Here is a 55316-nt window from a genome sequence, read left to right as displayed (position 1 = left end):
CCTTTAGGCTTTCGGTGGTGTTCATGAAGACATCCCATTGTCGAAGATCAAGATCAAAAGATCGCAGCCTGCGACAGCTCCTGCAGGGGTGTTATGCAGGAGCTGCCGCAGGCTGCGATCTATTCAAAAATTATGCCTGCCGCGGATGTGCCGCCGCCAACAGCTCTTTGGTGTACGGGTGCTGCGGCGAATCGAACACGTCGTGGCTGGCGCCGCTTTCCACGACCTTGCCGTCCTTGATTACGATCATGTCGTGCGCCAAGGCGCGGACCACCGCCAGGTCATGGCTGATGAAGAGGTATGTCAGGCCATGTTTTTCCTGAAGCTGACGGAGCAGGGCGACCACTTGTTTTTGCACGGTGCGGTCCAATGCGGAGGTCGGCTCGTCGAGCAGGATCAGCGCCGGTTTCAGCACCAGCGCCCGAGCGATGGCGATGCGCTGGCGTTGGCCGCCGGAGAACTCGTGGGGATAGCGATGGCGACTCTGCGGATCGAGTCCGACTTCTTGCAACGCCCGGATGACCTCGGCGTTGCACTCTTCAGTACTCAACTGACTGTGCACTTCGAGGCCTTCGCAGATGATCTGCTCCACAGACATTCGTGGGCTGAGGCTGCCGAAAGGGTCTTGAAAAACCACCTGCATTTTCTTGCGCCATGGCCGCAATTGCTTCTGCGTCAGGCCGTCCAGCGCCTGACCTTGAAAGCGAATGCTACCTTCGGAGTCGAGCAACCGCAGGATCGCCTGGCCGAGGGTGGACTTGCCAGAACCGGATTCACCGACGATACCCAGCGTCTTGCCACGCTGGATGCTCAGGCTGATGCCGTCCACCGCGTTCAAATAAGTCTTGCGCTGAAACAACCCGCCGCTGATTGCGAATTGCACTCGCAGATTGTCCACTTCCAGCACGTTTTCACGTTCATCGCGGGGCAGTGCTTCACCTTCCGGTTCGGCGTTGAGCAAGACGCAGCTGTAGGGGTGTTTCGGTTCGGTGAAGATCGTTTCGCAGCTGGCTTGCTCAACAATTTCGCCGGCCTTCATTACGCAAACGCGCTGGGCGATGCTGCGCACCAGATTAAGGTCGTGGCTAATCAGCAGCAGTGACATGCCCAAACGCTGTTGCAGGGATTTGAGCAGCAACAGGATCTTGCGCTGTACCGTAACATCCAGTGCCGTGGTGGGCTCGTCGGCGATCAGCAGTTCAGGTTCGCAGGCCAGGGCCATGGCAATCATCACCCGCTGGCGTTGCCCGCCGGACAATTGGTGCGGATAGGCCTTGAGCCTTTCCTTGGGTTTCTTGATGCCCACCAGATGCAGCAACTCGAGAATCCGCGCTTGCGCCGCTTTACCGGCCAGGCCTTTATGCACGAGCAAGGTCTCGCCGATCTGCTTTTCGATGCTGTGCAGCGGATTGAGCGAGGTCATCGGCTCCTGGAAAATCATCGCAATGCGATTGCCCCGCAGCTCACGCAGCACCTTGGACGAGGCACCCAGCAATTCCTTGCCGTGATAACGGATGCTACCGCGGCTTTCAGTGCCGACTTCGGGTAGCAATTGCAAAATCGAATGGGCGGTCACCGATTTGCCCGAGCCCGACTCGCCCACCAGCGCCAGGCACTCACCGGGACGTATGTCCAGGCACAGATTGCGCACAACGGTCTGGCCGTTGAAGGCCACGCTGAGGTCACGGATTTCGATCAGGTTACTCATGTCAGCAGTCCGCATCATGCGCTCTCATCAAGAGCGGGGGTCAAAGGCATCTCGCAACGCCTCGCCGATAAACACCAGCAAAGAAAGAATCAACGCCAGGGTGAAAAAGGCTGTCAGGCCCAACCACGGGGCTTGCAGATTCTGCTTGCCCTGACCGATCAGCTCACCCAGAGAGGCACTGCCAGCAGGCATGCCGAAACCGAGGAAGTCCAGCGCGGTGAGGGTCGAGATTGCGCCGGTCAGAATGAACGGCAGGTAACTCAAGGTGGCGTTCATGGCGTTGGGCAGAATGTGCCGCACGATCACTTTCTGGTCGCTCAGGCCCAGCGCACGGGCGGCTTTGACGTATTCCAGATTACGCCCGCGCAGGAATTCGGCACGCACCACGTCCACCAGGGCCAGCCAGGAAAACAGCGCCATGATCCCCAGCAACCACCAGAAATTCGGCTCGACGAATCCCGACAAAATGATCAGCAGGTACAGCACCGGCAACCCTGACCAGACCTCCAGCAAGCGTTGACCGATCAGGTCGACCCAGCCGCCGTAATAGCCTTGCAGGGCACCGGCGGCGATGCCGATCAGCGCGCTGACAAAGGTCAGCATCAAGGCAAACAGAATCGACACCCGTGCACCGAAAATCACCCGGGCCAATACATCCCGCGCCTGGTCGTCCGTGCCCAGCCAGTTCACATTCGAAGGCGGACTAGGCGCAGGTTTGTTCAGGTCATAGTTCGGCGTGTCGTCGCTGAACGGGATCGGCGGAAACAGCAGCCAGCCACCTTCCTTCTTGATCAGTTGCTGTACATAGTCGCTTCGGTAATCAGCCTGGAACGGCAGTTGCCCGCCAAATTCCTGTTCGGTGTAGCGCTTGAGGGCGGGGAAGTACAACGAGCCTTGATAGCTGACGATCAGCGGTTTGTCGTTGGCGATCAGCTCGCCACCCAGGGTCAGGATGAACAGGCCGACAAACAACCACAGCGACCACCAGCCACGGCGGTTTTTCTTGAAACGTTCGAAACGACGACGGCCCAGCGGCGAAAGCTTGAACATCAGGCATTCCTCGCGGCGAAGTCGATACGCGGGTCGACCAGGGTGTAACAGAGGTCGCCCACCAGTTTTATCAGCAGGCCGAACAAGGTAAAGATGAACAGCGAACCGAATACCACTGGATAGTCCCGTGACACCGCCGCTTCGTAGCTCATACGACCGAGGCCGTCGAGGGAGAAAATCACTTCGATCAGCAACGAACCGGCAAAAAACACACTGATAAATGCCTGGGGAATGCCCGAGACCACCAGCAACATGGCATTGCGGAACACGTGGCCATACAGCACCCGGCGCTCGCTCAAACCCTTGGCGCGGGCGGTGACCACGTACTGGCGGGTAATTTCATTGAGGAACGAGTTCTTGGTCAGGATGGTCAGCGTCGCGAAGCCGCCGATCACCAGCGCCGTCACGGGTAGCACCAGGTGCCAGAAATAGTCGGCGATTTTGCCGATGGTCGAGAGCGACTCGAAATTGTCCGAAACCAGTCCGCGCACCGGGAACCAGTTCAGCGAAGTGCCGCCCGCGAACACCACGATCAGGAACATCGCGAACAGGAACGCCGGCATGGCGTAGCCGATGATGATTGCGGTACTGCTCCAGATGTCGAAATGGCTGCCGTGATGCACCGCTTTGCGGATGCCCAGCGGGATCGACACCAGATAGGTGATCAGCGTCGCCCAGAGCCCAAGGGAAATGGTGACCGGCATTTTCTCCAGGATCAGGTCGGTGACGGTAGCGCCGCGGAAGAAGCTTTTGCCGAAATCCAGGCGCGCGTAGCTGGTCAGCATCAGCCACAGACGTTCCGGTGCCGGTTTGTCGAAGCCGTACTGTTTTTCGATGTCCTTGATCAGTTGCGGGTCAAGCCCACGGCTGGCTCGAGAGCTATTGCTGATTGCCTCGCTGGCGCCGCCACCGACATTGACTCCGCCGATGCCTTGCAGGTGGGCAATGGCTTGCTCCACCGGCCCACCCGGCGCGGCCTGGACGATGACGAAATTGACCAGAAGAATGATCACCAGCGTGGGAATGATCAGCAACAGGCGCCGCAGAATGTAAGTCCACATCAATGCGGTCCTCCGGGTGTGCCACGGCGGATACGCTCAGCGGTCATCTGCTGATTGGTCAAGGGCGTGGTGCTCATTTCCCACCAGCTCTCGATGGCTTCGTCGTTGCTCGCCTGCACGTTCGGTATGCCGAAGCGATTCCACCACACGGTGGAGGTGCCCGGCGGGTAATAGTTGGGAATCCAGTAGTAATTCCATTGCAGCACCCGGTCCAGCGCATGGGCGTAGTGCAACATGTCAGCCTGGGTATTGGCGCGCACCAGCCCGTTGATCAGGGTATCTATCGCCGGATTCTTCAACACCATGTAGTTGTTGGAACCCGGATCAGTGGCCGCGGCCGAGCCGAAGTAGTTGAGCAGTTCGCCCCCGGGAGAGGTGGTCACCGGGTAGCCGGTTACGATCATGTCGTAGTCGCGGCTCATCAGGCGATTGACGTACTGGGATGAGTCGATGCGACGAATGCTCAGGTCGATGCCGATCTGTTTCAACGTGCGTTTGTACGGCAACAGTAAACGGTCCATGCCGTTCTGGCTGACCAGGAAGGTGAAGCTCAGCGGCTCACCGTCGGCGTTGACCAGTTGATCGCCATCGGGTTTCCAGCCTGCCTGTTCCAGCAGATCAAGGGCTTGCAACTGCTTGTTGCGGATCACGCCGCTGCCATCGGTTTTTGGCGCTTCGAACACCTGGGTGAAGACTTCGTCGGGTATCTGGCCGCGCAGGGGCTCGAGAATCGCCAGTTCGCCGGCGTCCGGCAGTCGCCGAGCGGCGAGGTCAGTGTTGGAGAAGAAGCTCTGCTGGCGGATGTACATGTTGCGCATCATCTGCCGGTTGCTCCATTCGAAATCCCAGAGCATGGCGAGCGCCTGCCGCACCCGGCGATCCTGGAACATCGGTTTTTGCAGGTTGAACACAAAGCCCTGGCTGGGTTGTGGCGCTTCTGTCGCCAGGTGCGCCTTTTGCAGGCGGCCGTCGCTCAGGGCCGGGCTTTCGTAGCCAATGGAGTAACCGGTGGCGGAAAATTCGCGGTTGTAGTCGTAGGCGCCACCACGCAGCACCTGGCGGGCAACGTCGGTGTCGCCGAAATACTCGATGCTGAAATGGTCGAAATTGTAGAGGCCGCGGCTGACCGGTAGATCCTTGCCCCACCAGTCCGGATCACGCTCGAAAGTGATGCTGCGCCCCGAGTCGACCTTGCTCACTTTGTACGGCCCGCTGCCCAGCGGCGGCTCGTAGCCGCCGCCACTGGCGAAGTCGCGGGTCTTCCACCAATGCTCGGGAAACACCGGCAGGGTGGCGATGTCCAGCGGCAGGGTGCGGTTTTCATTGTTCTTGAAGTCGAAGCGCACAGTCAGTGGTGATTCCACTTCGACGCCTTTGACGTCGGCGAATTGGGTGCGATAACGCAGGCTGCCCTGGGTCATCAGCAAGTCGAAGGTGTAGCGTACGTCTTGTGCAGTGATCGGCGTGCCATCGGCGAAACGCGCCTTGGGGTTCAAGTAGAAGCGCAGGGACAAGCCATCATCGGAGCGCTCCATCTTCTGCGCGACAAGGCCGTACACGGTGTATGGCTCGTCCAGCGAACGTTGGGCCAGAGGTGAGTAGATGAGGCCGTCAATCTGCGAGACGCCGATACCTTTGTCGATGTAGGGCAAGACATGGTCGAAATGGCCGATTTCGATCGCCGAACGACGCATCGTGCCGCCTTTCGGGGCTTGCGGATTGGTATAGGCAAAATGGCTGAAGCCAGCAGGGTACTTGGCCGGTTCGCCGTAGACGGTCAACGCATGTTGCGGTGCGGCATCCACACCGGTGGCACCCAACAGCAAGGCCACGGCAGTGAATAATAAAGTAGAGAAAGCCAGTCGCATTGTCAGCCTTAGAGCCGGGTGGTCGTTAACGACAATTTGTACGCTAGCGGCGCGTCCCTCGCCAGCCAATTACGTATCTGAAACACAACGGCCCACCAAGAGGCGGGCCGTTGCGGGAAAAAACTCAGGCGTCGATCAGTCCTGACGGCTGGTCACTTCCAGCAGGTGGTAACCAAACTGGGTCTTGACCGGGCCTTGCACGATGTTGATCGGTGCGCTGAAGACCACGGTGTCGAATTCCTTGACCATTTGACCCGGGCCGAACGAACCCAGATCGCCGCCCTGGCGGCTGGAAGGGCAAGTGGAGTTGGCTTTGGCGATTTCGGCGAAGTCTGCACCCGCTTCGATTTGGGCCTTGAGTTCGTTGCACTTGGCTTCGCTGGCAACCAGGATGTGACGGGCAGTGGCTTTAGCCATGGAAAATACTCCTTTTAATGTTCGGTAAATTGCTGAGCCTACCGGATTCGGTGGGCTATTTCTCCTCAAAGTTCCGTTCCATGCGGGCTGGCCGGCAGGATGCAGATTAAAGGCCGGCTTTTTTCAGACGTTCGGCATGCTGCACATACAGGTCGATCGGGTCGATATTTTTTGTGGTCAGTCCTGTTGTCTGGCGCAGGGTAGCCACGTGGTCCAGCGCATAGTCAGAGCGGATGACAGTGCCCAGATGGGAGCTGAAACGCCCAACCATGCCATCGTTCTGCTCAGCTTCGGTGGTGAAATAGCGGGAGAACGCTCGCAAGAAACCGTGCAATGGATCAAGTGCGCCGAGCCCTTCATCCAGAATGTTTTCCTTCAAGATGCCGCTCCAGGAGTAATACCGAACACCGTTGACCAGTTCGCGCCCCTTGCCACCCCAGGTTTTCGGTAGCCCCTGAGGATACTTGTCGTTGAATGCACCCACACCTTCGGTGGTCAGTGCATTCAGCGCTGCGATGGCGTTTTGCGGGAGCTGGCGGTTGCCGCTGAGTAGCGAAAGAAAGTCGGCGAATAGCGTTGCGACCGTCTCTGCAATCTGTTCAGGCAAGCATCCAGGGGTGAGTGCTTTGCGCAGGAAGTCCGCCAGCTCAGAACCGTGGTTCGGACCACTGACCGACGTCACCGAAGCAACAGACTGTGGCTCAACCGCGCCCGCATAACGTGCAGCGAGTGCTCCCTGACTGTGGCCGATAAGGTTGACTTTATCTGCGCCTGTGCCTTCCAGCACTCGCTCGACCTGTGCCAACAGTTGCTCACCCCGTGTTTCGTTCCTGTGGGTGGCCGACAGATGTGGGACGAACACTCTCGCGCCATTGCTTCTAAGGGCCTGTTTTACGTCATGGAAGAGTTCGAAGGTGCCGATCCGTTCGAAGCCGTAAAGCCCGTGGACCAGCAGGATTGGATAACGAGTGTTTGCATTCCGTTGCATGTTCATACCTTCTTTCAGCCGTTCAGGGAGGTGTCTCGTGCCTCACTCTAAAGCACTCCAGCTGCGGCGCGGTGTACGAAAAAGCCGCTGTAAGTGGATGAAAACGGCATAGGAAAGGTACGAGAACTCGGCGGTGAGTGAGGTCCTGATCGGATTATTCGGACATCTTTTCAGCATGAGTTGAGCGGCTGTGGGCAATGACCTACTTCGCGTAGGTCCTTTTTCCTTGCTGTCCGGAGAGATCACCCGGCATCGCGAATGATCAGCATAAGGTTCAATACGCCTGGTTCGTCGCCGGTGATCCGGGCGGCGTTTATTCCAAGGACTGGAGCGTTTGAATGACTACTCATGAAATAGAGACACCCGACACGGCGCGACAATGGCTATCGCTACCGGTACTGGAGCAGGTGGAAAATGGCGTACTGCATCCCTCTGAAAGAAAAGCCGTCATCACTGTCGAGCCTTATCCCGGCATGGCTTGCGGAGACAAGCTACTGCTGACCTGGTCGGGACTGGATGCCGAGGGTTTGCCTTACAAGCACGAGGTGACGCGTTTTGTCAGCGAAGAGCGGGTGGGTGCCGAGACCGTTTTCACCGTTCCCGGCGCGCATATCGCGGTACTCGAAGGCGGCTCGCTAGAGCTCTATTACACGCTTACCAGTGCAAATTTACCCGAGCCTGCGCGTTCCGCTCACCTCCAATTGAGTGTTGGCGATGTCCGGCAGGACATGCTGGCAGCGATTGCCGACGATGCAGTGGGCGGCACGCTCGATCCGGAAATGGTAAAGGAGGGAACGCTCGTAACAATCAGGCCTTACCCGCGGATGGCCGCGGGAGACTGGATTCTACTGTCGTGGGCGGGAATGACGCCCCAGGCCAGTTTCAATGACACGCTGAAGGTTGAGTCATTTTCGGTGGGCAGTGAATTGTCATTCTGGGTCAATGCGGACTGTATCGCACCTAATCGGGGCTCAACCGTCACTGTCAGTTATTGCGTCCGGCAACAGGGGCAAGCCCTGCGTTACTCGGAGCCTGCGCAGTTGTTGATCGGGTCGCTGGAGCGCGAGCCATTGGCAGAGCCCGCCGTGTTGGAGACCGACGAAGGCATCCTGGACCTGCAAGATGCAATGGATGGCGTTACCGTCGTTATCGAAAATGCCCGAACTGAAGAGGGCGAACTGGTTTACCTGAAATGCGACGGCGAGTACTTCAATTATCGCGATGATCGCGAGATATCAAAGGAAACGGCTGGCCAGCCATTGGTTTTTATCGTTCCCTACCGGTTTTGGCGGGAGCACCGGGATTTGACGGTGCGTGTCTCGTTTTCGGTCGAGCGTCTTGACGATGTCAGCCAACAGTCCGAAGTGACGATGGTGCAGGTAAGGTCCTAGAATCGCTGGCCGCCCACCGGTCTGCGGATGAAGACGGGCGGGCGGGCGAGGTCATGCCGTGGTGCGTTGTACGCGCAGGCGCTCTTTTGCCTGACGCAGTAGTTGTTCCGTGCCGTTCCAGCCCAGGCAACCATCGGTAATCGACACGCCGTATCTCAGCGACGGGCTCAGTGGCTGGCAGCCTTCGAACAAATGACTTTCGATCATCATGCCGATCAGCGAGCGATCACCTTGCAGGCGTTGCTCAAGCACGTCGTTGAACACCGCCGGTTGACGCAGCGGGTCTTTACCGCTGTTGGCATGGCTGCAATCGACCATGATGCGGGCCGGGATCTTCAGTTTGCTCAGGTCGCTGTTCACCTGAGCAACGCTGTCGCGGTCGAAGTTCGGGCCGCGATGACCTCCACGCAATACCAGGTGGGTGTCCGCATTGCCCGGGGTCTGGATGATCGCGGGATGGCCCTGGCTATCGACGCCGAAATGACGATGGGGATGGGCGGCCGAGCGCATGGCATCGCTGGCAACGGCGACACCGCCGTCGGTGCCATTTTTGAAGCCGACCGGCATGCTCAGGCCGCTGGCCATTTCCCGATGGATCTGCGATTCAGTGGTGCGGGCACCAATCGCGACCCAGCTCAGCAGGTCGTCGAAGTAGCCAGCAGCCATGGGTTGCAGCAACTCGGTTGCAACCGGCAGCCCTAGCATGAGCATTTCGCGCATCAGCTCGCGAGACAGTGTCAGGCCGCCGGCCATGTCGTCACTGCCATCCAGGTGCGGATCGTAGGCCAGACCCTTCCAGCCGACGGTGGTGCGCGGTTTTTCGACGTAGGCGCGCATCACCAGCAGCATTTCGTCGCTGACTTCGGTGGCCAGTTTGGCCAGATTGGCGGCGTATTCGAGGGCCGACTTGGGATCGTGAATCGAGCAGGGGCCGACGATGATCAGCAGACGGGAGTCTTCACCGTTAAGGATTGCGCGAACCGCTTGGCGATGTGTCGCGACTTGCTGGGCGAGGGCGTTTGTGAGTGGCAATTGCTGTTTGAGTTGCAACGAGCTGGGCAGACGCAGAGTCAGCGCTTCATTGGCAGGGCTCAGGGTGGACAGTGGCAGAGCAGAGACGGACGAGTTCATGTTCGGGCTTCCTTGGGCTGGCGGCGGGTTCGTTCCCGCGCGGTCGGCCCTAGTGGGGTGTTCGACAATTGGCCAGATGGGCTGTGTGTGCAGGCTTGCCACCTTTGGGTGACCGATCGGAGGCGGCAGGCTGTCCCGAGCGGAGGGTGGTAAATCGCCAGGCGGTAAAACTGTCGTAACGGTAGTAAGTGGCGTAGTTCATTTTCTGAATCCTCAAGTTGTCTGGTATGTCGCTAAAAAACAGGTGGGGCTGAAAAAACAAAACCCCCGGTCGGGAGGCCGACCGGGGGTTGAGAATTCTCTGGTGGCGACCCGTTTGATGTGGGCGCCGTGTGGGTATCAGGCGCGCCAGTGGCTAAACCAATACCCAAAATAAAAGCTGACCGGAGCGCAAACGTTGTTCGCCCAGGCAGCCGCAACCGAGCGCAGGGCGCTGACGGTAGAAAGCTGTGAGAGGGCGTTGAACATGGTCTGTCTCCGATGGATGCGCCGAGCTTACTAGAGCCCGGTACGAGGATTCAATCAGAAATTGCTATCAACGTTCGGCGTTGATTTCTATCGATCAAGAACCTGGAACGTTGTGACACACTTCGCGCTCGTGCAAACACACCACGTCATAAGGACGACACATGACGCAACTGATCATCGCTGCCGCTCAATCGATTTCCATTGCTGGTGACCTCGCCGGCAATATCGTCTGGCACCAGCGCTTCATGCAGGTCGCAGCGGAGCAAGGCGTGCAATTGCTCGTTTTTCCGGAGTTGTCGTTGACCGGGTATGAGCGTGGGTTGGCAGCGGAACTGGCGAACGCACCGGACGCCGCTGTATTGCAACCGCTACGAAATTTCGCACGGGAGATCGGCGTAACGACTGTGGTCGGGATGCCCATTCGCCTGTCGGAAGGTTCGCAGGTATTGATCGGGGCGTTGGTGCTGGGCGCCGATGGCTCGCTCGGGGTCTACAGCAAACAGCATCTGCATCCAGGAGAAGAGGTCGCGTTTGCTCCGGGAGCCGGTGGCGCGCCGCTGACTATCGGTGCGGATACTATTGCGCTGGCGGTGTGCGCGGATTTTTGCCACGCCAGCCATGCGGCAGCAGCTGCGCAGCAAGGCGCTGACGTGTATGCCGCCGGTGTGCTGATTACCGAAAACGGCTACGCCCCGGACACGACGCTATTGCAAGGTTATGCCAGCACTCATTCCATGGTCGTGCTGATGGCCAATCATGGCGGTACGACGGGTGGCTGGGAGTCCGCAGGACGAAGTGCAATCTGGGCGTCGGACGGTTCGCTGATAGTCGCTGCACCGGGGACAGGCAATGTGATGGTTGTAGCCCGCCGTAGCACCGATGGCTGGACGGGGCAAATAGTGACTGTCGCGGAGGTTTGATGGAACTTGAATGGCGTGCGGCAACTGAGCGTGATCTCGTTTTCGCCCGGGACCTGACTTGCAGCAACATGCTGCGCTATTACATTCAGCATGACCTTTTATGGCAGGACGAAGCGTTTGATGTCGCTTGGGCGGGACGGGAGAATCGCTTGATTTTGTGCGGCGATGACCTGTTGGGCTATGTCAGTTTGAGCCGGGATGCCAAGGCCTTGTACATCCGTGAACTTCAGGTTGCCGAGCCGTTTCGCGGGCAGGGTGTCGGTTCCTGGGTGATCGATCAGGTATTTGCCCTGGCGTATCGGGAACGACGTCGAGCATTGCGTCTGACGGTTTTTGAAAATAACCCGGCGCGCGCACTGTATGAAAGAAAGGGACTACGCGTAGTGGGTGCCGACGAGTGTTTCTTGAGAATGCAGCGGGACGTTGATGGGCTGCATCGCTGAAACACGCTTGCTACAAGCCTTTCAAGATGAATTGAAACTTTTTATATAGCGCTTGGCGCTAGGTCTGCCGAAAGCTTTTTGCTAAGGTGTCGGCAACCCAATAAGACCATATCGCGAGGTGTCTGCTTGATTAGGGTGCTAGTAGTCGATGACCATGATCTCGTTCGTACAGGCATTACACGAATGCTGGCTGACATCGATGGCCTGCAAGTAGTCGGCCAGGCTGAATCAGGGGAAGAATCCCTGCTCAAGGCGCGTGAACTGAAACCCGATGTGGTGTTGATGGATGTCAAAATGCCCGGGATCGGCGGTCTGGAAGCCACTCGAAAATTGTTGCGCAGCCATCCGGACATCAAAGTCGTCGCGGTGACTGTGTGCGAGGAAGATCCGTTTCCGACACGCCTGTTGCAGGCCGGGGCTGCGGGTTACCTGACCAAGGGCGCCGGGTTGCCGGAAATGGTCCAGGCCATTCGCCTGGTGTTCGCCGGCCAACGCTACATCAGCCCGCAAATTGCCCAGCAACTGGCGATCAAATCCTTCCAGCCGACCAATGATTCACCCTTCGACGCGTTGTCGGAGCGGGAAATCCAGATCGCACTGATGATTGTCGGTTGCCAGAAAGTCCAAATCATTTCCGACAAGTTGTGCCTTTCGCCGAAAACCGTGAACACTTACCGTTACCGCATCTTCGAAAAGCTTTCGATCAGCAGTGACGTCGAGTTGACGTTGTTGGCGGTTCGACACGGCATGGTCGATGCCAGCCTCTGAAAATGACCGACATCTTTGATCCAAGCGCCTTTCTGTCAACCGTCAGTGGGCGTCCCGGCGTGTATCGCATGTTCGACAGCGATGCGCGTCTGCTCTACGTCGGCAAGGCGAAGAACCTCAAGAATCGCCTGTCGAGCTACTTCCGCAAGACTGGCCTGGCACCCAAGACTGCCGCGCTGGTCGCGCGTATCGCCCAGGTCGAAACGACCATCACGGCGAACGAAACCGAGGCTTTGCTGCTTGAACAAACGCTGATCAAGGAATGGCGTCCGCCTTACAACATCCTGCTGCGTGACGATAAATCCTACCCCTATGTTTTCCTTTCGGATGGTCAGTTCCCGCGCTTGAGCATCCATCGCGGCGCGAAAAAGGCCAAGGGCAAATATTTCGGTCCGTATCCCAGTGCTGGCGCGATTCGAGAAAGCCTGAGCCTGCTGCAAAAAACGTTCTTCGTTCGCCAGTGTGAAGACAGCTACTACAAGAACCGGACGCGTCCTTGCCTGCAATACCAGATCAAGCGATGCAAGGCGCCCTGCGTCGGGTTCGTCGAACCCGACGTGTATGCCGAAGATGTGCGGCACTCGGTAATGTTCCTTGAAGGCCGCAGTAATGCGCTGACTGACGAGTTATCCGCCGGTATGGAAGAGGCGGCGGTCAATCTCGAGTTCGAGCGTGCCGCCGAGTTACGTGACCAGATCTCGCTGCTGCGTCGGGTTCAGGATCAGCAGAGCATGGAAGGCGGAACCGGCGATGTCGATGTGATTGCGGCGTTCGTCAATCCAGGCGGCGCCTGTGTTCACTTGATCAGCGTGCGCGGTGGTCGGGTGCTGGGAAGCAAAAACTTCTTTCCGCAAGTCGGTATTGAGGAGGACGTTTCCGAAGTCATGGCTGCTTTTCTCGGCCAGTACTTCGTCAGCAGTCCCGAACGCGACCTGCCGAGCGAACTGATCGTCAACGTGGTTCATGAAGACTTCCCGACGTTGATTGCCGCCATCGACGAGCTGCGCGGTCGTGAACTGACCATCAGCCACCGGGTGCGTGGCACACGGGCGCGCTGGCAGCAATTGGCGGTGACCAACGCCGAACAGGCCTTAAGTGCGCGTCTGGCGAATCGTCAGCACATAACCGCTCGCTTCGATGCGCTGGCGGAAGTGTTGAAGCTGGAAGAATCACCGCAGCGACTTGAGTGTTATGACATCAGCCACTCCAGCGGTGAAGCGACTGTGGCGTCTTGCGTGGTTTTCGGCCCTGAAGGCCCGATCAAGTCTGACTACCGTCGCTACAACATCGAAGGCGTGACGGCCGGGGATGACTACGCCGCGATGCACCAGGCGTTGACCCGACGATTCAGCAAGCTGAAGGACGGGGAGGGCAAGCTCCCGGACATTCTGCTGGTGGACGGCGGCAAAGGTCAGCTGTCCATGGCCCGCGACGTGCTCAATGAACTGGCGGTACCTGATCTGATCCTGCTCGGCGTGGCCAAAGGAGCGACACGCAAGGCCGGTTTCGAAACCCTGTACCTCAATGATGCCGCTCACGAATTCACGTTGCGCGGTGATTCCCCCGCGCTGCATTTGATTCAACAGATCCGCGACGAAGCCCACCGTTTCGCGATTACCGGGCACCGTGCCCGTCGCGGCAAAACCCGTCGCACGTCTACGCTTGAGGGCGTTGCCGGTGTCGGGCCAACACGGCGCCGCGATTTGTTGAAACATTTTGGTGGATTGCAGGAGCTGTCTCGTGCCAGCATCGAAGAGATCGCCAAAGCACCCGGGATCAGTAAAAAGCTCGCAGAGTTGATTTATGCAAATCTGCACAGCGAGTAGAATGCCACCTCACCTCGTAGCCAGTTGTGCCGATGAATATCCCTAATCTGATTACCGTTCTACGCGTCCTGCTCATACCAATTTTCATTTTACTGTTCTACCTGCCTTACCAATGGAGTTACATGGCGTCAGCCTCGGTCTTCGCATTTGCGGCCGCCACCGACTGGCTGGACGGGTATCTCGCTCGCCGTCTGGAGCAAAGCACGCCGTTTGGGGCTTTTCTCGATCCTGTTGCCGATAAGCTGATGGTTGCCGTTGCGCTGGTCTTACTCGTTGCGGAACATGGCAACCTGTGGCTTACGCTGCCGGCAGCAGTAATCATCGGTCGCGAGATCGTTGTCTCGGCTTTGCGGGAATGGATGGCTGAAATCGGCGCCCGAGCTCACGTTGCCGTTTCAAACCTGGGCAAATGGAAAACCGCCGCGCAAATGCTGGCGTTGGTGATCTTGCTGGCCAATCCGTCGGACTTCAGCTTCTGGGTTCTGTTGGGTTACACCTTGCTGATGGTATCCGCTGGCCTGACTTTGTGGTCGATGGTCCAGTACTTGCGGGCTGCCTGGCCGCATCTGAAGACCGACGTAGAAAAGAAATAAAACTTTTTTGAATCAAGGGGTTGACGGGGCTTCTGGATTCTATAGAATGCGCCACACCAAGACGCGGGAATAGCTCAGTTGGTAGAGCACGACCTTGCCAAGGTCGGGGTCGCGAGTTCGAGTCTCGTTTCCCGCTCCAAGTTTGTAAGCATTTGGTGTTGTGTTAATTGACAGCAAATGTTTTGTGGCCGAGTAGCAAAATGGTTATGCAGCGGATTGCAAATCCGCCTACGCCGGTTCGATTCCGACCTCGGCCTCCACTAATAAACGAGCTCCGTAGATCTTTGATTTACGGAGCTTTTTTATTTGCACTGTCGTGAAAGATTTAGTCTTGAAAAGGACAGTTGCGAACTTGCTTCACCGGGACGGGATGTATATATTTCCCCCTCTGCTGCACAAGCGTCAGAACTGGCCGATTGTTGTTTGGCAGGTTCAGATTGCTTAACCGCGCTACCGCCCGAATGGCGAAACTGGTAGACGCATGGGACTTAAAATCCCCCGCTCGTAAGGGCGTGCCGGTTCGATTCCGGCTTCGGGCACCATGAATATCAAGGGCTTGCATGAGATACCTCATGCAAGCCCTTATTTCTTTGCCCCGCAAAATCCAATCTGCTTCGCTACACGTGCATGGTCGAACTATTCAGATCCTGCGCGTTGCCATTGACTGCCTGTCTGATAAAAAATGCGTGCGGTAGCGAATAGCCATTGCGTTGAGCATTGAACTAAGAAAATATTCGTTGGTGCTGTGGGTACGGACTAATTGAAAGAATATCCGATTGTCGTATCGAGTTTTTTGCCAGATGGAGCTGGAGCAATCTATGGAAGTGCCGAGCAAGCGTTCTCAACCTGTTGAAGCCAACTCACCAGTAAGACGCGCCAGGTGGCGATGGCGAATTCTGTTCATCAAGGCCTGGCTGATTGCAGCCTTTCTTCTGGTTATTTTTCTGGGATTGGGTGTGACTGCACTCATGGCAGGGGCGGATGGAACGCTTGAGTTAGAACAACGGGTGTATGCATTTTGCGTGGGGGCGATGGTTATTTTTGTCGGCTTGGCCATATTGAAGGCGGCCATCCCGGCCAAAGCACTCTTCGCACTATTTCGAAAAACGATTAAGTAGGCGACAAAAAAACCGGCACATTACGCCGGTTTTTTAATGCCCTGAATTCACCACGTCCGAACCTGTCTTTCGGTTCCTCGACTATTGGTTTTTATCTTCACCGGCTGGGTCAGCCTTGCGTCGGTCAGGGCCTGCTGGGTTGCCGGTGTTTATCAGTCTTCGTTCCAACAGAATATTTTGCAATGCCTCGCGGTCTTCCGGGTTCAACTGATGCGCTCGCTCCTTGAGTTCGAGCAGAATTGGGCTGGACCACTGGCGATAGGTTTGTTCGGCATTACGAATGGATGACATCGCTTCCTCCTTGATCAGGCTCCCGCCAAAAATGATGCCGCAGTTCGATACGAGAGAGACGCTAGTAGAGGAAGCGAGTTGTCGCCAATGCATCGCGTCGGACTCTAACCCCAAGCGTCGACATCTGCGGTACGTCGGACATGAAGAGGGGGCGCAGTCTGGTTGGGGCATTCAAGCGAAGGTCGCTGGGGGAATCATTGGATCGGTGTTGCAAAGCGAACAACCTTTCCGGTAATGACTTCGCGGGTTCATTTCCGCAGCTATAGTGAAATTCCCAAGTACAAACAGGTGGAGTTTCCTATGAAACGTTTCGGTCTGTTTATCGCAGCTTTAGTTGTCGCAACACCTCTTTTTGCGGCGGATGATTTATGCTCGATCAATCTGCAAAAAATCAAAGACCTCAAGCAAACTGCTGTGATGGGGCAGCCCCAGTTAGGCGAAATTCAGCAGGACAGAATGGATGCCGAGAAAGCCCAGAAAGCTGGGCAAACCCAAAAGTGCATTGACTTGACTAATAGAGCGCTGAAAAAAATCAAGGATGTGCAGGGGGGTAACTAAAAATTGGGCCGATTTGATCGGCCCATTTTTTTTGCAGCTAGACGAATGCCTGACCTGCGAATCCCCGTGGCAGCCGCTGCGGTCCGGGCATGGCAATCAACCGTTCGGTCCAGGCCAGACGCCAGTCATTGCCCGAAGGGGCGACTTTAGCCCTGCGTGCAGCGCGGCGCGCGGTGTTGCGTTGATCTTTGCGCGCATCCTTGTACGCGTCGGTATTGCGACAGCTCCTGCATTTCACCCGGTTTAGTTCACGGGTCGAGGTGAGGTTGTCGCCTTTGTGACCGCAGGCCAGGTGCCCGCTGACTTTGAAGTGTGTGACCATCTGAACGTCTCCTTTGTGACGTGTGATCGTTGGACCGCTCGCGAGTGTTGATGTTCGGCACTTGTCTAAGCACAAAAAAATCCCAGCGCCTGGCTGGGTTGGGGGAGAAACAGAGGACTATCAGGCAGGCACATGCCCGGTGACGATACCGTCGCCGATCACGTGTCCGCGTTCACGCGGTGGCTTCGCATCAATTGTCCAGTTCGAATCATCTGAACCGTGGCAGAGGCGGGTCGACAGGTTTGAGCGCCGACAAGGTGTTGCGAATCAGTGGCGTGTCCTTCTCGATGTCGTTCAGGCGATCACGAATTCTGAGGGCAGTAGGGTGTCCGCCTTGGTGATCGACCCAGTCGGCAATTTCCTTGCAGGCGGCAGCCAAGCGAACCTGGCGGGTGTCGAGCAGTGTCAGCAGGGTGGTGATGGACTCTTTTTCGGACATGGGAAACACCTCCGTTGAAGAAACCTGGCAGTGGGCAGTAAAAAGCCCGCTGCGAGCGAGCTTTCTACCGATGGGCGCTGGTCCTTCAGCTCTTTTCAGTATAGACCCGTAAATGGCACATCAAGCCTGTCAGCCTTGGCGGGCGGTAACTTGGGACCTGGCATTGAGCTGCCGGCAAACATGTCGGGCGTTTTCTTCAAGATCGAAGCCGTCGCCAATGAAGCCGTTGGTGCGGGTATCGGCGATGCGATACCAGACTGCTGCGTCAGGCGGTAGGTGGTCGGCTTCTCCGGCCCGGCGGCCATGAATGATGATCTTGTTACAACGCTTCACGACAAATATGTCTTCCATGGCCTCACCGCAGCTGATTCGTTTACAGATCAACTATAGAAGTCATTCGCAATTGTGCAAAAAGTAAGCAAGTCAATTCGTCGGTTCAGCGGCCAACTTCTCCAGCAATAAGGCTAATCCCACTTCTTCCGCCCGCAGGCCTTTGCGCACCCTCGACCTGGGCAGCTCGGCCAGTGCGCCCAATAGAAAACCATCGAGTACGGCCGGATGGATGTAGCACTTGCGGCACACGGCCGGGGTGTTGCCCAGCTGCCTGGCGACGTTTTTCACCATCTCCACCACATGCCGTTTAGCCTCGGATTCGGGTTGCCATTGCAATTTGCGCAAAACCGCGAGGGCCAGGGCGCTGCCGGCCCAGGTGCGGTAGTCCTTGGCGGTAAAGTCTGCACCCGTCAGGGTTTGCAGGTAGGCGTTGACGTCGGACGACGTGATGGTGTGCCGCTCGCCGTTTTCATCGAAGTACTGAAAGAGGTTCTGACCAGGAATCTCCTGGCAACGCTTGATGATCCGCGCCAGGCGCCGGTCCTTCACGGTGATCTGATGTTCGACGCCGCTTTTGCCGCGAAACTGGAAGACAATTGCACTGCCATTGATCTCCACGTGACGATTGCGCAACGTGGTCAGGCCGTACGAACGGTTGTCCCGTGCATATTGAGTGTTGCCGACCCGGATCAGCGTCGCATCGAGCAAGGTGATGACCGTCGCCATGACTTTGTCGCGGCTAAAACCCGGAGCAGCCAACAAGGCCTCCAGTTGTTTGCGCAGCTTCGGTAGCGCAAGGCCGAAATCGCGCAGGCGCGAGTATTTGTCGGTGTCGCGCACTTCTCGCCAGCGAACGTGATAGCGGTACTGTTTGCGACCCCGAGCGTCGCGGCCGGTCGCTTGCAAATGCCCGCGCGGATCGGCGCAGATCCACACATCGGCGTAGGCGGGCGGCACCGCGAGGGCGTTGATTCGCTTGATTTCATCCGGCTCGGTGATGCGTTGGCCGCTGGGGTCGAAATAGCAGAACTTGCCGCGCAGTTTCCTGCGGGTGATTCCGGGCTGAGAGTCATCGACGTAATGCAGATCGGGCGGCAGCACATCGGGCATGGCGTTTGTCCTGGGCGTGGAATCAGTGACCGTTACAGCCATTGACCCCGCGCCGCTGCAGTCGTGCCAACGCAGTTAAGCCAGAACGGCCACAGCCTTGATCTGCGCCCAGAGTTGTTGTCCGGCGTGTACGTTCAATTGATCGCGGGAGAAACGAGTGATGCGCGCCAAAAGTGGCGTTCCCGCCGCATCCAGCCGAATGAGGACGTGGGCAGCGTTGTCCGCCCCCATCTCACTGACCACAGTGACTGGCAGACGATTGAGGATGCTGCTTTGCCCGGTAATTTGCAGGCTCAGGCTGACATCTCGCGCTTGCACCTTGCAGCGCAGTGCCTGACCCGTCGCCATCGGCGTGTGCGGCACGCGAATGTTCAGGTCAGTGCCCGGCAATTGCAACGTCAGCAGTTGGTAGTTGGCGTCATAGGCGCTAACACTTCCCTCGATCACAACACCCGCGTCATCACCCATTGCGAGCGGCAGGTCGAGGCGCGCCAGGGTTTGACCAATAGGTCCGCTGGCCAACGCCTTGCCATCACTCAGCAGAACGATATGGTCGGCCAGTCGCGCCACTTCATCCTGGGAGTGACTGACGTACAGCACCGGGATATCCAGTTCGTCGTGCAGCCGTTGCAGGTAGGGCAGGATTTCGCTTTTGCGTTGGGCATCCAGCGCGGCCAGCGGTTCGTCCATCAGCAACAGTTTCGGGCTGGTGAGCAGGGCGCGGGCAATGCCGACACGCTGCCGTTCACCTCCTGAAAGGTGTTGTGGATGGCGATCGAGCAGATGTCCGATCCCCAACAATTCGGTTGCATGAGCCATGTCGACCCGCCGCTGGGGTTTCGCAATGCGCTTGAGGCCGAATTGCAGATTGGCCAGCACCGACAGATGCGGAAACAGGCTCGCCTCCTGAAACACATAACCCAAGGCACGTTTGTGCGGTGCTACGAAGAGCTTTTTGTCGCTGTCCTGCCAGACTTCATCGTTAACCTGGATAAAACCTTGGTCGGCCCGCTCCAGACCGGCGATGCAGCGTAGGCAGGTAGTTTTGCCCGAACCGGAGTGACCATAAAGAGCGGTGACTCCGCGGCCGGGTAACTGCAGATCGACATCAAGGGCGAACCCGGAGTAACTCAATTTGAGGCGTGTTTGAATCATCGATCAGCTCCAGCCCGCTTTGGTTTTACGGCTGGAGTACAGCGCCAGTAACACCGCAAAGGAGAACACCAGCATGACCCCGGCCAGCCAATGGGCCTGGGCGTATTCCATGGCTTCGACGTGATCGTAGATCTGCACCGAAACCACTCGGGTTTTATCAGGAATGTTGCCGCCTATCATCAGCACCACGCCAAATTCGCCGACTGTGTGGGCGAAGCCGAGAATGGCGGCGGTGATAAAACCAGGCCGGGCAAGGGGAAGTGTCACACTGAAGAAGGTGTCCCAGGGATTGGCGCGTAAGGTGGCGGCCACTTCCAGCGGGCGAGTACCGATGGCGGAAAAAGCGTTTTGCAGCGGTTGGACTACGAACGGCATCGAGTACAGCACCGAGCCGATCACCAACCCTGCAAAACTGAAAGTGAGGGTGCCGAGCCCCAGTGATTGGGTGAACTGGCCGACGAACCCATGGGGACCGAGCGCCAGCAACAAATAAAAGCCAATCACCGTGGGCGGCAGCACCAGGGGCAGGGCGACGATCGCCCCGACCGGGCCGCGCAACCAGGATTGGGTGCGCGATAGCCATAACGCGAGTGGAGTGCCGATCACCAACAGGATGATGGTCGTCAGGGACGCCAGTTTCAGGGTCAGCCAGATGGCGGAAAAATCGGCACTCGACAGCGACATTTAGAGTTGATAACCGTAGGACTTGATGACAGCAGCCGCTTTCGGGCCCTTGAGGTATTCAACCAGCGCCTTGGCAGCCGGGTTGTCTTTGCCCTTGTTGAGGATCACCGCGTCTTGTTTGATCGGGTCGTGCATGCTGGCCGGAACGATCCAGGCCGAACCGCTGGTGATTTTACCGTCCTTGTAGATCTGCGACAGGGCGACAAAACCGAGTTCGGCGTTTCCGGTGGAGACGAATTGATAGGCCTGAGTGATGTTTTGGCCTTCTACGATCTTGTCTTTGACTTTGTCGGTCAGACCTTCTTTGGCCAGCACCTGGGTGGCGGCCAGACCATAAGGTGCGGCTTTCGGGTTGGCGATGGACAGATGCTGGTACTGGTTGTCGCTCAGGACTTTGCCCTTGGCGTCGACGTAGCCTTCTTTAGCCGACCACAACGCGAGAGTGCCGATGGCGTAGGTGAAGCGTGAGCCTTTTACCGTGTCACCTTCTTGTTCCAGTTTCTGCGCAGTAGTGTCGTCCGCCGAGAGGAACACTTCGAACGGTGCGCCATTCTTGATCTGGGTGTAGAACTGACCCGTCGCGCCAAAGGAAGTCACCAGTTTATGGCCGGTGTCTTTTTCAAAATCCGCAGCGATCGCCTGGATCGGTGCAGTGAAGTTGGCAGCGACAGCGACCTGGACTTCGTCCGCCTGGGCAGAGCCGAAGGCAAAGACAGCGAGAAGGCTGGCCAGGCAAGTAGGGGCAAAACGTGAGGCGCGATGGGTCATGAAACGGCTCCGTGGTAGGCAATATAACGAGGGGGTGAAACGCTATATATCGGAATATATAGCGAATTGCCTGCAAACGGAATGAGTTGGATCTGCGCCACAAGTTTGAGCTGATCACACATCACTGATCATCAGCGCCCCAGCAATTTAGCCAAACCCTCTTCAGCCAGGCGACGGGTCAGTTCTGCCGTTGTCAATTCAACACCCAGCGTGAACGCTTGCCCGGCCCAGAGGTTGCTGAAATCCGCTTCCCCCTTGGCGCGCAATGGCATCAACGCGCCGCCGGCCAGCGGAAAGGCCGGTGCTTTGTCGCACATCGGGCCCAGGTCACGCATGACCCGATTGAGGATCCCGCGCGCTGGGCGCCCGGTGAAAATATTAGTGACGGCCGTCTCGCTTTCCTTGGCCGTACGCAATGCCTTGTGATGCGAGGCACTGACCTTGGCCTCCGGCGTGAACAGATAGGCCGTGCCCACTTGCACCGCCGAAGCCCCCAGCATCAACGCCGCCGCGACACCGCGCGCATCGGCAATGCCGCCCGCAGCAATCACCGGTACTTTCACCGCATCGACGATGAGAGGTACCAAGGCGAAAGTTCCTACCTGGCTGCTCAGGTCATCACTGAGAAACATCCCGCGATGTCCTCCCGCTTCGTAACCCATGGCGATGATCGCATCACAGCCATGTTGCTCAAGCCAGACCGCCTCTTCGACGGTGGTAGCCGACGATAATACTTTTGCGCCGGTGGCTTTCACCCGATCCAGCAGGGATTTTTCCGGCAGGCCGAAATGGAAGCTCACGACTTCGGGGCGAAACTCTTCGACGACTTCGCAGGCTGCGTGATCGAACGGCGCACGATTGGACACCGGCGTCGGCGCGTCGAAATCCACACCGAGTTCCCGGTAGTAAGGTTCGAGCAGGTTTTTCCAGTCTTGCGCGCGTTGCTCATCCGCCGGTGGTGGTTGATGGCAGAAGTAGTTGATATTGAACGGGCGCTGGCTGTGCTGGCGGATGGTCTTCAGTTCATTGCGCAATTGCTCGATGGTCAGCATGGCCGCTGGCATGGAACCCAGGCCACCCGCATTGCTCGCGGCGATGACCATGGAAGAGTTGGTGGCACCGGCCATGGGGGCCTGGATGATGGGCAGTTCGATCCCGAGCAAGTCGAGAATTCGCGTATCTGGCCATTGGCTCATTTGGGGTGTACTCCGACGTTTTAACCGGGCAGGGCGGTAGAACCGGATTTGTAACAGCAATGGTTGTTGCAAGGCCAGTGATGTTTGAGTGCTGTCACCGTCGATGCAATCCGCCGCCCCCGCCAAATGAACGATTCATCATCTGAGAAGAGTTGTGATAGCTGTTGAGCCGCTCATTCCCCATCGAGCGCGCCGCTGAATCACGGTTGAGGTTTTGCACTTGAGCGGTGTTCACCGGACTGCTGCGATTTGCACCGCCGACCATCGATTGCCAGCCGTCGTCGGTTTTCTTGTAAACGTTGCCGTCATGTCCGGCATAGACGTTGTCGCCAATTTGCGCGGCACCGCTGTTACGACCATGAACGCCCCGGTAACCAGTAGTGTTTCCGGTGTTGGGGTTGTAGACAGCTCCGCGATTGGCGGTGACCTGGGTGCCAGTGCGTACATTGCCCGCAGTCACGTGTTGCCCGGCAATCGCCCCGCCGTTGGGACCGACCGCCACGCCGCCGTGTCCTGCGGCGTAATTGCCGGTATAAACGTTATGCACCGCGCCGCGCTGGCCTGCCGCCGAGACACCGGTGCGCGAGTTGTAGGATGCGCCGACCTGGCCGGCCCAGCGGTTGCCGGTCCAGGCGTTGTAACCAGCGCCGTGGCGACTGACGGATGCGCGATCACCCCACTGACGGTAAATGTTGCCCGTCGTGCCGGCCCAACCGCCGGGTCCCCAGGCAACCGCGCCGCCGTGATATCCATAGGCCGCGCCGCCCCATGGTATCGGCGCGGGATACAGGCGCGGACCCCAGGCGTAACCCCAACCATAATTGCCCCACCACGGATAGGCACCCCAACCCCAACCCATCGCCACTGTGCTGCCACCCCAACTCCAGCCGAAGCCAAAACCAAACGTCCAGCCGGTCCAAGGCGTATACCGAATTGCCACGCCAAAACCGTACGTCACCGGCGGGCCATACCAGGCGCTTCCGACCCAAGGCGTGTACGGGTAACCCGTGCCATACACCACCACGCCACTGTTGGGGTCTATCGTGGAGCCTTGATACCCCGGCGTGTAACCCACGACCACGGTATCGCCGTTGGCTGAATAAACTTTCACGTAGGTGATGTAGTGCATCGGCGAGCTGGGTGGAATCGAATAGATCACTGCCGGCACCGACGTGGCGACCGCCCAGGGGCCTTGCACCGAAGGGGCAACGAACCAGATACCGTTCTCCACCGCGTACCAACTATTGGCGTCGACCATGATGATCGGCGTCGCGGTGTTCACTACATATTGCAGTGGTGTGCCATTGATGGCCTTGAACTGTGGTTGGCCGTCGAATTGTGGCGCTGTCATTTTCAGTTGGCTTTTCTTCACGGCCGAGGTCTGAGGAATGGTGGCTGCAATTGCCGCTTCCTTGGCCTGTGGCGTCCCCGCGACCGAGGCCTTGACGTTTTCTTTCGCGCTGTCATCAGGAATGTCCGCGAAATCCGCCGGCAGCTTGTCCGCCGGGGCAAAGGTCCAGGGGCCCTGCATATCACTGGCGCGGAACCAGCGACCGGAGATCAGCACATAACTGTCCTGGTCGCCGATCTCCTTGAAAATGTGCCCGGTGGTGTTGGTCACGTAGAGCAGTTTCGTGCCTTGGATAGGCTGCCACTGCGGGGCACCGTCGGTGACGATCAGTTCGGTGGGTGAAGTGGCGATATGAATGTGCGGGATCGGTGGTTTTGCCAGGGTCGGTATCTTGTCTTTCGAATCGCTCTGACCTGTCAGCAAGTCCACTTGGCGACTCTGGATCGCGGCTTTCTTGGCTTTTTCCAGTTCGGCCGACGGAGAGGGCAGCGGCGCATACTGGCCGTTCAATTCGTCCGCAACCATCCAGCCGTCAAATACGTGCAAGTAGTGCTTGCCCTGAGCATCCTTGAGCAATAGCGGTCGAGTATTGATCACCCGTTGCAATGATGTGCCTTCGACGGGGCGATAGGCGGGCTCACCGTCGATGTACACCAACAGCGCCGGCACATCAGAAGTGATGATCGTCGGTGGCGTATTCTCGATGGGTTCGCCCTTGGATTGTTGCTCGGCGGCGATCACGCCCACCGCGGCTTCGAGCTGATCGAGGGAAATCGTTTTCTTGCGGTTCGCCGCATCCTTTTTCATCGTCTCGACCCAGCTGTCGGCGTTCGCGGCGCTAGCGGGGAAATCGGCTTTGATAATGGTGTACTGATCCAGCGCGACCCAGCGGGTAACTTTGTCGACCAGTGTATGGGCGCTCGATTGCACGATGCCGTAGGTGGAATTGCCGTCCGCCCCGGTGGCCTCGACCGCTGCGCGGGCCAGCAAGGTGTAACCGTCCCAGCTGTCGATTTGTGGCTGATAGATGGTCAGTTTGGTATCACCGCTGGTCAGTACTTGGGGCCAGCTCGGCGTTTCCGGTGCCGGGTCGGCGGGCGCTGCCGACGGTTTTGCCGGTGCCGCCTGAACATGGGTAAACGCCAGCAGACAGAGCATCAGCAAAGCGGTAAACGAGCGTAGGTGAGACATTGTCAGCTCCATCGACAGGTCAGTCTTCGGGCTTTTCAAAGCCGCAAAAAAAGCATAGCCCCTGGTCTTGGAAAAGCCCGGCGGTTTTGTGGATTGGATTAAAGTCGAGTATGGATATTTTATGCGGCATGGTATTTAAATCAAAACACAACAGGTGATCCCACCAGGAGGCAGCGATGTTCCAAGGTATTTTGATCGATAAAGACAACAGCGGTTACCGGGCCACACTGCAAGAGATCAATGAGGATCAGCTACCCGAGGGCGATGTGACCGTGCGTGTGGCGTATAGCACGTTGAATTTCAAGGACGGCCTGGCCATTACCGGCAGCAGCCCGGTGGTGCGAAAATTTCCGATGGTGCCGGGTATCGATCTGGCGGGGACCGTCGAAGCCAGCGGGCATCCGGACTACAAGGTTGGCGACAAAGTCCTGCTGAATGGCTGGGGTGTCGGTGAAGGACACTGGGGCGGACTGGCCCAGAAAGCGCGCCTGAACGGTGATTGGCTGATTCCATTGCCCAAGGAATTCACCGCCGCACAATCAATGGCGATCGGCACCGCTGGTTATACGGCGATGCTGTGCATCCTGGCGCTGGAACATAACGGTGTGACGCCTGAGCAAGGCGAAATTCTGGTCACGGGGGCCAATGGCGGTGTAGGCAGTTTCGCCATCGCACTGCTCAGCAAGCTGGGCTACCGAGTCGTTGCCTCCACTGGCCGTACCTCGGAGCACGACTATCTGAAACAACTGGGTGCGAGCGAAATCATCGACCGCGCGACACTGTCAGAACCGGGCAAGCCTTTGGCCAGGGAACGTTGGGCTGGGGTTATCGATTCTGTCGGCAGCCATACCTTGGCCAATGCCTGTGCGAGCACCAAGGCCAATGGCACTGTTGCGGCGTGCGGTCTGGCGCAAGGCATGGATTTTCCAGCCTCCGTTGCGCCGTTCATTTTGCGCGGCGTGACCCTGGCGGGGATCAATAGTGTGACGCAACCGAAAGCCAAGCGCGTAGAGGCGTGGGGCCGATTGGCGAAGGATCTGGATTTTGGCCTGTTGCCGCTGATCAGCCACGAAATCGGACTGAGCGAGGCAATCGACGCTGCGCCGCGCTTGCTTGCCGGGCAGTTGCGCGGGCGTGTTGTCGTCGACGTGAATCGTTAACATCAATGTAGGAGCTGCCGAAGGCTGCGATCTTTTGATCTTGATCTTGAAAAAACAAAATCAAAAGATCGCAGCCTTCGGCAGCTCCTACATTTATTGCGTTTCTCGTTCCAGCAACTGTCGTTTGCGCTCTACGCCCCAGCGATACCCTGACAGATTGCCGTCACTGCGTACTACGCGGTGACAGGGGATTGCCACCGCCAGGCTATTCGCGCCGCAGGCTTGTGCCACCGCACGAACGGCTTTCGGCGAGCCGATGCGCTGGGCAATATCGGCATAGCTCGCCGTGCTGCCGACGGGAATCTCCCGCAGGGCTTGCCACACCCGCTCCTGAAACGCCGTGCCGCGCACGTCCAGCGGCAAATCCAGGCCGATGGCCGGGGCCTCGATGAAACCGACCACCCTGGCGATCAGTTGCTCGAAGTCTTGATCAGCGCCAATCAGGTTGGCCCGGCGAAACTTGTCCTGCAGATCGCAGACCAGTTGCTGCGGATCGTCGCCCAGCAGAATCGCACAAACCCCGCGCTCGCTCTGTGCCACCAGAATCGCCCCGAGGGAACATTGGCCGACGGCAAAACGAATGTCGTTGTTCTGGCCGGCTGCCCGGTACTCGGTGGGTTTCATGCCCAAGAGTTGATCCGCTGCTTCGTAGAAACGACTGTTGGAGTTGAAACCTGCGTCGTACAGGGCCTCCGTCACTGAACCGCCATCTGCCAGCCGCTCCCGCACCCGACGTGATCGATGGGCGGCGGCGTAGCCCTTGGGCGTCAGGCCAGTGGCAGCCTTGAACACTCGATGGAAGTGAAAGCTGCTAAGGCCCGCTGCGTCAGCCAGTTCGTTCAACGCGGGAAGCCATTCTGCGTTTTCGATCTGGCGGCACGCGGCAGCCACTGTGGCGGCATGCTGCGCGGCGACGGCACTTTGATCTTTTGCCGCGCGTTTGCTGGGGCGATAACCCGCTGCTAGAGCCTGCTCGGCGGTATCGAAGAATTCGACATTTTGCGGTTTTGGCAGACGCGCCAGGCTGCTGGGGTTGCAATAGATGCCGGTGGTTTTCACGGCGTAGACAAACTGCCCGTCTGCCTGCGGGTCACGCGCGACGACCGCTGCCCAGCGTGGATCATTTTCGATGGCGATGTTTGTTGATTGGCTTGTCATGGCTTTATTTCCGTTGACCGGTTTCCTGCAGATTAACGATGCGTCGCTGCCGCTACACTCCGGCGCTTGCGGTCAAATTCGAGGATTTTACCCCGCCGTCCGAAAGGTGAAGTTTATTCGCTGCTCTCCCAGTCGGGAGTGTTGACCTTCTTTGATTGGCAGAACGCCGTGGTAGCGCAAGCGATCCACGCCGCCCCAGACCACGATGTCGCCGTGCAGCAATGGCACCCGCTGGCTCTTATTGCTGCGTTCAAAACCGCCGAACAGAAACATCGCCGGTAACCCCAGCGAGACCGAAACGATCGGGGCTGCGTAGGCGTTTTCGTCCTTGTCCTGATGCAAAGACATTTTCGCCCCTGGGACGTATCGGTTGATCAGGCAGGAGTCCGGGGTGAACGTGGCAAACCCCGCTTCCCGCGCTGCCGCTTGGGCCAGCTCAAAAAACACGTCAGGCATTCGCGGCCAGGTTAGGCCGGTTTGCGGATCGTTGCGGGTGTAGCGATAACCGCTGCGGTCGGTGGTCCAGCCCAGCGTGCCGCAGTTGCTCAGGGCGACTGACATGGTAAATCCGCCAGGCGTGATCATTTGACGAAACGGCGCCGCTGCCAACACCGTCTCCAGTGCGGGCAGCAAACGGTCGAGCCAGGGCAGGGCGAAGCTTCGCAAGACGTACGATTGTTCGCCGATCTGCTCGCGACGGGGTTGTTGAACGGGCTCCGCGTCGGCGAACAGGTCAAATGTGGTCGGGTTCATGTTCATAACGCATCGTGGAAGATGATGCCTAGGGTATGCCGTTTTCCGCTGTGCAGGCGACTGACACCATGGCGCAGGGTCACTCGGTAATAACCGCGAACGCCCTGGACCGGCCGTTGATTGACCGCAAAAATCAGAGCGTCGCCTTTTTTCAGGTCGATGACCTGTGGCCGTGACTGCATGCGTGGGCGCTGCTCGGTCAGGACGAACTCGCCGCCGGTGAAGTCTAACCCCGGTTCTGACAGCAAAATCGCCACTTGCAGTGGGAAGACGTGTTCGCCGTACAAATCCTGATGCAAGCAGTTGTAGTCCTGCGGGCCATATCGCAGCAACAAAGGTGTCGGGCGTACCTGGCCGGCGGAATGACAGCGTTCGAGGAAGTCTTCGTGCGTTTGAGGAAAGCGGTTTGGCAGGCTCATCTGCTCGTGCCAGCGATTGGCGATCGGCACCAGGCGTAGATACAGATCGCTGCGCAGTCGGGCCACAAGGTCCGGCAAAGGATAGCCGAAATATTTGTACTCACCGCGACCAAAGCCGTGGCGCGCCATGATCACTTGCGAGCGAAAGGGTCCGGATTGGCAATATAGGGCGCTGATCTGATCACAGGATTCATCGCTCAACAGCGACCGGATGACTGCGCAGCCATCCTGATCGAGTTGCTGCTCCAGCATCGCCCAGTCAATGGACATGGTTCTGACTCCTTAACCAAAGGTTGAGGTGGCCAGTCTAGGGAGCGGTGAGGGCGCTGACACTCCGGCGCTTGCGGTCAAACTTCAACGCAGGGGCACACGTCCATGTTGCCCGTCCGGGTTGTATTACAGCGCTTTGCTGACGCTGATGTCGCTGATGACGTCTTCGCTCTGGCCATGCAGGGCGTCCAGCGCGGCCTTCGCCTCTGCTTCAGTGCCGTTTTCAAGCTGGGCAAATTCGAAGCGGCGTTCGCCGTTTAGCTTGTATTTGATGACGTACTTGGTCGTCTGGGCCACGGTCATACCTGTCTGTTTGCTTGGTTGGGTGCCACTCAGCTCAGTTTCGTGCTGGAACGGCGGATGATCTTGATCGAGTGCGTCAGGGTCGGTTTGCGAGTCACGCTGATCGGACGGCGATTGACCGTATCGATGGTGATGTTCCAGAAACCGGTGCTTGGCGCCGTAATGCGGGCCGGGAACGTGTCGAACGCGCCGCCGTGGTAAGTGTGGCGACCGCCATTTTTGAAGCTGCGGAAATTAGCGTCGTTCATCAAGCGGATGTTGCACATTTGCGAGCATTGAATGACGACGATGTCGTCTTCGTTGAGGTGCTCGCGCTGGTGAATAAATTTCATGAGGCGCCTCCAGAAGGGCTTTTTCTACAAAATCAAAACGATAGCTTGGGCGATTGGCGCAGTTTATCAGCCCGGAGGCGTTATTATCCGGCCGTTGAGGCCCGCTTTGATAATTAAAAACAGAAATTGCGTATTGCTTGGGGGTTAAATGCAGGGTGCCTTGGAGAAAAACGGCATCGTTGCTGTCGGAGGGTCTTTATCGGAGGTTTTGTATGAAGTGGGGTGCGTGGGGCCTGCCATTGTTTTTGGCAATCAGTGGTTGCGCAAGTGTCTCGGAAATTAACCAGACGCTGCCGACCATGAACGTGATTTCAGGCAAGAAGCCCCACGAGTACGCGCAATGCCTGAGCGATAAGCTCGCCAGCAGCCGTGGGGCGTTGCAGATCGAACCGCAGAAAGACGGTGTGCGGGTGATCGTGCCGCAGAAGCTTTCCTCAGGCCCGGCGGCCGTCTTCGATATCGAACAGCGCTCCGGCGGCAGCAGCATCAAGCTGCATGAGCGCATCTCCAATGTGCCGCTGCGTCCATGGGATGTTCGTAATGCCGCTACGGCGTGCATTTCCGGCTGATAGAATGTCGACAATCAGCACCGATGCCGCCAAAGCAACGTTTTGGCGGCATTGTCATTTCTGGAGTCGAGCATGAAGCGAGAGCGGGTACGGGAACGGCACGCAGAGGGTCTTATCTCTGCCACCCATGTGATTCAGAACCCGGCGAATCCGGGAGAATGGATTGTTTTCTTCAAGAAAAGCGCCGGGCGCAGTTTTTTCCTGGTGGATGACAACGACGAAGTCGAATCTTTCGGCAGCCTCGACGAACTGATTGAGATCGTGCGCAGTCTCGGGATCAAGTTCGCCGAAATCCATATGTAGGGCAGGGCGCTTACTTGCAGACCACTACGACGCTGCGGGTCTTGTAATTGCCAACGTCGACGCCCAGGGTCTTGTCGCTTTCCTTGGTTGAAGGTGTGCCATCAGTGCCGACGATCCGGTAACCGGTGCCGGCGCAAGACGCATCGGCTTTTTCGTAACAGGTCGCCCAGGAATTGGCTTCCCCGGAGCAATCGATGGCCAGACCTTGTTCGCCATCATTCAGGTACGTGGTTTCAGACGTCGCGCAGCCATTCAGGGCCAATACCGCAATCAATGGCAAAAATTTAGTCATGTCGTTGTCGTCATCAAGGGGGTGGGCAAAGGCTGTGACAGCGCCAGTTGCAAAAGGTTATAGCGATAGGCCACTTCTTGCCGGCAATCACAAAAAAGCCCTGCGCAATGGCAGGGCTTCTGGGCGTGTTTGACCTGGATCAGTTCTTGTCCTTGCCGCGTCGCTTGGGCGCCGGGTGTTCAAGTTCCAGCACCGATGCCACCTCGATTGCCATGGCTTCGGTCGGGAAGGGGCCGGCGATATTCTCACTGGCGGCGCTGGCTACCCACCATTGGCCGTCCTTTGCCTTGTTGATCAGGTACCCGTTTACGCTTTTTGCTTCCGACATCTATCTGCCTCGTTGGCTGGTTCAATTGCGCCATGATAGCGTCAAATGCACGCAAGAGGTGCCGATGGGTGTAGCGTGGTGCAACAGCCGTTCGCTAGCCAGACCGTGCAAACCTTGCGTTGTCTGCTATCAATAACAGGCTGCTGATCGATCTGCTGAGCTGTATGCGGAACTATCCGCAAGAATATTTCTCTATGATGGCATCGGTTAGCCAGTGCGGGGCATTGTAAGGTGCACGCCGCCTGATTAGACTGCGCCGAAACTCGTACACACAGCCCTTTCAAGGACTTTTATGATCAAGAAATGCTTGTTCCCAGCAGCCGGTTACGGTACTCGCTTCCTGCCAGCGACTAAAGCCATGCCCAAAGAAATGCTGCCGGTGGTGAACAAGCCACTGATCCAGTACGGCGTCGAAGAAGCACTGGACGCTGGCTTGACCGAAATCTCAATCGTTACCGGTCGCGGCAAGCGCGCCTTGGAAGACCATTTCGACATCAGCTACGAGCTGGAAAACCAGATCAAGGGCACTGACAAGGAGAAATACCTGGTCGGCATCCGCAAGCTGCTCGACGAGTGTTCGTTCTCCTACACCCGTCAGACCGAAATGAAAGGCCTGGGCCACGCGATCCTGACCGGTCGTCCACTGATCGGCGACGAACCTTTCGCCGTGGTACTGGCGGATGACTTGTGCGTCAACCTCGATGGCGACGGCGTACTGACCCAGATGGTCAAACTGTACAAACAGTACCGCTGCTCGATCATCGCGATTCAGGAAGTCGACCCGCTGGAAACCAACAAGTACGGCGTGATCGCTGGCGACTTGATCGGTGATGACCTGTATCGCGTCCGCAACATGGTCGAAAAGCCAGCCCCTGAAGATGCACCATCGAACCTGGCGATCATCGGTCGTTACATCCTGACGCCGGACATCTTTGACCTGATCAAGCAAACCGAGCCAGGCAAGGGCGGCGAGATCCAGATCACCGACGCCCTGATGAAACAGGCGCAGAACGGTTGCGTCATTGCCTACAAGTTCAAGGGCAAGCGTTTTGACTGCGGCGGCGCTGAAGGCTACATCGAAGCCACCAACTTCTGCTTCGAGAACTTCTATAAGACTGGTAAGGCTTACTGATAGCTGACCTGCTTGTATTAAAAATCTACCTTGGCAGATTGTGTGAAAACACGCTGCTGAAGGACCAAGCAAACGCCCCGACTTGTTCGGGGCGTTTGCTTTTGTGCGTGTAACGCTCAGATAAAATTCTTCAGTCTTCATTTACCAACAGGCATTGGGCACATGTGGCAACCACCGCTAATTTGGAGGGACTTCAACAGCAATACCCTTTAACATTTAGAATGTTCAAACCTCCGATCTAAAGATTTGTAGTTGCCAGTCATTAATTTGCTGAGATTGCCAAAGGTGCTCGGCAGGATAACTAAATCTATCAATCATGCTGTTTCTAAAACGCTAGGATATGCTCGTTTCTCGATATCTGAAGTCCTATTCCTACATCTGCGCTTATAATGTTTCGAATTGTTTCCCGGATACAATATGAAATGAATTGTCGGTTGAACTGTATTGGGTTGGAGTTATAGAACTGAATTGTTTTCTAATTATGAAGACGTTCTTTCTAAATTTCAGTTTAGTGCTGGAGGTCGGGGCATGGAGTTCGACGTCATTGTTGTGGGGGCTGGAGCAGTAGGTGGTTCAATTTCGTATGAGTTATCGACGCGTGGTTTAAACGTCTGTCGAGTCGGTGAGATTGAACGTACAAATGCAGCGTCAAAGGCTGCTGGGGCGATGAATGGATGCTTTGGAGAGGTAACAAGCGGGCTACTTGCAAGTGATTATGGTCGATTGAAATTAGACATGGACCGACAAGCTCAATACCTGTGGTCAAGCTGGGCGGAGCGTTTAGCAGTTTCTTCAGGTGATGCTAGCTCGTTATTTACAGCAATTGGGACCCATGTTCTCCTCAATACCGCCGGCATGGATGAGGTAGATGGCGTTAACTATGACACTATCGAGAGTACCCTTCGTGAGCATGGTGAACCATTCGAAATTATTGATCCACGCGAGATGGAGTGGCTTAAGCCCAATCATCTGGTTCGCCCACTACGGGGATTGTACATACCAAACGAGCATTCCGTGAACTCGCATCTTTTGCTGGAAAAACTGGATGCTGCGTTTGTCACCGAAGGTGGGGTTCTGAAAAACGAGACCGCTAAGCGAGTATTGGCTGAGGGTGGGGTAGTAACTGGTGTCGAGTTATGCAGTGGGGAGGTTCTCTGGGCAAAGAAGGTTGTGGTTGCCGCAGGCGTGCAATCTCTAGATTTACTCAGTGACTTCGACTTTGTGAAGAAAATTCCACCGTTGTTCAGTGGTTATGGCGTCTCCATTCTTGTAAAGATGCCAGAAGGGGTCGATTTGCCGAGTTCTGTCATACGGACGCCAAATCGTGCCTTTGCATGTGGCTTGCACTGTGTCCCTCGTGGGGACGGAGTATTGTATCTAGGGGCAACTAACATTATTTCGGAGCTGCCAAAGCAACAGGCTCTTGTGTCGGATGTTCAGTTTTTACTTGATTGTGCTGTTGACCAACTGAACCTGGATCTTCATGGTGCTGAAATTATTTCCATACAGGTTGGCAACAGACCAATTCCAGCAGATGGTTTTCCATTGATTGGCGAGTGCGGCATCGAAGGTCTTTGGCTTGCAACAGGTACCTACCGAGATGGCCTACACCAATCACCGTTGTTAGCGCGGTATATAGCTGATTGCCTCACCGGTGCGGATACTCCCGACCTAGATCTCAGTCCCTTCAAACCTGTCCGTGCTCCGTTATCTGGGTTTGCCCGCGAACATACAGTCAGGGAAACGGTACAGCAGATGTTTGCTACTGGGTATGAGTATCGTTGGGATATAAAACCTTATTGGTTCCCTCTGCTAGATGAAGGGCTGTCACGCAATTACCAACAGCTGATAAATAACTTGCATCCGTCATTTACGCCTCCGCCGGAATTGGAACTCCACGCATGTCACATTCAGATCCGGTCTGCGCCGCGCGATCGCCAAGCCAATCGCGCCACTTCCAGCACACAAATCGAGAACATTAACTCCCGATCGCAGCCCAGCGCTGGTCTCCAGCCACTTGTGAATGACTTTGCTGTGAGGGCGAGGGATAAACGGACATTCCATTATGGTGCCCATGCTGGCAGCGAACGTTGCCTCGGCGAAAATCCATCTCAGTGGAGAGCTCGATGTGCCGCAACGGCGACTTTGGGAAAATGTCAGCCTTTTAGATTCCCTCACCGATAACCGGTTGCTCAACGCAGGTATTCAGTCACCTGTCAGAGGAGCCTTCTTTGAAACAGAGGCGGCGGGTTTGCAGGCTGCAAGAATTCTGCGTGACCAAGGCATGCTGCTCTTTCCGGTGTTTTATCCAATTATTGCCAAAGGCAAAGCGATGCTGCGTTTTGCGATATCAGCAAGCCACGGCGACAAAGACATCAGGTTGTTAGGGGAGGCTCTAGCGGCTATGACGAGCAAAGGATTGTGGACGCCTGCTATCAATCAGCTGGATCACGCCTGACTGAGGCTGTTTCCCAGGCGGCTCAATGACGGGAGCACCGAAGAAACGCACGATGGAGATTATTGACGTATTGGAGTCTTCTGCTCGTGGTGTCTACTCAGGCGCATTAGGCTGGTTATCTTTCAGTGGTGGAGCGGAACTGAGTATTGTCATCCGAACAGCAGTTCTTAAAGGTAGGGAGGCGAAATTTGGAATTGGTGGTGCGATTGTTGCGCACTCCGATCCGCAGCAAGAGCTTGAAGAAACTTTGGTTAAGGCTAGCGTGCCTTATTACAGCTTTGTCGCCGGGAGCGAATCATGATGAGCGACACGGTTGTCGTATTGGGTGGGGCGGGTTTGGTTGGTTCCTTGATCAGCCGCATTCTTATGCAATATGGATACGATGTCCGGGTGGTGGATCGCAGGTCTTCCGAACAGGGACGTGGCTTCTATGAAGTTGATGTTACAAGTCCGTTCAGCAACATCGAGCAGATCTTCCAAGGGGCGGTTGCAGTGGTTTTTGCGCTGCCCGAAAGCGTGGCTATCCGGGCAATACCTTGGGTTGTCGGCTCCGTCTCGAGCGATGTTGTGTTCATACCGACTTGTTCTGTTCAGGAGCCATTTTACAGAGCATTGAAGGGTGCCTCGTCCCAGCAGCCATTTGTCGGTGTCAATCCGATGTTTTCACCCAAGCTTTCCGTTCAGGGACGTACCGTCGCAATTTGCCTGGAAGACGGAGACTCGCCTTCGACCTTCATCGAGCAACACCTGATGGGGGCTGGGATGAAGATAAAGCGAATGACTCCGGTGGCTCATGATGAGCTCATGGCTCTCTGTCAGGCACTGCCTCATGCCGCAATTCTTGGGTTCGGTCTAGCGTTGGCAAGGTCTTCGCTGGATCTCGACAGCGCTCTTGAGGTGATGCCACCACCGATGCGCACAATGATGGCGTTACTGTCCCGGGTTCTGGTGAATCCGCCTGAAGTCTACTGGGATATACAGCTAGAAAATGACCAGGCCAGGCACCAGCGCGCCGCGCTAGCGGAAGGGATGGAACGCTTGATAAAAAATGTCCGTATTCGGGATTACGACGAGTTCCGAAGCGATCTACAAGACGTTTCAAACGCATTGGGCCGCCGTTTAAATTCGGGGGCTGTCGATTGTCAGCACGTTTTTTCATTGCTGAACTGATTAAATCCTCGCCAAGGAAGCGCGTAGGAAGCGTTTCACGGGCGCATCGAAAAATGCCCCGTGAATTTTTGTGTGCGGTAAGGAGTTTTACCCATGGCATTAATAAATGAGGCGACACACCGAGGATCAAGATCAAAACGTTGGTTAGGCCTAAGCGTACTGATGCTCCCGGTCTTACTGGTAACAGTTGACAACACAGTACTTGGATTCGCCTTACCAAAGATTGCCGAGGCGCTGCGTCCGAGTGCTAGCCAGCAGTTGTGGATGATCGATGCTTATTCGCTGGTATTGGCGGGATTGCTGGTGTCGATGGGTAGTCTGGGAGATCGAATCGGTCATCGTAAGTTGTTGTTGGCCGGGTCTTTGGGTTTTGCCGTTGTGTCGGTGCTAACCGCGTATTCCGATTCCGCCACACAACTGATCGCCGGGCGAGCTTGTATGGGCGTTTTCGGTGCGATGTTGATGCCCTCAACTTTGGCATTGATACGTTCGGTGTTCGAGGATCGAGAAGAACGGAGATTAGCAGTCGCGATTTGGGCAACGACATTGACGGTAGGCTCGGCACTCGGTCCTTTAGTGGGCGGGGTGTTATTGGAATTCTTCAGTTGGGGGTCGATTTTCCTGTTGGCGGTTCCCGTGTTGGTGCCACTGCTGGTATTGGGGCCACTGTTGTTGCCCGAATCCGAGCGAGATGCGTCAGGACCGTTGGATCCGATAAGCATCCTGCAATCGATGATGGCCCTCGGTGCCATTGTTTATGGCATTAAACACAGCGCCAGTAATGGTGTCGACTGGATGGCGCTGACAGCATTTGCAGTAGGCACAGTTTCGGGCTGGAAGTTTGTGCGTCGGCAGTCACGTCTGTCGGTGCCGCTGATGGATCTGAGTCTGTTCCGAAATGGCACCTTTAGCGGATCGGTCCTGATCAATCTGATGAGCCTCGCATTCCTGGTTGGCTTCGTTTTCTTCGCTACTCAGTTCTTGCAAATCGTTCTTCAGATGTCGCCCTTAAGTGCCAGTCTCGCGCTGGTGCCTGGTCAGGTGATGGCGATTGTCGTGGGAATGGCGATTGTCCCTGTCGCGCAGCGATTAAAGGTGCATGTACTTATACCGATTTTGATGGCATTTGCTGGCGCGGCGTTTTTGCTGGTCGCAAGCATGGGCAGTAGCCTGATCGTTCTAGCGGTGGCTTTTGCTTTGCTGAACATTGGCGTGGGCGCGATCGCGACGGTGTCCAATGATGTAATTTTGTCAGCCGCATCGCCGGCAAAGGCGGGCGCTGCGTCGGCCATTAGCGAAACGGCCTATGAAGTGGGCGTGGTTTTGGGGACGACTGTGCTCGGCGGTCTCGTCACCGCGTACTATCGCGGTGCGTTGCAGCTTCCGGAGTTCCTGAACGAAGTACAGATGATGCTGGCCAGTGAGACGCTATCTGGCGCCCATCATGTGGCCGCAGACTTGTCGGGTGATCAAGCGAGAGAATTGATGGTGCAGGCGGGAAGGGCATTCGAAGGTGGGATAGGTTTGGTTTCGTGGCTGACGTTCGGCCTGGCACTCATGGCGATTTTGATTGCTTGGCGTAGTTTTCGGACACCGAAAACACAATCTGCAGAGGGACACTGATCGAAAACGAAGGTTGGGCCGCCATCGCACGGCCTGAGCATTTCAGTGCAATGCTTGCTCAATGGCCGCCCGCAGGTATGCTGTTTGCCTGCCGAGGAGATAGACAATGGCCTACGATTTTGACCTTTATGTGATTGGTGCCGGTTCTGGTGGTGTGCGTGCTGCGCGATTCGCGGCAGGTTTCGGTGCGAAAGTGGCTGTGGCTGAGAGCCGTTACCTGGGTGGTACGTGTGTGAACGTCGGGTGTGTGCCGAAAAAATTGCTGGTCTACGGCGCGCACTTTGCCGAGGACTTTGAGCAGGCTTCCGGGTTCGGCTGGACTCTGGACGAAGCGCAGTTCGATTGGGCGACGCTGATCGCCAACAAGGATCGCGAGATCAATCGACTGAACGGCATTTACCGTACCCTTCTGGTCAACAGTGGCGTGACGCTGCACGAGGGCCACGCCAAGATCGTCGACCCGCATCAGGTCGAGATCAATGGCGAGCGCTTCACCGCGAAAAATATCCTGATCGCGACCGGTGGCTGGCCGCAGATTCCAGAGATTCCGGGGCATGAGCACGCCATCAGTTCCAATCAGGCGTTCTTCCTCAAAGAGCTGCCCAAGCGTGTGCTGGTGGTGGGCGGCGGTTACATCGCCGTTGAGTTCGCCGGGATCTTCCATGGTCTGGGCGCGCAGACCACGCTGCTTTACCGCGGCGAGTTGTTCCTGCGGGGCTTCGACGGTTCCGTGCGCACGCATTTGCAGGAGGAGTTGACCAAGCGCGGTATGGACCTGCAATTTAACTCGGATATTGAGCGTATCGACAAACAAGCCGACGGCAGCCTGAAAGTGACGCTCAAGGATGGCCGCCAGTTGGAAGCCGATTGTGTGTTCTACGCCACCGGTCGTCGTCCGATGCTGGACAATCTGGGGTTGGAAAACACCGGAGTGAAGCTCGACAAGAAAGGTTTCGTCGAAGTGGACGAGCTGTATCAAACCGCCGAGCCGTCGATTCTGGCGTTGGGCGATGTGATTGGTCGGGTCCAGCTGACGCCGGTGGCGTTGGCCGAGGGCATGGCCGTTGCTCGTCGCTTGTTCAAGCCTGAACAATATCGTCCGGTGGATTACAAAATGATCCCGACGGCGGTGTTCAGCTTGCCAAACATCGGCACCGTCGGTTTGACCGAAGAAGAGGCGCGCGATGCTGGTCTCGAAGTGCAGATCTTCGAAAGCCGCTTCCGGCCAATGAAGCTGACCCTGACCGAATGCCAGGAGCGTACGCTGATGAAGCTGGTGGTGGACGCCAAGACCGACAAGGTACTAGGTTGTCACATGGTCGGCCCCGAGGCCGGTGAAATTGTTCAAGGCCTGGCGATTGCATTGAAGGCTGGCGCCACCAAGCGCCACTTCGACGAAACCATCGGCGTGCACCCGACGGCCGCCGAAGAATTCGTCACCATGCGTACGCCGGTCGCGAGTTAAGCGTCTTTTGCTGAGTCTGGCGCTGTTGCAATGACAGCGGCCAGACGTACGCTTTCTTCGAGGTCCGCCTGGGCCTTGGTCAATTGGATTTCCAGTGACTTGTTGAGCTGCGATTGCTCATCGATGTTCCGTTTCAGCGACTGACTTTCCAGCAGGGCGACGCGCAAGCGCTCCTGGAGGAGGGTGCGTTCGCCATCGACGCGCGTGGCTTGTTCCAGCAGTTGATCCTGACGACTATTGCTCTGCTTGAGCTGCTCTTGCATTGAGCTCAGCTCGCGTAGCGTTCCACGGTTTTCCGTCAACAGGCGTTCGTTGTCGCGGTGTAACTGGGTGATTTCATCCTGGCGTACCAGCGTACTTTGCTGTGCCTGGCGCAGCTCCATCTGCAATTGCTGAACCTGACTTTCATGACGACTGTGCTCTTGCTCGCGCTGCTCTTTGACGGCGTTGCGGTAGTGCTCCAGTGCGTCACGGGCATGCAGGTGCTTCTCTTCGAGCGAGCGAATCTGCTCGTCCTTGTCTTGCAAGCGTAAATCGAAATCCGCGAGTGCCTGGTTCAGTCCGGCATTGCGGGTTTGTTCGGTCTGCAGCATGGCCCGGGTTTCTTGCAGTGCCTCGGACTCCTGGGTCAGCGCCAGGCTTTGAATCTCGTATTGCTGATGCAGTTCGGTATTGGCTGCTTGAGCTGCTGCCAGTTGAGTTTCCAGCGCTTTGCGTTGTTGCTCGAACTGCTCGCGGGCCTGGTCAATGGGCTCTTGCGCCTGCTCGTTCAAACGCTGCGCCAACCGCGAAACCAGTGCCAGCAACTCGTCATTGATCGGTTCGGCGGGTTCTGCTTCTTCGCGTTGAATGCTGTTATCGAGCTCTTTCAGATAGCGATGAATAGTTGTTTTGGAGCCGGTATTGCCCATTTCGATCCGTACTGCATCGATGCTGGGGTTTTCGCCGCGGGCGAGGATCGCCAGACGTGCGGCTTGAACCACTGCTTTGTTAACGCCGCCACGGGCCATGATTTCTCCTTCGATTTCTTTGTGTGGTACGTATTTATGTAATACACAGTGTACCATTCAACATAAAAAGATAAATACGGATTGTTATTAACGCGGGATATACTGGTATTACCCCATGTGATGAACAAAAACCTGCTTTGACGCCCGTAAAGCGGTACACATTCGAGAGTTGGACCGATGAGTGATCTGGATCGTTACCTGCAAGCTGCGACGCGTGACAACACTCGTCGCAGCTATCGCGCCGCCATCGAACACTTCGAAGTCAATTGGGGCGGGTTCCTGCCAGCGACCGGCGACAGCGTGGCGCGTTACCTGGTCGCCCATGCGGGCGTGCTGTCGATCAATACCTTGAAGCTGCGCTTGTCGGCATTGGCGCAATGGCACAACAGCCAAGGATTCGCCGATCCGACTAAAGCGCCTGTGGTGCGCAAAGTGTTCAAGGGGATTCGGGCGCTGCATCCGGCCCAGGAGAAACAAGCTGAGCCATTGCAGCTTCAGCATCTGGAACAAGTCATTGACTCACTGGCGCAAGAGGCGCAAATCGCAAGAGCTCAGGGTGATCGGCCAGGATTGTTGCGGGCCAGGCGCGACAGCGCGTTGATCCTGCTGGGCTTCTGGCGCGGTTTCCGTAGCGATGAGTTATGTCGCGTCCACATCGAGCATGTGCAGGCCAGCGCCGGCTCAGGCATCACTTTGTACCTGCCGCGCAGCAAGAGTGATCGCGAAAACCTCGGCAAGACTTACCAGACACCGGCATTGCAGCGGTTATGCCCGGTGCAGGCCTACATTGCCTGGATCACCGAGGCTGGACTGGTGCGCGGTCCGGTGTTTCGCGGTATCGATCGCTGGGGTCATTTGAGTGAAGGGGGCTTGCACGCCAATAGCGTCATTCCGCTGCTGCGTCAGGCATTGGAGCGCGCAGGCATTGCGGCCGAGCATTACACCAGCCACTCGCTACGACGCGGTTTTGCTTCATGGGCGCATCAGAGTGGCTGGGACTTGAAGTCGCTGATGAACTACGTGGGCTGGAAGGATATGAAGTCTGCCATGCGTTACATCGAAGCCAGTCCGTTTCTCGGGATGGCGCGGCTCGAGGAAAAACCGCTGGCATCGTAAAGATGGTTTTCTTCTATTAATAGAGCTGGCTAATAGCGAAACCCAATCAGGCGCATCGGTTTTGCCAATGAGCCAACCGTCCGTCGAGTGGGTAAAGTTCTCTCCATCAACTTCTTAACCCCTGACGGAGAGTCAACGATGCCTATCATCAACAGCCAAGTTAAACCTTTCAAAGCTGATGCATTCAAAAATGGCGACTTCGTAAAAGTCTCGGACGCTGACCTGAAAGGCAAGTGGTCCGTCGTGTTCTTCTACCCGGCTGACTTCACCTTCGTTTGCCCAACCGAGCTGGAAGACCTGGCCGACAACTACGACGCATTCCAGAAGCTGGGCGTCGAGATCTACAGCGTTTCCACCGACACTCACTTTGCCCACGCTGCCTGGCACAACACTTCGCCAGCCATCGGCAAAATCCAGTACACCATGATCGGCGACCCGACTCACGCCATCTCCCGCAACTTCGACGTGCTGATCGAAGACGCTGGCCTGGCTGACCGTGGCACCTTCGTGATCAACCCAGAAGGCCAGATCAAAATCGTCGAATTGAACGACGGCGGTGTGGGTCGTGACGCTTCCGAGCTGCTGCGCAAAATCAAGGCTGCCCAGTACGTCGCTGCTCACCCGGGCCAGGTCTGCCCAGCCAAGTGGAAAGAAGGCGAGGCTACTCTGGCTCCGTCCCTGGACCTGGTTGGCAAGATCTAAGTCTGTGACGCGCTTCATCAGGGCGGGACTCCGCGCCTACTAAGTAAGCTGCACCGCCCAACAAAAACGCCCGGGCGAGATTCGCTCGGGCGTTTTTTTATGTCTTCGCAATAAGCAAAAAGGAAATCGCCCGTATGTTGGACGCCAATCTTAAAGCCCAGTTGAAATCGTACCTGGAACGGGTCACTCAGCCGATCGAGATCGTTGCATCCCTCGACGACGGTGCGAAATCCCAGGAAATGCTCGAACTGCTGAAAGACGTCGCCAGTCTTTCCACCCAAATTACTTTGCTCGACAACGGTGACGATACGCGCAAGCCATCGTTCTCGATCAATCGCCCCGGAGCGGACATAAGCCTGCGTTTTGCCGGCATTCCGATGGGCCATGAATTCACTTCGTTGGTACTGGCCTTGCTGCAAGTCGGCGGCCACCCATCGAAGGCCAGTGTCGAAGTGATCGAACAGATCCGCTCGCTCAAAGGCGAGTTCAGCTTCGAGACGTACTTCTCGCTGTCGTGCCAGAATTGCCCGGACGTAGTCCAGGCGCTGAACCTGATGGCCGTGTTGAACCCGAACATTCGCCACGTCGCTATCGACGGTGCACTGTTTCAGGCGGAGGTTGATGAACGCCAGATCATGGCGGTTCCAAGTATCTATCTGAACGGCGTGAATTTCGGCCAGGGCCGTATGGGCCTTGAAGAAATCATTGCCAAGATCGACACCAGCGGCATCGAGCGCCAGGCCGAGAAGATCAGCGCCAAAGAAGCCTTTGATGTGCTGGTGGTCGGCGGAGGCCCGGCCGGTGCTTCGGCGGCAATCTACGCAGCGCGCAAAGGCATTCGCACCGGCGTGGCGGCTGAGCGTTTTGGTGGGCAGGTGCTGGACACCATGGCCATCGAAAACTTCATCTCCGTGCAGGAAACCGAAGGGCCGAAACTGGCTGTCGCGCTGGAAGAGCACGTCAAGCAATACGACGTGGATATCATGAATTTGCAACGGGCCGACAAGCTTGTGCCAGGCAAAGCAGGTGAGTTGCACGAAGTTCACTTCGCCAGCGGCGCGAAACTGAAAGCCAAGACCGTGATCCTGGCGACCGGTGCGCGGTGGCGTGAAATGAACGTGCCGGGTGAGCAGCAATACCGCAACAAAGGTGTGGCGTACTGCCCGCATTGCGACGGGCCGCTGTTCAAGGGCAAGCGTGTGGCAGTGATTGGCGGCGGTAACTCCGGCGTCGAAGCGGCCATTGATCTGGCAGGTATCGTGTCTCATGTCACGTTGCTGGAGTTCGACGTGCAGCTGCGCGCCGATGCGGTACTGCAGCGCAAATTGCACAGTCTGCCGAACGTCACCGTGATCACCAGTGCGCTAACCACTGAAGTGACGGGCGACGGCCAGAAGGTCAACGGCTTGCGCTACAAGGATCGCCAGACCGACGAAATGCGCAACGTGGAGCTGGAGGGGATCTTCGTGCAAATCGGTTTGTTGCCCAACACCGATTGGCTCAAAGGCACCATCGAGCTGTCACCGCGTGGCGAGATCATCGTCGATGCCCGTGGCGAAACGTCGATGCCGGGTGTGTTCGCCGCCGGTGACGTGACCACTGTGCCGTACAAGCAGATCGTGATTGCGGTGGGTGAGGGCGCCAAGGCTTCGCTGAGTGCATTCGATCACTTGATCCGGACGTCAGCCCCGGCATAAAAAGTGTCACCCATAAAAAACCCATGAGTGATCATGGGTTTTTTCAGATCAAAAGATCGCAGCCTGCGGCAGCTCCTACAGATTATCCATGTAGGAGCTGCCGCAGGCTGCGATCTTTTGATTCTGATTTACAGCGGTGCCGGCTGAATGATCTCGACCCAGTAAGCATCCGGGTCCTTGATGAATGCCAGGCTCTTCATGCGGCCGTCGTTCAGGCGCTTCTGGAAATCACAGCCCAGCGCTTCGAAACGCTCGCAGGCAGCGACGATATCCGGCACCGAAATGCAGATATGACCGAAACCGCGTGGGTCGGTATTGCCGTTGTGGTAGGCGAAGTCCGGGTCGTTCTCGGTGCCGTGGTTGTGGGTCAGTTCGAGAATACCGGGGATCGATTTCATCCACTCGGTACGCGCTGCGGCGTCGGCCGGGATCTGATTCTTATCGACCAGCGCAAGGAAGTACAGGCTGAATTCGGCTTCCGGGAAGTCGCGTTTTTCCACCAGCGAGAAGCCGAGGACGCGCGTGTAGAAGTCCAGGGATTTGGTGATGTCCTTGACCCGCAGCATGGTGTGGTTGAAGACAAATTTCTGGGTGGCGGCGTCAGGTTGTGCGGTCACACCGGGGAAAGTACAAAGTTCGTGCAGGCTCATGGGCCCTCCGGAAAATAAGTGGGGCTAACGAATGACGACAATGATACGCAAGGGTTCGGACATCACCAAACCAAAACCGTCGGCTATTGCCTGACGGCCGGTCGAGGCTCAGACTTCAGGGGTCAATGAGTGAGTGTTCTTTGCAATGAATCGAGTCTGTAAATCGCTGTCCGTACTGATTGGTGTGCTTTCGTCAGTCGCCATCGCCCATGCTGATGCGCCGGTCATGACATGGCCTGCTGGTTGGCAAGTCGAAGAGGTTCCGCAGGGTGATGCGGCTTCTGGGGTCAGCCGTCAGCGTGCGGTAAAAAACGATCAGGGTGGTACGCCGGTGATGGTGATGGAACTGACCATGACGCAGGTTGAAAGTGGCCATCAGGTGAACCTGGAAGGTGTGCTGCTAGAGATGCGCAAGTCAGTACAGAAAGACTTCTTTCAGGGCGGCTATCAAAGTGTCTGCAACCGTATCCACCCGGCTACCTTGAGCCGATTAGCGGCGCTGGAAACTACCTGCACCATCACCCAAAACGGTCGTCATGTGCTCTCGCAAACATTGGTCGCTGCAGTGGATGCCGATAAGGCCTACGTTCTTTCCTACGCGGGGCAGGCTGACGCTTATAAAACCAGTCAGGATGAAATAGAGGCGGCGCGTAACGGCTTGAAACTTTAGTTAAATACTTCAATGACTACGGGTTTCAGCGCCTGCTGAAATGTTTAGATACCCAAAGGGATTAAGCATAAAGTTAATCGGTAAGTAGCGAGTTGATCGACCCATATCGTTGCATTTAGATGGTATCCATGAAAAAGCCCTGCATTAGCAGGGCTTTGTTTTTCAGCGCGAGTGCTTAGCCACGCAGCCAGGAGTCAACGGTGGCGGCACCGTATTGTTCCTTCCAGGCTTTCAGGCCGCGATGGTTGCCGCCTTTGGTTTCAATCAGTTCGCCGGTATGCGGATTCTGATAAACCTTGACCACGCGAGCGCGGCGGGTCTTAGGCGCTGCGGCCTGTTGCAGGCCGGATTTTGCCGGGTTCGGATCGAGAATGGCGATGATGTCGCGCAGGCTCTTGCCGTAGGTTTTCATCAATCCCTGGAGCTTTTCTTCGAATTCGATTTCTTTCTTGAGCCCGGCATCGTTCTTCAGGGATTCAAGCTGCTTGAGCTGTTCTTGAAGGGCCTTTTCAGCGGCACGAAATTCAGCGAGTCTGGACAATATCTTTACTCCAATAGTGTGTTTGGCTGATACCAACCGCAAACAAAGCTATAAGCCAAGAGCCTTGAAGCGACTCGGTGATAATGGCTCACCTGCCAAAATACCGCAGGCACGAAAAATTGTAGTAGTTAATTGGTCAAGAGTAAATCATGTCTTTTTCTTCATGTAACGAGAGTAGTCTTTTGATTCAAATTGGTGCGTGAAATCGTTGTCTCGTCGCATAAGGCCGCGAGTTAATGGGCACTTAATGCACTAATGAACTCTGCACCAGGCATCGGTCTGCCGAACAGATAGCCTTGCAAAAAGTTAACGTTATGCGCGCTCAGGTAATCACTTTGTTCCTGGGTTTCTACACCTTCTGCAACCATTGCCAGGTCGAGCTTGACCGCGAGTTCGATGATGCTGTCCAGAATGTGGCTGGACAGTGTGTCGATGCCGATCATGGCAACGAAACTCTGGTCGATTTTCAGATAGTCGACGTTGAACTGTCGCAGGTAGCCGAGACTGGAATGTCCTGTGCCGAAGTCGTCGATGGCGATTTTCACGCCGAGGTCATGCAGTTGCTCGAACAGCTGATGGGTGATGGTTGTGGGTTCGATCAATTCCCGCTCGGTCAACTCCAGTACCAAATGGATGGAGCCGGGGACGAAAGCGTCGAGGAATTCCCGGCAATCCTTGACCAGCTCCAGGTCCTGACAATGATTGGCTGTGATATTGATGCCGATATGAAAAGGTTCTTTGAACGATGCAGACAGCGGCGCGAGCAAGGTTGCCGTTTGTTGCATCAGGGAGCGGGTCATTGGCACGATCAGGCCTGAGTGTTCGGCAAACGGAATGAACAGATCGGGGCGTACCAGGCCTTCTTTTGGGTGGTTCCAGCGCATCAGCACTTCGAGGCCGGACACCGCTTTAGTTTCGCCATGAACGACCGCCTGGAAATAAGGGACGAACTCCACAGCTTCCAGCGCGCGCTGCATTTCATGGGTCGGTGACGATGTTCGCTTCTGTAGAAAATGCGCGATTGATCCGGAAATCATGCCAAAAAAGATCAGCAGGCTGAATAGCGGCGGGTACTGACTGGTCATATAAACCCAGGTTTCACCTTTGGGAAAACCGGCTGTGACGCTGAAGGGATAACGAGAGGAGGTAAGTTTGCTTTCTGCCACCTTGAAGGCCGGCAGGGCTTCGTCGTGAAACTTGCCATCGGCCGTCAACCAATTGGGGCCGATTTGCAATGCCAGGAGTGTCTGGCGGCCTATCAGACGCAGGACATTACTCAGGTGATAGCCGTCCAGCGTACTCATCGCCCCCTGTTTGCCTTTGCTGAGCCGATAAACCAGCAGTGCGGTATCCGGGGTGACCGGGTTGCCCTTCATCAGCAGTAATTGGCCCTGGCTGTAGTCTCCAGAAGCGATCTTCTCGTGATAGTCGCCGAATAAAGAACTGCAATATATGACGTCGTCCCACAGCAGATTGGTCGAGCGCACGAAAGGGCGGCGAGTGACCTGTTCGCGTAAGGCCAGGTTAATCTCGGAGCAGCTTTGTCCGGCCAGTGGCAGTAGCTCGCGGGCAGCCTGCGCGGTGTTGTCGAGCATCAGTTCGAATTGGCGAATGGCTTCTTCGGCGGTTTGTTGCGCGCTTTGCTTGAGCGCTCGTTCAGCCTGCATATGGAGGATGACGAAGCCCAATACGATCGGAAGCAACCCGCTCAATAAAGTGACTGCGATTTTGGTACTGCGTTTGCTGGTTTTGGTTTTCAGTGGCATTCGAAAAACCTGCAACGATTGAATTGGGCTCTCGAATGCTGGTGGGGCTCAACGCCGTCCAAAAAGAGTTCAGGTACGAGCCATGATAGTTGGCCCGTGACAGTTATGCCGCTCATCGATAATTCATTCGTTCAGCGAGTTTGATGAAGGCCAGCGCTGCCGGCGAAGCCTGGCGCTGATCGAGTACTGCCAGGCCGATTTGACGCGCCACTGCGGGCGATAGCGGTTTTTTTACGTAGCGGTTCTCGCTTTGTTCGGGCAGCGAGCCTTCCGCGACGACGGTTAGCGCTGCGCCGCGTCCCACCGTATCCAGCGTGCTCAAGAGTTGCGAGCAGCGAAAGCGAATGTTGGGCGTCAGCCGGGCGGCATTGAATAGCCGCGACACCAGTTCCGACGAGCCAGCCTCGGTCAACACAAAGGGATCGTGGCACAACTCGTTCAGGCTCACGCTTTCACGTGTTGCCAGCGGGTGATCAACCGGCAGCAGCGCAACCATCTGGTCTTCGATCAGCTTGACGGTGTCGAAACGCTCATCGGGCAGTACCACAAAGCCGACATCAATGCGCCGTTCTTCCAGCCACTGGACTACCTGCCGGTCCGGCCCTTCATCTATATGCACCTCAATGCCAGGGTGTTCGGTGCGGTAATGCTGCAGGATCTGTGGCAGCAGTTTTATCGACGACGTGGGGCCGAACGAGCCGATACGCAAAGTCCCGCGTTTCATCCCGCGGGCATCCGCCGCTTCCTGGCGCAATGTGTTGGCCAGACCGAGCATGGCACGGGCGCGCAGTAGAAGCTGTTGGCCGATGTCGCTCAGTTCAACTTGAGATTGATGACGGCGCAACAACTCGACACCCAACTCTTGTTCCAGCGACTTCAGGGCATGAGAGACCGCGGATTGTGTGATGCCCAGGCGATTGGCCGCTGCCGTAAAGCCGTGCAACTCGGCGACCAGGGAGAAGATCTCCAATTGAGTAAGAGTCATGAGTATTTGCTCATTTGACGATGATCAAGTATTAGCAGAATCATATGTTAAATCACCTATATCCAGCTCCGGAAACGTATGACTATTTGTGATCAGAGCCAGTCCAATCCGTCCGATGTTCCGGTTTATCTGAAACTGGCAGTGGTCACTATGATCTGGGGAGGCACGTTCGTGGCGGGACGCTTTCTGGCTGACAGCCTCAGCCCATTATTTGCGGCCAGCCTGCGATTCCTGCTGGCTAGCGCAGCGTTGTTGCTTTTTTTACTGTTGGCTCGCGTGCCACTGACACGACCGTCTGCCAGACAATGGCTGCAATTGGTGGTACTGGGTTTTTTCGGGATTTGTTTTTATAACCTCTGCTTCTTCTATGGTCTGCACTACATCAATGCGTCGCGAGCTTCATTGATCGTGGCACTGAATCCGGCCGTGATCGGGCTGGCCTCATGGCTGCTGTTCAAGGAGCGCTTGAGCCGGTCGAAGGTCGCCGGTATCGCAATCTGCATAGCCGGCGCGAGTCTGGTGATCATCAGTCGCAACCCGCAATTGCTCGCCGGCAACGCCGATGCCTGGATTGGCGACTTGCTTATTCTCGGCTGCGTGCTTGGCTGGGGCGTTTACTCGCTGTTCTCCAAAGAGCTGAATCGAGACCTGGGGCCTGTGCAAACGGTGACTTGGTCGATTCTGCTGGGCACATTCATGCTCTGGGTGACCGCTGCGGTTCGTGGCGAATTGAATATGGCGGCGCTGAGCAGTCTCGGCCTTCAGCAATGGTTGAGCCTGGTGTATCTGGGCGTGCTGGGTTCTGCACTGGCCTACATCGGCTATTACGATGGCATCCGTAAAATTGGCGCGACCCGTTCCGGGGTGTTTATCGCGCTGAACCCACTGACGGCGGTGATCCTGGGTGCGTTGATGTTGGACGAGCAATTGACGCGGGTGATGTGCCTGGGAGGAGGGCTGATTCTTGTGGGAATTTTCTTGTGCAATAAACCCCTTGCACGCGTAGGGAAAAAGGGGATTTTATACAGAAGGCGGACAAACTGATTTACGCTGTGTAGAATCTGGTTACGCATACAAGAATAAACGTCTTCTGGCAGCAGAAGCCTCGCCCGCAATAGCCTTGGGTCGACAATGAAGATATTTGGGTTCCAATTGATCTACGGTGACTTCCTCGCCCGCAGCGTTCGGGGCATCTCCTGCGCGCCACCCACCGGCCTCAGCATTGCTAGCAACTAACATTTGTTAATTTCTAAAAGCATGATGAGGCGCCAAAATGGCAGATTTATACGAAAACCCAATGGGCCTGATGGGCTTTGAGTTCATCGAATTCGCATCTCCAACCCCTAATACCCTGGAGCCGATCTTCGAGATCATGGGCTTCACCAAGGTCGCGACCCACCGCTCCAAAGACGTGCACCTGTATCGCCAGGGCGCAATCAACCTGATCCTCAACAACGAACCGCACAGCGTAGCCTCGTACTTCGCGGCCGAGCACGGCCCGTCGGTGTGCGGCATGGCGTTCCGGGTCAAGGATTCGCAGAAAGCCTATAGCCGCGCACTGGAACTCGGCGCCCAGCCAATCCATATCGAGACCGGGCCGATGGAGCTGAACCTGCCGGCGATCAAAGGCATTGGCGGCGCGCCGCTGTACTTGATCGACCGTTTCGGCGAAGGCAGTTCGATCTACGACATTGATTTCGTGTTCATCGAAGGCGTTGATCGTCACCCGGTCGGTGCCGGCCTGAAGATCATCGACCACCTGACCCACAACGTGTATCGCGGGCGCATGGCTTACTGGGCAAACTTCTACGAGAAGCTGTTCAACTTCCGCGAAATTCGTTACTTCGACATCAAAGGCGAGTACACCGGCCTGACTTCCAAGGCCATGACCGCGCCGGACGGCATGATTCGTATCCCGCTCAACGAAGAGTCCTCCAAGGGCGCGGGGCAGATCGAAGAGTTCCTGATGCAGTTCAACGGCGAAGGCATCCAGCACGTCGCGTTCCTCAGCGACAACCTGCTGGACACTTGGGATCGCCTGAAAAAGATCGGCATGCGCTTCATGACCGCGCCGCCAGAGACCTACTACGAAATGCTCGAAGGTCGTTTGCCGAACCACGGCGAGCCCGTCAATGAACTTCAAGCGCGGGGCATTTTGCTGGACGGTTCGTCGGAGTCGGGTGACAAGCGTCTGCTGTTGCAGATTTTCTCGGAAACCCTGATGGGGCCGGTGTTCTTCGAGTTCATCCAGCGTAAAGGCGATGATGGTTTCGGCGAGGGCAACTTCAAGGCGCTGTTCGAGTCCATCGAGCGCGACCAGGTCCGTCGTGGTGTGTTGTCCACTGACTGATGCGATGTAAAAAAACCGGTCATCGACCGGTTTTTTTGGATCAAAAGATCGCAGCCTGCGGCAGGCTGCGATCTTTTGCGTTTAAGGCCTGCGCTGCCGCATCAAATGCTTGAACCCCTCAAACATCAATACCAGCACCGCCATCCAGATCGGGATGTAGGTCAGCCATTCGCCGGCCTTGATGCTCTCGCCCAGGATCAGCGCGACGCACAGCAACAACACGGGCTCGACATAGCTCAACAAACCGAACAGGCTGAATGGCAGCAGGCGGCTGGCGATGATGTAGATCACCAACGCCGAGGCGCTGATCACACCGAGCACCGGGATCAACAATGACAGCCAAGGATGCTGGTCAAACACGGTGAAACCCTGTTCACCGCTCTGCACAAACCAGAATGCCACTGGCAGTGTCAGGGCCATGTCCAGCCACAAACCGCCAAGGTTGTCCGTCGCCAGACGCTTGCGCAGGACAAAATAGGTTGGATAGCCAATGCACACCAACAAAGTCGCCCAGGAAAAACCACCGACCTGGTACACCTCGTTGATGACACCGAGGCAGGCGAAAAACACCGCGACTTTTTGCAGGTACGACAGGCGTTCGCCATAAGCGAGCCGGCCGGTCAGGACCATGGTCAGCGGTAACAGGAAATAACCCAGTGATACATCCAGGCTGTAGCCGTTGAGCGGCGCCCACATGAACAGCCAGAGCTGCACAGCGAGCAGGGCCGAAGAGACGATCAAGATGAGGAACAGTGTCGGCTGGGCACCCACTCGCCGGAAGATCTCGACGACACGTTTCCATTCTCCGGACACCACCATGAACACGGTCATGCACGGTACGGTGAGCAGCATGCGCCAGCCGAAAATTTCCACGCCACTCAAAGGGGTGAGCAGCGACGTGTAGTAATACATGACGGCAAACAGCACCGAGGCTGAAACCGATAAAGCGATACCTTTAGACAAACTGTCCTCGCGGAGTTGAAGGTGAAACGGGGGGCGGAGGATACGTGGTTTTAGCCGTGAATACTGACCAACTGATCAACACCGACTAAATGTGGGAGCGAGCCTGCTCCCGATAGCGATCCATCAGCCAACATCTCTGTTGAATGTAGTACCGCTATCGCGAGCAGGCTCGCTCCCACAATGGGTTATGGGCTCATTCAGTTATTGCGCGGTGTACGCCCCGACACAAAATGGCTCACATCATTGAACCCTGGCGTCGACGCATGCCCCGGCGTTACCAGCGAATCAATAAACGCTTCATCCTCAGCATTAATCTTCACGGCTTGAGCCTTAGTGTAGGCATCCCATTGTTCTTCGGTACGCGGGCCGACGATGGCTGAGGTGACGGCGCTGTTGTTCAGTACCCAGGCGATGGCGAACTCGACGATGCCGACACCGCGCTCTTGCGTGTATTGCTGAATCTGCTGGGCAATGCGCAGGGATTCAACGCGCCATTCGGTTTCCAGGATGCGTTTGTCCTGGCGCCCGGCGCGGCTGTTTGCGTCCGGTGTCGAATCCGGCGTGTACTTGCCGCTGAGTACGCCTCGCGCCAACGGGCTGTAAGGCACCACACCGAGGCCGTAGTTTTGCGCGGCGGTGATCTGCTCGATTTCGGCCTGGCGGTTGACGATGTTATACAGCGGCTGGCTGATCACCGGCCGGTCGACACCGAGTTTGTCGGCGAGACGAATCACCTCGGCGATCCGCCAGCCACGGTAGTTCGACAGGCCCCAATAGCGGATCTTGCCTTGGCGAATCAGGTCGCCGATGGCCGACACCGTGACCTCAAGCGGCGTGTTGTGGTCTTCGCGGTGCAGGTAATAGATGTCGAGGTAATCGGTGCCCAGGCGGGTCAGGCTGGCGTCGATGCCGTTGAAAATGTGCTTGCGGTTCAGCCCGCTGCGGTTTGGTACGCCATCCACCGGGCCAAACCCGACCTTGGTGGCGAGCACCCATTCGTGACGGCGACTGGCGATCGCTTCACCGACGATTTCCTCGGAGTGACCATTGGTGTAGACGTCGGCGGTGTCGATGAAATTGATGCCCTGGTCCCAGGCCTTGTCGATGATTCGCAGGGAATCTTCGGCGCTGGTCTGTTCGCCGAACATCATGGTGCCCAGGGTCAAGGTGGACACCTGTAGACCCGAATGACCCAGCGTGCGGTAGCTCATATTGAAATCCTTTTGCCAGAGGGAAAGGCTCAATCAAATACCAGAATTGCCAGGGGTGGCAAATGAAAAAGATCGCAGCCTGCGGCAACTCCTGCAGGAGCTGCCGCAGGCTGCGATTTTTTGATCTTGCCCTGTTAAACCCGCAACGTGCGTGTCATGCGCAATGCCAGCAAACTCCCGCAAACAATCACACCCGCCAGCAGATACAACGCCGCATCGGTCGAGCCGGTGCTGTCCTTGACCCAACCTACCAGGTACGGGCTAAGGAAACCGGCCATTTGCCCCATGGAGTTGATCAATGCCAGACCACCAGCGGCCGCGCCAGCACTCAGCAAGGCGGTTGGCACCGGCCAAAACATCGGCAGGCCGGTGAGGGCGCCCATGGTGGCGATGGTCAGGCCGAGGATGGCGATGGCCGGGTTGGCAGCGAAGTTCACCGCGATCAGCAGTCCCAGCGCTCCCATCAGCATCGGGACGACAAGATGCCAGCGGCGCTCTTTGCGCAGGTCCGCCGAACGACCGACCAACAACATGAACACCGCCGCCAGCAGATAGGGAATCGCACTCAACCAGCCAATCACCAGGTTATCGCTGAAACCGAGATTCTTGATGATCGATGGCAGCCAGAAGTTGATCGCGTACACGCCGCTCTGGATGCAGAAATAGATCAGGCCGAACGCCCAGATCGCCGGGTTCTTGAACACTGCCAGCAGCGAATCAGTCGTGGTTTTCGGTTTGTTGGCCAAGTCTTCGGCGTGGTCTGCTTCCAGTACCGAGCGCTCGAACGGGGTGAGCCACTTGGCATTGGCGTAACTGTCGCTCAGCAGGAAGTAGGCCAGGGCACCGAGGATTACCGTCGGAATGCCTTGCAGCAGGAACATCCACTGCCAGCCCGCCAAACCACCTTGGCCAGCGGCGAAGTGATTGAGAATCCAGCCGGAAAACGGGCTGCCAAGCAGGCCCGACACCGGGATCGCGGACATGAACAACGCCATGATGCGGCCACGGCGGAAGGTCGGGAACCACTGCGAGAGGTACAGCACCACACCAGGAAAGAAACCGGCTTCGGCGGCACCGGTGAACAGGCGCAAGGTGTAGAACTCGGTCGGGGTGGTGACGAACAGCAGGCAGGTCGACAGCGTGCCCCAAACGATCATCATCAGCGCGATCCAGCGGCGCGGGCCGAATCGGGTCAGGGCCAGGTTGCTGGGTACGCCGCACAGCACGTAACCGATAAAGAAGATCCCGGCACCGAGGCCGTATACGGTTTCGCTGAACTTCAGCGCGTCGAGCATCTGCAACTTGGCGAATCCAACGTTCACCCGGTCGAGGTAGTTGAACAGGTAGCAGATGAAAATGAAGGGGATCAAACGCAGGGTAATGCGTTTGTAGACGGCGTTTTTCTCGTCAACGATGGCCTGGGTAGCGGCGGCGCTCTGTGACATGGCGGCTCTCTCTTTATTATGATTTTTGCGATGCAAAGGGTAACGTTGATCGCCCCGAGAGTCTCGACCACCCTCGGGGCTGCTGTCTTTGTGCCTGAGCACAGGGTTTGCCACCAAGGCCTGTGCGGGTGAACAATCGCCCGGTTATTACGCTTTCAAGGACCCCCGTTATGTTTGAACTCGATCACGACCTGGCCCAGGACATCGTCGACCGGGCGATGGCCATCCTGCCGTACAACGTCAACGTCATGGACAGTCAGGGCCTGATCCTCGGCAGCGGAGAACCGGAGCGAATCAACACGCGGCATGAAGGTGCGCAACTGGTGTTGGCCAACGGCCGCGTGGTGGAGATCGATGCGCAAACGGCGATTCACCTCAAAGGCGTGCAACCGGGAATCAATCTGCCGCTGATGCTCGATCAACGCTTGATTGGCGTGTTGGGCATTACCGGTGAACCCGAGCAATTACGCACCTATGCCGAACTGGTGCGGATGACCGCCGAGATGCTGGTAGGCCAGCGCAATCAGCAAGCCGAACAGCAATGGCGGCGCCAGCGTTGCGATGATCTGCTGGCCTTGCTGCTCAGTGACGCCGGGAGCTCGCCGCGCCTGATCGACGAGGCGCAACAATTGGGCCTGAAGCCGCAAATGACACGGGTGCCGTACCTGTTCGAGTTGGGTATGGAACACGGACCAGGGCAAACCGTCGAGGCGCTCAGTGCCTGGCTGACTTCGCGTCACCCCGACAGCTGGTGCGTGACCTCTGCCAAGTCCTCGTTGCTCTGGTGCCGGCCAGCTGGCCAGACCGTCGAGAATGATCGATTGCTGGAAAAACTCGATGGCCTCGGCTGGAACATCTTGCGCATTGCAGTGGGCGGGCAGGCCGATGGGCTGACAGGATTGCGACGCTGCTATCGCCGGGTTGGTGATTTGCTGGCCTATGGACGCGACGTCTTGCCCCGTTCCCGACTACTGACCCTCAATCGGTATCGATTACCGGTGATGCTCTGGCGTCATCGCAACGACGATGCGCTGGACGAACTGCTCAACCCGCTGCGCAAGGTCATCGCCAAGGACAGTAACGGCCAGCTGCTGGCAACCCTGCGCAGTTGGTGCGAACACGATGGACAGAGCCAGGCCTGTGCCGATGCGCTGGGTATCCATCGCAACAGCTTGCGCTATCGGATGGAGCGGATTGCTGAACTCAGTGGCGTGGACCCGCTTCGCCTCGATGGCATGCTCGCGCTGTATCTTGGCGTACAACTACTCCCGGAAACCGACACAAACTCACTGTAGGAGCTGCCGCAGGCTGCGATCTTTTGATCTTA

At 56.8% G+C, this 55316-nt stretch carries 58 protein-coding genes, 3 tRNA genes and 1 pseudogene (1 of these 62 running past the window's edge); 28 read left to right on the top strand and 34 right to left on the bottom strand.

Annotation, left to right across the window (positions count from 1 at the left end; translation table 11 throughout):
- From KUF73_RS27480 to KUF73_RS27450, 7 genes are all read right to left on the bottom strand, one after another.
- Positions 1-25, bottom strand: the start of a protein-coding gene (locus KUF73_RS27480; RefSeq protein WP_218441105.1) for a sigma-54-dependent Fis family transcriptional regulator. 1391 nt of this gene lie to the left of the window's left edge; 25 of the gene's 1416 nt are visible here — the first part of the coding sequence; it begins with the start codon at positions 23-25; its stop codon lies beyond the left edge, outside the window.
- Between the two features lie 105 nt (positions 26-130).
- On the bottom strand, positions 131-1708 hold the full coding sequence (locus tag KUF73_RS27475; RefSeq protein WP_218441104.1) for an ABC transporter ATP-binding protein: 1578 nt from the start codon (positions 1706-1708) through the stop codon (positions 131-133).
- A gap of 27 nt (positions 1709-1735) precedes the next feature.
- Positions 1736-2758, bottom strand: coding sequence for an ABC transporter permease (locus KUF73_RS27470; RefSeq protein WP_218441103.1), 1023 nt, complete (start codon positions 2756-2758; stop codon positions 1736-1738).
- Positions 2758-3819 (bottom strand): microcin C ABC transporter permease YejB, encoded by a 1062-nt coding sequence (locus KUF73_RS27465; protein ID WP_218441102.1) that lies wholly within the window; start codon positions 3817-3819, stop codon positions 2758-2760. Before KUF73_RS27465 ends, KUF73_RS27470 begins: the two co-directional genes overlap by 1 nt.
- Complete coding sequence (locus KUF73_RS27460) at positions 3819-5687, bottom strand: extracellular solute-binding protein (protein WP_218441101.1); 1869 nt, start codon at positions 5685-5687, stop codon at positions 3819-3821. The genes KUF73_RS27465 and KUF73_RS27460 overlap by 1 nt, the downstream gene beginning before the upstream one ends.
- A gap of 135 nt (positions 5688-5822) precedes the next feature.
- Entirely contained in the window at positions 5823-6134 is a 312-nt protein-coding gene (locus KUF73_RS27455) for a peptidylprolyl isomerase (RefSeq protein ID WP_256345704.1), read from the bottom strand.
- Positions 6135-6210: 76 nt separating this feature from the next.
- Positions 6211-7092, bottom strand: a complete 882-nt coding sequence (locus KUF73_RS27450; RefSeq protein WP_218441099.1) for a triacylglycerol lipase — start codon at positions 7090-7092, stop codon at positions 6211-6213.
- A gap of 338 nt (positions 7093-7430) precedes the next feature.
- Here KUF73_RS27450 and KUF73_RS27445 point away from each other — a divergent pair, with 338 nt between their 5' ends.
- The gene (locus tag KUF73_RS27445; RefSeq protein WP_218441098.1) at positions 7431-8483 is read left to right on the top strand and encodes a hypothetical protein; all 1053 of its coding nucleotides are present in this window, start codon (positions 7431-7433) and stop codon (positions 8481-8483) included.
- Between the two features lie 51 nt (positions 8484-8534).
- Here the strand turns inward: KUF73_RS27445 and KUF73_RS27440 are convergent, their stop codons facing one another.
- The gene (locus tag KUF73_RS27440; RefSeq protein WP_218441097.1) at positions 8535-9614 is read right to left on the bottom strand and encodes a 3-deoxy-7-phosphoheptulonate synthase; all 1080 of its coding nucleotides are present in this window, start codon (positions 9612-9614) and stop codon (positions 8535-8537) included.
- A 339-nt stretch (positions 9615-9953) separates the two neighbouring features.
- Positions 9954-10082, bottom strand: coding sequence for a hypothetical protein (locus tag KUF73_RS31485; protein ID WP_256345701.1), 129 nt, complete (start codon positions 10080-10082; stop codon positions 9954-9956).
- A 161-nt stretch (positions 10083-10243) separates the two neighbouring features.
- Between KUF73_RS31485 and KUF73_RS27435 the strand changes: the two genes are divergently transcribed.
- The 9 genes from KUF73_RS27435 to KUF73_RS27395 all read left to right on the top strand — a co-directional run bounded on the left by KUF73_RS27435 (position 10244) and on the right by KUF73_RS27395 (position 15750).
- Positions 10244-11002 (top strand): carbon-nitrogen hydrolase family protein, encoded by a 759-nt coding sequence (locus KUF73_RS27435; protein ID WP_218441096.1) that lies wholly within the window; start codon positions 10244-10246, stop codon positions 11000-11002.
- Positions 11002-11445: an N-acetyltransferase gene (locus tag KUF73_RS27430; RefSeq protein ID WP_218441095.1), complete on the top strand. Its 444-nt coding sequence runs from the start codon at positions 11002-11004 to the stop codon at positions 11443-11445. Before KUF73_RS27435 ends, KUF73_RS27430 begins: the two co-directional genes overlap by 1 nt.
- A gap of 126 nt (positions 11446-11571) precedes the next feature.
- Positions 11572-12213, top strand: coding sequence for a UvrY/SirA/GacA family response regulator transcription factor (gene uvrY, locus KUF73_RS27425; RefSeq protein WP_008015884.1), 642 nt, complete (start codon positions 11572-11574; stop codon positions 12211-12213).
- 2 nt (positions 12214-12215) lie between these two features.
- Complete coding sequence (uvrC, locus tag KUF73_RS27420) at positions 12216-14039, top strand: excinuclease ABC subunit UvrC (RefSeq protein WP_218441094.1); 1824 nt, start codon at positions 12216-12218, stop codon at positions 14037-14039.
- A 32-nt stretch (positions 14040-14071) separates the two neighbouring features.
- Complete coding sequence (pgsA, locus tag KUF73_RS27415; protein WP_218441093.1) at positions 14072-14632, top strand: CDP-diacylglycerol--glycerol-3-phosphate 3-phosphatidyltransferase; 561 nt, start codon at positions 14072-14074, stop codon at positions 14630-14632.
- A gap of 63 nt (positions 14633-14695) precedes the next feature.
- Positions 14696-14771, top strand: a tRNA-Gly gene (locus KUF73_RS27410).
- Positions 14772-14818: 47 nt separating this feature from the next.
- Positions 14819-14892, top strand: a tRNA-Cys gene (locus tag KUF73_RS27405).
- A 195-nt stretch (positions 14893-15087) separates the two neighbouring features.
- Positions 15088-15174, top strand: a tRNA-Leu gene (locus KUF73_RS27400).
- A 276-nt stretch (positions 15175-15450) separates the two neighbouring features.
- A complete protein-coding gene (locus tag KUF73_RS27395) occupies positions 15451-15750 on the top strand; it encodes a hypothetical protein (protein ID WP_218441092.1) in 300 nt (99 codons plus the stop codon).
- A gap of 81 nt (positions 15751-15831) precedes the next feature.
- Here KUF73_RS27395 and KUF73_RS27390 read toward each other — a convergent pair whose 3' ends face one another.
- Positions 15832-16041 carry a hypothetical protein gene (locus KUF73_RS27390; RefSeq protein WP_218441091.1) on the bottom strand — a complete coding sequence of 70 codons (210 nt, stop codon included), beginning with the start codon at positions 16039-16041 and terminating at the stop codon, positions 15832-15834.
- 300 nt (positions 16042-16341) lie between these two features.
- On the opposite strand from KUF73_RS27390, the gene KUF73_RS27385 reads away from it, so the two are divergent.
- Entirely contained in the window at positions 16342-16599 is a 258-nt protein-coding gene (locus KUF73_RS27385) for a hypothetical protein (RefSeq protein ID WP_218441090.1), read from the top strand.
- A 37-nt stretch (positions 16600-16636) separates the two neighbouring features.
- On the opposite strand, the gene KUF73_RS27380 is transcribed toward KUF73_RS27385, so the two are convergent.
- The 9 genes from KUF73_RS27380 to KUF73_RS27340 all read right to left on the bottom strand — a co-directional run bounded on the left by KUF73_RS27380 (position 16637) and on the right by KUF73_RS27340 (position 25148).
- Positions 16637-16921, bottom strand: a complete 285-nt coding sequence (locus tag KUF73_RS27380) for a hypothetical protein (protein ID WP_218441089.1) — start codon at positions 16919-16921, stop codon at positions 16637-16639.
- A 208-nt stretch (positions 16922-17129) separates the two neighbouring features.
- A complete protein-coding gene (locus tag KUF73_RS27375; RefSeq protein ID WP_218441088.1) occupies positions 17130-17360 on the bottom strand; it encodes a hypothetical protein in 231 nt (76 codons plus the stop codon).
- 129 nt (positions 17361-17489) lie between these two features.
- A complete protein-coding gene (locus KUF73_RS27370; protein WP_218441087.1) occupies positions 17490-17711 on the bottom strand; it encodes a hypothetical protein in 222 nt (73 codons plus the stop codon).
- A gap of 72 nt (positions 17712-17783) precedes the next feature.
- Positions 17784-18803 (bottom strand): DNA topoisomerase IB, encoded by a 1020-nt coding sequence (locus tag KUF73_RS27365; RefSeq protein WP_218441086.1) that lies wholly within the window; start codon positions 18801-18803, stop codon positions 17784-17786.
- A gap of 75 nt (positions 18804-18878) precedes the next feature.
- Positions 18879-19958 (bottom strand): molybdenum ABC transporter ATP-binding protein, encoded by a 1080-nt coding sequence (gene modC / locus KUF73_RS27360; RefSeq protein WP_218441085.1) that lies wholly within the window; start codon positions 19956-19958, stop codon positions 18879-18881.
- A gap of 3 nt (positions 19959-19961) precedes the next feature.
- A complete protein-coding gene (modB, locus tag KUF73_RS27355) occupies positions 19962-20642 on the bottom strand; it encodes a molybdate ABC transporter permease subunit (protein ID WP_218441084.1) in 681 nt (226 codons plus the stop codon).
- On the bottom strand, positions 20643-21410 hold the full coding sequence (modA, locus tag KUF73_RS27350) for a molybdate ABC transporter substrate-binding protein (protein WP_256345700.1): 768 nt from the start codon (positions 21408-21410) through the stop codon (positions 20643-20645).
- 131 nt (positions 21411-21541) lie between these two features.
- On the bottom strand, positions 21542-22606 hold the full coding sequence (locus KUF73_RS27345; protein ID WP_218441083.1) for a nitronate monooxygenase family protein: 1065 nt from the start codon (positions 22604-22606) through the stop codon (positions 21542-21544).
- 94 nt (positions 22607-22700) lie between these two features.
- Positions 22701-25148 carry an autotransporter gene (locus KUF73_RS27340; protein ID WP_218441082.1) on the bottom strand — a complete coding sequence of 816 codons (2448 nt, stop codon included), beginning with the start codon at positions 25146-25148 and terminating at the stop codon, positions 22701-22703.
- 176 nt (positions 25149-25324) lie between these two features.
- On the opposite strand from KUF73_RS27340, the gene KUF73_RS27335 reads away from it, so the two are divergent.
- Positions 25325-26308: an MDR family oxidoreductase gene (locus KUF73_RS27335; protein WP_218441081.1), complete on the top strand. Its 984-nt coding sequence runs from the start codon at positions 25325-25327 to the stop codon at positions 26306-26308.
- Positions 26309-26401: 93 nt separating this feature from the next.
- On the opposite strand, the gene ada is transcribed toward KUF73_RS27335, so the two are convergent.
- The 5 genes from ada to KUF73_RS27310 form a co-directional block, all read right to left on the bottom strand.
- Positions 26402-27466, bottom strand: a complete 1065-nt coding sequence (gene ada / locus KUF73_RS27330) for a bifunctional DNA-binding transcriptional regulator/O6-methylguanine-DNA methyltransferase Ada (protein ID WP_218441080.1) — start codon at positions 27464-27466, stop codon at positions 26402-26404.
- 87 nt (positions 27467-27553) lie between these two features.
- Positions 27554-28219, bottom strand: coding sequence for a DNA oxidative demethylase AlkB (gene alkB / locus KUF73_RS27325; protein WP_218441128.1), 666 nt, complete (start codon positions 28217-28219; stop codon positions 27554-27556).
- Positions 28220-28221: 2 nt separating this feature from the next.
- On the bottom strand, positions 28222-28908 hold the full coding sequence (locus KUF73_RS27320; RefSeq protein WP_218441079.1) for a 2OG-Fe(II) oxygenase: 687 nt from the start codon (positions 28906-28908) through the stop codon (positions 28222-28224).
- 126 nt (positions 28909-29034) lie between these two features.
- Positions 29035-29205, bottom strand: coding sequence for a hypothetical protein (locus KUF73_RS27315; RefSeq protein WP_218441131.1), 171 nt, complete (start codon positions 29203-29205; stop codon positions 29035-29037).
- Between the two features lie 35 nt (positions 29206-29240).
- The gene (locus tag KUF73_RS27310) at positions 29241-29543 is read right to left on the bottom strand and encodes a DUF1883 domain-containing protein (protein WP_016984992.1); all 303 of its coding nucleotides are present in this window, start codon (positions 29541-29543) and stop codon (positions 29241-29243) included.
- Positions 29544-29755: 212 nt separating this feature from the next.
- Here KUF73_RS27310 and KUF73_RS27305 point away from each other — a divergent pair, with 212 nt between their 5' ends.
- The gene (locus KUF73_RS27305) at positions 29756-30112 is read left to right on the top strand and encodes a hypothetical protein (protein WP_218441078.1); all 357 of its coding nucleotides are present in this window, start codon (positions 29756-29758) and stop codon (positions 30110-30112) included.
- Positions 30113-30184: 72 nt separating this feature from the next.
- Entirely contained in the window at positions 30185-30415 is a 231-nt protein-coding gene (locus tag KUF73_RS27300; protein ID WP_218441077.1) for a hypothetical protein, read from the top strand.
- Positions 30416-30425: 10 nt separating this feature from the next.
- Here KUF73_RS27300 and KUF73_RS27295 read toward each other — a convergent pair whose 3' ends face one another.
- Together KUF73_RS27295 and KUF73_RS27290 are read right to left on the bottom strand one after the other, a co-directional pair.
- On the bottom strand, positions 30426-30707 hold the full coding sequence (locus KUF73_RS27295) for a hypothetical protein (RefSeq protein ID WP_218441076.1): 282 nt from the start codon (positions 30705-30707) through the stop codon (positions 30426-30428).
- Positions 30708-30846: 139 nt separating this feature from the next.
- Positions 30847-31035: a hypothetical protein gene (locus KUF73_RS27290; protein ID WP_218441075.1), complete on the bottom strand. Its 189-nt coding sequence runs from the start codon at positions 31033-31035 to the stop codon at positions 30847-30849.
- 292 nt (positions 31036-31327) lie between these two features.
- Between KUF73_RS27290 and galU the strand changes: the two genes are divergently transcribed.
- The 7 genes and pseudogenes from galU to gorA all read left to right on the top strand — a co-directional run bounded on the left by galU (position 31328) and on the right by gorA (position 38883).
- The gene (gene galU / locus KUF73_RS27285) at positions 31328-32167 is read left to right on the top strand and encodes a UTP--glucose-1-phosphate uridylyltransferase GalU (RefSeq protein ID WP_054050566.1); all 840 of its coding nucleotides are present in this window, start codon (positions 31328-31330) and stop codon (positions 32165-32167) included.
- 528 nt (positions 32168-32695) lie between these two features.
- Positions 32696-34351, top strand: a complete 1656-nt coding sequence (locus KUF73_RS27280) for an NAD(P)/FAD-dependent oxidoreductase (protein ID WP_371135567.1) — start codon at positions 32696-32698, stop codon at positions 34349-34351.
- Positions 34352-34355: 4 nt separating this feature from the next.
- Positions 34356-34625, top strand: coding sequence for a hypothetical protein (locus tag KUF73_RS27270; protein ID WP_218441074.1), 270 nt, complete (start codon positions 34356-34358; stop codon positions 34623-34625).
- 19 nt (positions 34626-34644) lie between these two features.
- A pseudogene (locus KUF73_RS27265) lies at positions 34645-34926 on the top strand (chorismate-binding protein); the annotation flags it as partial.
- Entirely contained in the window at positions 34923-35795 is an 873-nt protein-coding gene (locus KUF73_RS27260) for a prephenate dehydrogenase dimerization domain-containing protein (RefSeq protein WP_218441073.1), read from the top strand. The pseudogene KUF73_RS27265 and the gene KUF73_RS27260, both read left to right, overlap by 4 nt.
- A gap of 93 nt (positions 35796-35888) precedes the next feature.
- Positions 35889-37418, top strand: coding sequence for an MFS transporter (locus KUF73_RS27255; protein WP_256345699.1), 1530 nt, complete (start codon positions 35889-35891; stop codon positions 37416-37418).
- Positions 37419-37524: 106 nt separating this feature from the next.
- Positions 37525-38883 (top strand): glutathione-disulfide reductase, encoded by a 1359-nt coding sequence (gene gorA, locus KUF73_RS27250; protein WP_218441072.1) that lies wholly within the window; start codon positions 37525-37527, stop codon positions 38881-38883.
- Here the strand turns inward: gorA and KUF73_RS27245 are convergent.
- Positions 38880-39893 (bottom strand): DNA-binding protein, encoded by a 1014-nt coding sequence (locus tag KUF73_RS27245; RefSeq protein WP_218441071.1) that lies wholly within the window; start codon positions 39891-39893, stop codon positions 38880-38882. The two genes, gorA and KUF73_RS27245, sit on opposite strands and share 4 nt — an antisense overlap.
- A gap of 177 nt (positions 39894-40070) precedes the next feature.
- On the opposite strand from KUF73_RS27245, the gene KUF73_RS27240 reads away from it, so the two are divergent.
- The 3 genes from KUF73_RS27240 to ahpF all read left to right on the top strand — a co-directional run bounded on the left by KUF73_RS27240 (position 40071) and on the right by ahpF (position 43408).
- Positions 40071-41009 (top strand): site-specific integrase, encoded by a 939-nt coding sequence (locus KUF73_RS27240; protein ID WP_218441070.1) that lies wholly within the window; start codon positions 40071-40073, stop codon positions 41007-41009.
- A 138-nt stretch (positions 41010-41147) separates the two neighbouring features.
- Positions 41148-41711 (top strand): alkyl hydroperoxide reductase subunit C, encoded by a 564-nt coding sequence (gene ahpC / locus KUF73_RS27235; protein ID WP_010460707.1) that lies wholly within the window; start codon positions 41148-41150, stop codon positions 41709-41711.
- Positions 41712-41845: 134 nt separating this feature from the next.
- A complete protein-coding gene (gene ahpF / locus KUF73_RS27230; protein WP_218441069.1) occupies positions 41846-43408 on the top strand; it encodes an alkyl hydroperoxide reductase subunit F in 1563 nt (520 codons plus the stop codon).
- A 128-nt stretch (positions 43409-43536) separates the two neighbouring features.
- On the opposite strand, the gene gloA is transcribed toward ahpF, so the two are convergent.
- Positions 43537-44058 (bottom strand): lactoylglutathione lyase, encoded by a 522-nt coding sequence (gene gloA / locus KUF73_RS27225; RefSeq protein WP_218441068.1) that lies wholly within the window; start codon positions 44056-44058, stop codon positions 43537-43539.
- Positions 44059-44203: 145 nt separating this feature from the next.
- Between gloA and KUF73_RS27220 the strand changes: the two genes are divergently transcribed.
- The gene (locus KUF73_RS27220) at positions 44204-44728 is read left to right on the top strand and encodes a DUF4946 domain-containing protein (RefSeq protein ID WP_218441067.1); all 525 of its coding nucleotides are present in this window, start codon (positions 44204-44206) and stop codon (positions 44726-44728) included.
- Between the two features lie 175 nt (positions 44729-44903).
- Here KUF73_RS27220 and KUF73_RS27215 read toward each other — a convergent pair whose 3' ends face one another.
- The 3 genes from KUF73_RS27215 to KUF73_RS27205 form a co-directional block, all read right to left on the bottom strand.
- On the bottom strand, positions 44904-45269 hold the full coding sequence (locus KUF73_RS27215; RefSeq protein ID WP_008075430.1) for a histone-like nucleoid-structuring protein, MvaT/MvaU family: 366 nt from the start codon (positions 45267-45269) through the stop codon (positions 44904-44906).
- A 233-nt stretch (positions 45270-45502) separates the two neighbouring features.
- Positions 45503-47035, bottom strand: a complete 1533-nt coding sequence (locus KUF73_RS27210) for an EAL domain-containing protein (protein ID WP_218441066.1) — start codon at positions 47033-47035, stop codon at positions 45503-45505.
- Positions 47036-47147: 112 nt separating this feature from the next.
- On the bottom strand, positions 47148-48020 hold the full coding sequence (locus KUF73_RS27205; RefSeq protein WP_218441065.1) for a LysR family transcriptional regulator: 873 nt from the start codon (positions 48018-48020) through the stop codon (positions 47148-47150).
- Between the two features lie 78 nt (positions 48021-48098).
- Between KUF73_RS27205 and KUF73_RS27200 the strand changes: the two genes are divergently transcribed.
- Entirely contained in the window at positions 48099-49064 is a 966-nt protein-coding gene (locus KUF73_RS27200) for a DMT family transporter (RefSeq protein WP_218441064.1), read from the top strand.
- A gap of 229 nt (positions 49065-49293) precedes the next feature.
- Complete coding sequence (hppD, locus tag KUF73_RS27195; protein WP_218441063.1) at positions 49294-50370, top strand: 4-hydroxyphenylpyruvate dioxygenase; 1077 nt, start codon at positions 49294-49296, stop codon at positions 50368-50370.
- A gap of 81 nt (positions 50371-50451) precedes the next feature.
- Here the strand turns inward: hppD and rarD are convergent, their stop codons facing one another.
- The 3 genes from rarD to KUF73_RS27180 form a co-directional block, all read right to left on the bottom strand.
- The gene (gene rarD / locus KUF73_RS27190; RefSeq protein ID WP_218441062.1) at positions 50452-51333 is read right to left on the bottom strand and encodes an EamA family transporter RarD; all 882 of its coding nucleotides are present in this window, start codon (positions 51331-51333) and stop codon (positions 50452-50454) included.
- Between the two features lie 197 nt (positions 51334-51530).
- Complete coding sequence (locus tag KUF73_RS27185; protein ID WP_218441061.1) at positions 51531-52544, bottom strand: aldo/keto reductase; 1014 nt, start codon at positions 52542-52544, stop codon at positions 51531-51533.
- A 134-nt stretch (positions 52545-52678) separates the two neighbouring features.
- Complete coding sequence (locus KUF73_RS27180; RefSeq protein WP_218441060.1) at positions 52679-53989, bottom strand: MFS transporter; 1311 nt, start codon at positions 53987-53989, stop codon at positions 52679-52681.
- Between the two features lie 170 nt (positions 53990-54159).
- Here KUF73_RS27180 and KUF73_RS27175 point away from each other — a divergent pair, with 170 nt between their 5' ends.
- A complete protein-coding gene (locus tag KUF73_RS27175) occupies positions 54160-55284 on the top strand; it encodes a sugar diacid recognition domain-containing protein (RefSeq protein ID WP_218441059.1) in 1125 nt (374 codons plus the stop codon).
- Positions 55285-55316: the final 32 nt, after the last annotated feature.

It is taken from the genome of Pseudomonas sp. PD9R (genome assembly GCF_019200975.1).
In the GTDB taxonomy this organism is placed as follows: Bacteria; Pseudomonadota; Gammaproteobacteria; order Pseudomonadales; family Pseudomonadaceae; genus Aquipseudomonas.
Note: the sequence above shows the minus strand (reverse complement) of the source record. Positions and strands in the feature narration are given on the sequence as shown.

What these genes read in the sequence shown, in the direction of transcription:
- KUF73_RS27475 (WP_218441104.1), bottom strand. Translation starts at nt 1,708, where the DNA reads ATGAGTAACCTGATCGAAATCCGTGACCTCAGCGTGGCCTTCAACGGC.
- KUF73_RS27470 (WP_218441103.1), bottom strand. Translation starts at nt 2,758, where the DNA reads ATGTTCAAGCTTTCGCCGCTGGGCCGTCGTCGTTTCGAACGTTTCAAG.
- KUF73_RS27465 (WP_218441102.1), bottom strand. Translation starts at nt 3,819, where the DNA reads ATGTGGACTTACATTCTGCGGCGCCTGTTGCTGATCATTCCCACGCTG.
- KUF73_RS27460 (WP_218441101.1), bottom strand. Translation starts at nt 5,687, where the DNA reads ATGCGACTGGCTTTCTCTACTTTATTATTCACTGCCGTGGCCTTGCTG.
- KUF73_RS27450 (WP_218441099.1), bottom strand. Translation starts at nt 7,092, where the DNA reads ATGCAACGGAATGCAAACACTCGTTATCCAATCCTGCTGGTCCACGGG.
- KUF73_RS27445 (WP_218441098.1), top strand. Translation starts at nt 7,431, where the DNA reads ATGACTACTCATGAAATAGAGACACCCGACACGGCGCGACAATGGCTA.
- KUF73_RS27440 (WP_218441097.1), bottom strand. Translation starts at nt 9,614, where the DNA reads ATGAACTCGTCCGTCTCTGCTCTGCCACTGTCCACCCTGAGCCCTGCC.
- KUF73_RS31485 (WP_256345701.1), bottom strand. Translation starts at nt 10,082, where the DNA reads ATGTTCAACGCCCTCTCACAGCTTTCTACCGTCAGCGCCCTGCGCTCG.
- KUF73_RS27435 (WP_218441096.1), top strand. Translation starts at nt 10,244, where the DNA reads ATGACGCAACTGATCATCGCTGCCGCTCAATCGATTTCCATTGCTGGT.
- KUF73_RS27430 (WP_218441095.1), top strand. Translation starts at nt 11,002, where the DNA reads ATGGAACTTGAATGGCGTGCGGCAACTGAGCGTGATCTCGTTTTCGCC.
- uvrC (WP_218441094.1), top strand. Translation starts at nt 12,216, where the DNA reads ATGACCGACATCTTTGATCCAAGCGCCTTTCTGTCAACCGTCAGTGGG.
- pgsA (WP_218441093.1), top strand. Translation starts at nt 14,072, where the DNA reads ATGAATATCCCTAATCTGATTACCGTTCTACGCGTCCTGCTCATACCA.
- KUF73_RS27395 (WP_218441092.1), top strand. Translation starts at nt 15,451, where the DNA reads ATGGAAGTGCCGAGCAAGCGTTCTCAACCTGTTGAAGCCAACTCACCA.
- KUF73_RS27390 (WP_218441091.1), bottom strand. Translation starts at nt 16,041, where the DNA reads ATGTCATCCATTCGTAATGCCGAACAAACCTATCGCCAGTGGTCCAGC.
- KUF73_RS27385 (WP_218441090.1), top strand. Translation starts at nt 16,342, where the DNA reads ATGAAACGTTTCGGTCTGTTTATCGCAGCTTTAGTTGTCGCAACACCT.
- KUF73_RS27380 (WP_218441089.1), bottom strand. Translation starts at nt 16,921, where the DNA reads ATGGTCACACACTTCAAAGTCAGCGGGCACCTGGCCTGCGGTCACAAA.
- KUF73_RS27375 (WP_218441088.1), bottom strand. Translation starts at nt 17,360, where the DNA reads ATGTCCGAAAAAGAGTCCATCACCACCCTGCTGACACTGCTCGACACC.
- KUF73_RS27370 (WP_218441087.1), bottom strand. Translation starts at nt 17,711, where the DNA reads ATGGAAGACATATTTGTCGTGAAGCGTTGTAACAAGATCATCATTCAT.
- KUF73_RS27365 (WP_218441086.1), bottom strand. Translation starts at nt 18,803, where the DNA reads ATGCCCGATGTGCTGCCGCCCGATCTGCATTACGTCGATGACTCTCAG.
- modC (WP_218441085.1), bottom strand. Translation starts at nt 19,958, where the DNA reads ATGATTCAAACACGCCTCAAATTGAGTTACTCCGGGTTCGCCCTTGAT.
- modB (WP_218441084.1), bottom strand. Translation starts at nt 20,642, where the DNA reads ATGTCGCTGTCGAGTGCCGATTTTTCCGCCATCTGGCTGACCCTGAAA.
- modA (WP_256345700.1), bottom strand. Translation starts at nt 21,410, where the DNA reads ATGACCCATCGCGCCTCACGTTTTGCCCCTACTTGCCTGGCCAGCCTT.
- KUF73_RS27345 (WP_218441083.1), bottom strand. Translation starts at nt 22,606, where the DNA reads ATGAGCCAATGGCCAGATACGCGAATTCTCGACTTGCTCGGGATCGAA.
- KUF73_RS27340 (WP_218441082.1), bottom strand. Translation starts at nt 25,148, where the DNA reads ATGTCTCACCTACGCTCGTTTACCGCTTTGCTGATGCTCTGTCTGCTG.
- KUF73_RS27335 (WP_218441081.1), top strand. Translation starts at nt 25,325, where the DNA reads ATGTTCCAAGGTATTTTGATCGATAAAGACAACAGCGGTTACCGGGCC.
- ada (WP_218441080.1), bottom strand. Translation starts at nt 27,466, where the DNA reads ATGACAAGCCAATCAACAAACATCGCCATCGAAAATGATCCACGCTGG.
- alkB (WP_218441128.1), bottom strand. Translation starts at nt 28,219, where the DNA reads ATGAACCCGACCACATTTGACCTGTTCGCCGACGCGGAGCCCGTTCAA.
- KUF73_RS27320 (WP_218441079.1), bottom strand. Translation starts at nt 28,908, where the DNA reads ATGTCCATTGACTGGGCGATGCTGGAGCAGCAACTCGATCAGGATGGC.
- KUF73_RS27310 (WP_016984992.1), bottom strand. Translation starts at nt 29,543, where the DNA reads ATGAAATTTATTCACCAGCGCGAGCACCTCAACGAAGACGACATCGTC.
- KUF73_RS27305 (WP_218441078.1), top strand. Translation starts at nt 29,756, where the DNA reads ATGAAGTGGGGTGCGTGGGGCCTGCCATTGTTTTTGGCAATCAGTGGT.
- KUF73_RS27300 (WP_218441077.1), top strand. Translation starts at nt 30,185, where the DNA reads ATGAAGCGAGAGCGGGTACGGGAACGGCACGCAGAGGGTCTTATCTCT.
- KUF73_RS27295 (WP_218441076.1), bottom strand. Translation starts at nt 30,707, where the DNA reads ATGACTAAATTTTTGCCATTGATTGCGGTATTGGCCCTGAATGGCTGC.
- KUF73_RS27290 (WP_218441075.1), bottom strand. Translation starts at nt 31,035, where the DNA reads ATGTCGGAAGCAAAAAGCGTAAACGGGTACCTGATCAACAAGGCAAAG.
- galU (WP_054050566.1), top strand. Translation starts at nt 31,328, where the DNA reads ATGATCAAGAAATGCTTGTTCCCAGCAGCCGGTTACGGTACTCGCTTC.
- KUF73_RS27280 (WP_371135567.1), top strand. Translation starts at nt 32,696, where the DNA reads ATGGAGTTCGACGTCATTGTTGTGGGGGCTGGAGCAGTAGGTGGTTCA.
- KUF73_RS27260 (WP_218441073.1), top strand. Translation starts at nt 34,923, where the DNA reads ATGATGAGCGACACGGTTGTCGTATTGGGTGGGGCGGGTTTGGTTGGT.
- KUF73_RS27255 (WP_256345699.1), top strand. Translation starts at nt 35,889, where the DNA reads ATGGCATTAATAAATGAGGCGACACACCGAGGATCAAGATCAAAACGT.
- gorA (WP_218441072.1), top strand. Translation starts at nt 37,525, where the DNA reads ATGGCCTACGATTTTGACCTTTATGTGATTGGTGCCGGTTCTGGTGGT.
- KUF73_RS27245 (WP_218441071.1), bottom strand. Translation starts at nt 39,893, where the DNA reads ATGGCCCGTGGCGGCGTTAACAAAGCAGTGGTTCAAGCCGCACGTCTG.
- KUF73_RS27240 (WP_218441070.1), top strand. Translation starts at nt 40,071, where the DNA reads ATGAGTGATCTGGATCGTTACCTGCAAGCTGCGACGCGTGACAACACT.
- ahpC (WP_010460707.1), top strand. Translation starts at nt 41,148, where the DNA reads ATGCCTATCATCAACAGCCAAGTTAAACCTTTCAAAGCTGATGCATTC.
- ahpF (WP_218441069.1), top strand. Translation starts at nt 41,846, where the DNA reads ATGTTGGACGCCAATCTTAAAGCCCAGTTGAAATCGTACCTGGAACGG.
- gloA (WP_218441068.1), bottom strand. Translation starts at nt 44,058, where the DNA reads ATGAGCCTGCACGAACTTTGTACTTTCCCCGGTGTGACCGCACAACCT.
- KUF73_RS27220 (WP_218441067.1), top strand. Translation starts at nt 44,204, where the DNA reads ATGAATCGAGTCTGTAAATCGCTGTCCGTACTGATTGGTGTGCTTTCG.
- KUF73_RS27210 (WP_218441066.1), bottom strand. Translation starts at nt 47,035, where the DNA reads ATGCCACTGAAAACCAAAACCAGCAAACGCAGTACCAAAATCGCAGTC.
- KUF73_RS27205 (WP_218441065.1), bottom strand. Translation starts at nt 48,020, where the DNA reads ATGACTCTTACTCAATTGGAGATCTTCTCCCTGGTCGCCGAGTTGCAC.
- KUF73_RS27200 (WP_218441064.1), top strand. Translation starts at nt 48,099, where the DNA reads ATGACTATTTGTGATCAGAGCCAGTCCAATCCGTCCGATGTTCCGGTT.
- hppD (WP_218441063.1), top strand. Translation starts at nt 49,294, where the DNA reads ATGGCAGATTTATACGAAAACCCAATGGGCCTGATGGGCTTTGAGTTC.
- KUF73_RS27185 (WP_218441061.1), bottom strand. Translation starts at nt 52,544, where the DNA reads ATGAGCTACCGCACGCTGGGTCATTCGGGTCTACAGGTGTCCACCTTG.
- KUF73_RS27180 (WP_218441060.1), bottom strand. Translation starts at nt 53,989, where the DNA reads ATGTCACAGAGCGCCGCCGCTACCCAGGCCATCGTTGACGAGAAAAAC.
- KUF73_RS27175 (WP_218441059.1), top strand. Translation starts at nt 54,160, where the DNA reads ATGTTTGAACTCGATCACGACCTGGCCCAGGACATCGTCGACCGGGCG.